This is a genomic window from Helicobacter sp. MIT 14-3879, from assembly GCF_003364125.1.
Map to the genome: position 1 here is coordinate 1 of NZ_NXLP01000006.1, position 57,671 is coordinate 57,671.

53 protein-coding genes, 5 tRNA genes and 1 other RNA gene (1 of these 59 running past the window's edge) are annotated in these 57,671 nt (G+C 28.5%); 8 read left to right on the top strand and 51 right to left on the bottom strand.

All coding sequences use genetic code 11. From position 1 onward, the window contains the following. From CQA44_RS13490 to CQA44_RS05120, 4 genes are all read right to left on the bottom strand, one after another. Window positions 1-177, bottom strand: a 177-nt coding sequence (locus tag CQA44_RS13490) for a type II secretion system protein (protein WP_181881790.1), incomplete at its 3' end; no start/stop codon positions are given. Between the two features lie 166 nt (window positions 178-343). Beyond that, window positions 344-904: a DJ-1 family glyoxalase III gene (locus CQA44_RS05110; RefSeq protein WP_115546216.1), complete on the bottom strand. Its 561-nt coding sequence runs from the start codon at window positions 902-904 to the stop codon at window positions 344-346. Window positions 905-914: 10 nt separating this feature from the next. Then, a complete protein-coding gene (locus tag CQA44_RS05115) occupies window positions 915-1,568 on the bottom strand; it encodes a metallophosphoesterase family protein (RefSeq protein WP_115546217.1) in 654 nt (217 codons plus the stop codon). Between the two features lies 1 nt (window position 1,569). Next, window positions 1,570-3,174, bottom strand: a complete 1,605-nt coding sequence (locus CQA44_RS05120) for an ATP-binding protein (protein WP_115546218.1) — start codon at window positions 3,172-3,174, stop codon at window positions 1,570-1,572. 100 nt (window positions 3,175-3,274) lie between these two features. Between CQA44_RS05120 and CQA44_RS05125 the strand changes: the two genes are divergently transcribed. Beyond that, window positions 3,275-4,843, top strand: a complete 1,569-nt coding sequence (locus tag CQA44_RS05125; protein ID WP_115546219.1) for an inorganic phosphate transporter — start codon at window positions 3,275-3,277, stop codon at window positions 4,841-4,843. A gap of 62 nt (window positions 4,844-4,905) precedes the next feature. On the opposite strand, the gene hsrA is transcribed toward CQA44_RS05125, so the two are convergent. Continuing rightward, complete coding sequence (hsrA, locus tag CQA44_RS05130; protein WP_115546220.1) at window positions 4,906-5,580, bottom strand: homeostatic response regulator transcription factor HsrA; 675 nt, start codon at window positions 5,578-5,580, stop codon at window positions 4,906-4,908. A gap of 70 nt (window positions 5,581-5,650) precedes the next feature. Here hsrA and CQA44_RS05135 point away from each other — a divergent pair, with 70 nt between their 5' ends. Then, window positions 5,651-5,830, top strand: a complete 180-nt coding sequence (locus tag CQA44_RS05135) for a hypothetical protein (protein ID WP_115546221.1) — start codon at window positions 5,651-5,653, stop codon at window positions 5,828-5,830. Here CQA44_RS05135 and CQA44_RS05140 read toward each other — a convergent pair. Genes CQA44_RS05140 through napA form a run of 6 tightly spaced genes read right to left on the bottom strand, consistent with a single transcriptional unit; the run spans window position 5,803 to window position 12,025 of the window. Then, complete coding sequence (locus CQA44_RS05140; protein ID WP_115546222.1) at window positions 5,803-6,153, bottom strand: chaperone NapD; 351 nt, start codon at window positions 6,151-6,153, stop codon at window positions 5,803-5,805. The genes CQA44_RS05135 and CQA44_RS05140 overlap by 28 nt on opposite strands. A 1-nt stretch (window position 6,154) precedes the next feature. Continuing rightward, window positions 6,155-7,105 (bottom strand): WD40 repeat domain-containing protein, encoded by a 951-nt coding sequence (locus CQA44_RS05145; protein ID WP_115546223.1) that lies wholly within the window; start codon window positions 7,103-7,105, stop codon window positions 6,155-6,157. Between the two features lie 45 nt (window positions 7,106-7,150). After that, the gene (locus tag CQA44_RS05150; RefSeq protein WP_115546224.1) at window positions 7,151-7,678 is read right to left on the bottom strand and encodes a nitrate reductase cytochrome c-type subunit; all 528 of its coding nucleotides are present in this window, start codon (window positions 7,676-7,678) and stop codon (window positions 7,151-7,153) included. Then, window positions 7,675-8,481: a quinol dehydrogenase ferredoxin subunit NapH gene (gene napH, locus CQA44_RS05155; RefSeq protein ID WP_115546225.1), complete on the bottom strand. Its 807-nt coding sequence runs from the start codon at window positions 8,479-8,481 to the stop codon at window positions 7,675-7,677. The genes CQA44_RS05150 and napH overlap by 4 nt, the downstream gene beginning before the upstream one ends. Next, the gene (napG, locus tag CQA44_RS05160; protein ID WP_115546226.1) at window positions 8,478-9,263 is read right to left on the bottom strand and encodes a ferredoxin-type protein NapG; all 786 of its coding nucleotides are present in this window, start codon (window positions 9,261-9,263) and stop codon (window positions 8,478-8,480) included. The genes napH and napG overlap by 4 nt, the downstream gene beginning before the upstream one ends. A 5-nt stretch (window positions 9,264-9,268) precedes the next feature. Continuing rightward, a complete protein-coding gene (napA, locus tag CQA44_RS05165; RefSeq protein WP_115546227.1) occupies window positions 9,269-12,025 on the bottom strand; it encodes a nitrate reductase catalytic subunit NapA in 2,757 nt (918 codons plus the stop codon). 260 nt (window positions 12,026-12,285) lie between these two features. Here napA and gmd point away from each other — a divergent pair, with 260 nt between their 5' ends. Genes gmd through CQA44_RS05180 form a run of 3 tightly spaced genes read left to right on the top strand, consistent with a single transcriptional unit; the run spans window position 12,286 to window position 14,280 of the window. Beyond that, window positions 12,286-13,395 (top strand): GDP-mannose 4,6-dehydratase, encoded by a 1,110-nt coding sequence (gene gmd / locus CQA44_RS05170; protein WP_115546228.1) that lies wholly within the window; start codon window positions 12,286-12,288, stop codon window positions 13,393-13,395. A gap of 14 nt (window positions 13,396-13,409) precedes the next feature. Continuing rightward, window positions 13,410-14,042 (top strand): Crp/Fnr family transcriptional regulator, encoded by a 633-nt coding sequence (locus tag CQA44_RS05175; protein WP_115546229.1) that lies wholly within the window; start codon window positions 13,410-13,412, stop codon window positions 14,040-14,042. Between the two features lie 13 nt (window positions 14,043-14,055). Then, the gene (locus CQA44_RS05180) at window positions 14,056-14,280 is read left to right on the top strand and encodes a DUF2892 domain-containing protein (protein ID WP_115546230.1); all 225 of its coding nucleotides are present in this window, start codon (window positions 14,056-14,058) and stop codon (window positions 14,278-14,280) included. A 17-nt stretch (window positions 14,281-14,297) separates the two neighbouring features. Here the strand turns inward: CQA44_RS05180 and CQA44_RS05185 are convergent, their stop codons facing one another. Continuing rightward, on the bottom strand, window positions 14,298-15,332 hold the full coding sequence (locus tag CQA44_RS05185; RefSeq protein WP_181881791.1) for an alpha/beta hydrolase: 1,035 nt from the start codon (window positions 15,330-15,332) through the stop codon (window positions 14,298-14,300). A gap of 155 nt (window positions 15,333-15,487) precedes the next feature. Between CQA44_RS05185 and msrA the strand changes: the two genes are divergently transcribed. Then, a complete protein-coding gene (gene msrA / locus CQA44_RS05190; RefSeq protein ID WP_115546232.1) occupies window positions 15,488-15,958 on the top strand; it encodes a peptide-methionine (S)-S-oxide reductase MsrA in 471 nt (156 codons plus the stop codon). On the opposite strand, the gene CQA44_RS05195 is transcribed toward msrA, so the two are convergent. The 36 genes from CQA44_RS05195 to flgB all read right to left on the bottom strand — a co-directional run bounded on the left by CQA44_RS05195 (window position 15,955) and on the right by flgB (window position 53,539). Continuing rightward, entirely contained in the window at window positions 15,955-16,788 is an 834-nt protein-coding gene (locus CQA44_RS05195; protein WP_181881792.1) for a thiamine-phosphate kinase, read from the bottom strand. The genes msrA and CQA44_RS05195 overlap by 4 nt on opposite strands. 59 nt (window positions 16,789-16,847) lie before the next feature. Continuing rightward, window positions 16,848-17,681, bottom strand: coding sequence for a carboxylating nicotinate-nucleotide diphosphorylase (nadC, locus tag CQA44_RS05200; protein WP_115546301.1), 834 nt, complete (start codon window positions 17,679-17,681; stop codon window positions 16,848-16,850). After that, entirely contained in the window at window positions 17,681-18,691 is a 1,011-nt protein-coding gene (nadA, locus tag CQA44_RS05205; protein ID WP_115546234.1) for a quinolinate synthase NadA, read from the bottom strand. Before nadA ends, nadC begins: the two co-directional genes overlap by 1 nt. Beyond that, window positions 18,684-19,478: a phosphatidylserine decarboxylase gene (locus CQA44_RS05210; RefSeq protein WP_115546235.1), complete on the bottom strand. Its 795-nt coding sequence runs from the start codon at window positions 19,476-19,478 to the stop codon at window positions 18,684-18,686. Before CQA44_RS05210 ends, nadA begins: the two co-directional genes overlap by 8 nt. Next, a complete protein-coding gene (locus CQA44_RS05215) occupies window positions 19,475-20,227 on the bottom strand; it encodes an arginyltransferase (RefSeq protein WP_115546236.1) in 753 nt (250 codons plus the stop codon). Before CQA44_RS05215 ends, CQA44_RS05210 begins: the two co-directional genes overlap by 4 nt. A 2-nt stretch (window positions 20,228-20,229) precedes the next feature. After that, a complete protein-coding gene (hemC, locus tag CQA44_RS05220) occupies window positions 20,230-21,165 on the bottom strand; it encodes a hydroxymethylbilane synthase (RefSeq protein WP_115546237.1) in 936 nt (311 codons plus the stop codon). 244 nt (window positions 21,166-21,409) lie between these two features. Continuing rightward, complete coding sequence (locus CQA44_RS05225) at window positions 21,410-22,762, bottom strand: L-serine ammonia-lyase (protein ID WP_115546238.1); 1,353 nt, start codon at window positions 22,760-22,762, stop codon at window positions 21,410-21,412. Between the two features lie 10 nt (window positions 22,763-22,772). Next, window positions 22,773-24,119 carry an aromatic amino acid transport family protein gene (locus tag CQA44_RS05230; protein ID WP_115546239.1) on the bottom strand — a complete coding sequence of 449 codons (1,347 nt, stop codon included), beginning with the start codon at window positions 24,117-24,119 and terminating at the stop codon, window positions 22,773-22,775. 146 nt (window positions 24,120-24,265) lie between these two features. After that, window positions 24,266-26,815: a flagellar hook-associated protein FlgL gene (gene flgL / locus CQA44_RS05235; RefSeq protein WP_115546240.1), complete on the bottom strand. Its 2,550-nt coding sequence runs from the start codon at window positions 26,813-26,815 to the stop codon at window positions 24,266-24,268. Between the two features lie 75 nt (window positions 26,816-26,890). Further along, window positions 26,891-27,946, bottom strand: coding sequence for a peptide chain release factor 1 (gene prfA, locus CQA44_RS05240; protein ID WP_115546241.1), 1,056 nt, complete (start codon window positions 27,944-27,946; stop codon window positions 26,891-26,893). A gap of 54 nt (window positions 27,947-28,000) precedes the next feature. Then, the gene (gene rpsT / locus CQA44_RS05245; protein WP_115546242.1) at window positions 28,001-28,270 is read right to left on the bottom strand and encodes a 30S ribosomal protein S20; all 270 of its coding nucleotides are present in this window, start codon (window positions 28,268-28,270) and stop codon (window positions 28,001-28,003) included. An 80-nt stretch (window positions 28,271-28,350) separates the two neighbouring features. Next, the gene (locus CQA44_RS05250; protein WP_115546243.1) at window positions 28,351-28,968 is read right to left on the bottom strand and encodes a LysE family translocator; all 618 of its coding nucleotides are present in this window, start codon (window positions 28,966-28,968) and stop codon (window positions 28,351-28,353) included. A gap of 28 nt (window positions 28,969-28,996) precedes the next feature. Beyond that, window positions 28,997-31,630 (bottom strand): DNA polymerase I, encoded by a 2,634-nt coding sequence (gene polA / locus CQA44_RS05255; RefSeq protein WP_115546244.1) that lies wholly within the window; start codon window positions 31,628-31,630, stop codon window positions 28,997-28,999. Next, on the bottom strand, window positions 31,630-32,379 hold the full coding sequence (locus CQA44_RS05260) for an exodeoxyribonuclease III (protein ID WP_115546245.1): 750 nt from the start codon (window positions 32,377-32,379) through the stop codon (window positions 31,630-31,632). Before CQA44_RS05260 ends, polA begins: the two co-directional genes overlap by 1 nt. 3 nt (window positions 32,380-32,382) lie before the next feature. Then, entirely contained in the window at window positions 32,383-34,461 is a 2,079-nt protein-coding gene (gene fusA, locus CQA44_RS05265; RefSeq protein ID WP_115546246.1) for an elongation factor G, read from the bottom strand. Window positions 34,462-34,486: 25 nt separating this feature from the next. Next, window positions 34,487-34,954: a 30S ribosomal protein S7 gene (gene rpsG / locus CQA44_RS05270; RefSeq protein ID WP_115546247.1), complete on the bottom strand. Its 468-nt coding sequence runs from the start codon at window positions 34,952-34,954 to the stop codon at window positions 34,487-34,489. 22 nt (window positions 34,955-34,976) lie between these two features. Then, on the bottom strand, window positions 34,977-35,363 hold the full coding sequence (rpsL, locus tag CQA44_RS05275; RefSeq protein ID WP_115546248.1) for a 30S ribosomal protein S12: 387 nt from the start codon (window positions 35,361-35,363) through the stop codon (window positions 34,977-34,979). Window positions 35,364-35,453: 90 nt separating this feature from the next. Beyond that, window positions 35,454-44,108 carry a DNA-directed RNA polymerase subunit beta/beta' gene (locus CQA44_RS05280; protein ID WP_115546249.1) on the bottom strand — a complete coding sequence of 2,885 codons (8,655 nt, stop codon included), beginning with the start codon at window positions 44,106-44,108 and terminating at the stop codon, window positions 35,454-35,456. 151 nt (window positions 44,109-44,259) lie between these two features. Beyond that, on the bottom strand, window positions 44,260-44,640 hold the full coding sequence (rplL, locus tag CQA44_RS05285) for a 50S ribosomal protein L7/L12 (RefSeq protein ID WP_115546250.1): 381 nt from the start codon (window positions 44,638-44,640) through the stop codon (window positions 44,260-44,262). A gap of 25 nt (window positions 44,641-44,665) precedes the next feature. Next, complete coding sequence (gene rplJ, locus CQA44_RS05290) at window positions 44,666-45,145, bottom strand: 50S ribosomal protein L10 (RefSeq protein ID WP_115546251.1); 480 nt, start codon at window positions 45,143-45,145, stop codon at window positions 44,666-44,668. Window positions 45,146-45,253: 108 nt separating this feature from the next. Continuing rightward, window positions 45,254-45,955, bottom strand: coding sequence for a 50S ribosomal protein L1 (gene rplA, locus CQA44_RS05295; RefSeq protein WP_115546252.1), 702 nt, complete (start codon window positions 45,953-45,955; stop codon window positions 45,254-45,256). 12 nt (window positions 45,956-45,967) lie between these two features. Next, window positions 45,968-46,393, bottom strand: a complete 426-nt coding sequence (gene rplK / locus CQA44_RS05300) for a 50S ribosomal protein L11 (protein WP_115546253.1) — start codon at window positions 46,391-46,393, stop codon at window positions 45,968-45,970. Between the two features lie 15 nt (window positions 46,394-46,408). Continuing rightward, entirely contained in the window at window positions 46,409-46,939 is a 531-nt protein-coding gene (nusG, locus tag CQA44_RS05305; protein WP_115546254.1) for a transcription termination/antitermination protein NusG, read from the bottom strand. A gap of 9 nt (window positions 46,940-46,948) precedes the next feature. Beyond that, entirely contained in the window at window positions 46,949-47,128 is a 180-nt protein-coding gene (gene secE / locus CQA44_RS05310) for a preprotein translocase subunit SecE (RefSeq protein WP_115546255.1), read from the bottom strand. A 90-nt stretch (window positions 47,129-47,218) separates the two neighbouring features. Continuing rightward, window positions 47,219-47,294 (bottom strand) — tRNA-Trp (locus CQA44_RS05315). Between the two features lie 34 nt (window positions 47,295-47,328). Continuing rightward, a complete protein-coding gene (rpmG, locus tag CQA44_RS05320; protein WP_115546256.1) occupies window positions 47,329-47,487 on the bottom strand; it encodes a 50S ribosomal protein L33 in 159 nt (52 codons plus the stop codon). Window positions 47,488-47,502: 15 nt separating this feature from the next. Further along, a complete protein-coding gene (gene tuf, locus CQA44_RS05325) occupies window positions 47,503-48,702 on the bottom strand; it encodes an elongation factor Tu (protein ID WP_115546257.1) in 1,200 nt (399 codons plus the stop codon). Between the two features lie 50 nt (window positions 48,703-48,752). Next, window positions 48,753-48,827 (bottom strand) — tRNA-Thr (locus CQA44_RS05330). A 69-nt stretch (window positions 48,828-48,896) separates the two neighbouring features. Continuing rightward, window positions 48,897-48,973: transfer RNA gene (locus tag CQA44_RS05335), tRNA-Gly, on the bottom strand. A gap of 16 nt (window positions 48,974-48,989) precedes the next feature. Continuing rightward, window positions 48,990-49,075: transfer RNA gene (locus CQA44_RS05340), tRNA-Tyr, on the bottom strand. A gap of 46 nt (window positions 49,076-49,121) precedes the next feature. Continuing rightward, a tRNA-Thr gene (locus tag CQA44_RS05345) sits at window positions 49,122-49,197 on the bottom strand. Between the two features lie 97 nt (window positions 49,198-49,294). Then, complete coding sequence (locus CQA44_RS05350) at window positions 49,295-50,422, bottom strand: CCA tRNA nucleotidyltransferase (protein WP_115546258.1); 1,128 nt, start codon at window positions 50,420-50,422, stop codon at window positions 49,295-49,297. Continuing rightward, window positions 50,406-52,265, bottom strand: coding sequence for a penicillin-binding protein 2 (locus CQA44_RS05355; RefSeq protein ID WP_115546259.1), 1,860 nt, complete (start codon window positions 52,263-52,265; stop codon window positions 50,406-50,408). The genes CQA44_RS05350 and CQA44_RS05355 overlap by 17 nt, the downstream gene beginning before the upstream one ends. Before the next feature lie 7 nt (window positions 52,266-52,272). Next, on the bottom strand, window positions 52,273-52,524 hold the full coding sequence (gene fliE, locus CQA44_RS05360; protein ID WP_258864910.1) for a flagellar hook-basal body complex protein FliE: 252 nt from the start codon (window positions 52,522-52,524) through the stop codon (window positions 52,273-52,275). Between the two features lie 72 nt (window positions 52,525-52,596). Beyond that, window positions 52,597-53,091, bottom strand: a complete 495-nt coding sequence (gene flgC / locus CQA44_RS05365; RefSeq protein ID WP_115546260.1) for a flagellar basal body rod protein FlgC — start codon at window positions 53,089-53,091, stop codon at window positions 52,597-52,599. 16 nt (window positions 53,092-53,107) lie between these two features. Beyond that, the gene (gene flgB, locus CQA44_RS05370) at window positions 53,108-53,539 is read right to left on the bottom strand and encodes a flagellar basal body rod protein FlgB (RefSeq protein WP_115546261.1); all 432 of its coding nucleotides are present in this window, start codon (window positions 53,537-53,539) and stop codon (window positions 53,108-53,110) included. Between the two features lie 140 nt (window positions 53,540-53,679). Here flgB and CQA44_RS05375 point away from each other — a divergent pair, with 140 nt between their 5' ends. Both CQA44_RS05375 and thyX read left to right on the top strand, forming a co-directional pair. Next, complete coding sequence (locus tag CQA44_RS05375; RefSeq protein WP_115546262.1) at window positions 53,680-54,843, top strand: FtsW/RodA/SpoVE family cell cycle protein; 1,164 nt, start codon at window positions 53,680-53,682, stop codon at window positions 54,841-54,843. Between the two features lie 3 nt (window positions 54,844-54,846). Further along, a complete protein-coding gene (thyX, locus tag CQA44_RS05380) occupies window positions 54,847-55,476 on the top strand; it encodes an FAD-dependent thymidylate synthase (RefSeq protein ID WP_115546263.1) in 630 nt (209 codons plus the stop codon). Window positions 55,477-55,496: 20 nt separating this feature from the next. On the opposite strand, the gene ssrA is transcribed toward thyX, so the two are convergent. From ssrA to traF (CQA44_RS05395), 3 genes are all read right to left on the bottom strand, one after another. Continuing rightward, window positions 55,497-55,875: a transfer-messenger RNA gene (gene ssrA, locus CQA44_RS05385) on the bottom strand. 55 nt (window positions 55,876-55,930) lie between these two features. Further along, window positions 55,931-57,649 (bottom strand): conjugal transfer protein TraF, encoded by a 1,719-nt coding sequence (traF, locus tag CQA44_RS05390; protein WP_115546264.1) that lies wholly within the window; start codon window positions 57,647-57,649, stop codon window positions 55,931-55,933. A gap of 12 nt (window positions 57,650-57,661) precedes the next feature. After that, a protein-coding gene (gene traF, locus CQA44_RS05395; RefSeq protein ID WP_181881793.1) for a conjugal transfer protein TraF crosses the window boundary here: on the bottom strand, window positions 57,662-57,671 show its 3' portion. Its footprint extends 1,148 nt past the window's final position; only the last 10 of its 1,158 coding nucleotides appear in the window; its start codon lies off the right edge, out of view — the gene reads right to left on this strand; its stop codon occupies window positions 57,662-57,664.

Here is a 57,671-nt window from a genome sequence, read left to right on the forward strand (position 1 = left end):
ATCTGCAAAAACTTTAGCAACAACTGCCTTTTGAACTGAAGCTAAATCACTTCTTGCTGTTGCAACTTGTGCATCTGTCCTTGTAGCAACAAATCTTGGAACTGCTACTGCTGCTAAAACTCCTAGTATTACTATAACAAATACTAACTCTATCATACTAAAAGCATTTCTTTTCATTATATTGTCCTTTAATTTATAATTTTAATAAATTTCCTTTATAGATTTAAATAAAGTTATAGATTTAAATAAATCTTAAAAGTAAATGAAATATAAACATAATTTTTTTGAATCTTTACTTAAATTAAGGTAGCAGAAAAAGAGATAAAAATGAGAAGATTTAGTTTTATTTGCACTTATCTAGCAATAATTCTTCTGTGATTTTATTAGCATTTATGGTGCTTGTTAGATACTTTAGAATTTCTATTGCAAATATACTTGCACTAGCAGGACCAATTGATGTTATTATGTTATCATCAACTACTACAATTTCTTTAGTATAAATTGCATTAGAGCTTATACTATTCTCACAACTAGGATAACAGGTAAATTTATTCTTTAAAACTTTTGCTTTATCTAGCACAATAGGTGAAGCACATATCGCAGCTATTAACTTATGCTCTTTATTAAATGTTTGTAAAGTTTGTATAATAAAATCCTCATTGCTTAAATTTAGCATTCCTTCATATCCACCAGCTAGAGCTATGGCATCAAATTCATTAATATTTATATCTTTAAATAAACATTCAGACTCTATTATTATATTATGTGCTCCTTTAACTTTGGCAGTATTTGATGCAATTACTACCTCTAATCCGCCTCTCCTTAAAATATCTACGATACTTGTTAGCTCTATTTCTTCAAATCCATTCATCATAGGTACTAAAATATTTACTTGTTTATCCATTAATTCTCCTTTAAATGTAGTTTAAAATACTTCTTAACTTAATTGGCGATAGCATAGTCTTTTCACAAGACACATTAATACAAAATTTTTCTTTTATAACATCTTTTGAATGTGTATGTCCGTGTATATTAAGAGAGCATTCACTGAAGCGATAATAATCATATAAAATATCTCTAATATAGCTATATCTATCATTCTTTTTTCTGTCAAATACAGGAAAATGGCTAAATAAGATTCTATGTCCTGCAATATCAATAATAAGCCCATTTAAAAAAATTTTATTCTTAATATCTTTATATTTTTTATTTATTTTCTCTCTTATTTTATCTTTTTGTGGAATCTTTAGGATAACTTTATTTTTTGTTTTCCAACCTAAAGCAATTAACTTATTAAATTTATTTATATCATTGTTGCCTATGATTAGGCGTTTATTGCCATTTAATCTTTTAACATACTTTATACCATCTTTAAAATATACATCACCTAAATGTAATACTAAATCATCATTCTTTATCTTAGCATTCCAGTTATCTACTAGTAAATTAAAGTGATTTTTATAATTTAAATTATTTGTTATAGTTTTTCTAATATATTCTCTTTTAACAATAGAATCTTGTCCAAAATGTGTATCAGAGAGTATATAAGTATCAAGTGATATTTTCATTTTACCCCATTGTTGATATTGATATATCCATTTTTAAGCCTTTGCTTGTATTATCTGCTTTTATGCTTCCAAATAAAATTTGTTCTACTATAATTTTAGAGCTTGTTAGCCCTAGTCCTATTTTTGTTTCTTTAGTGGAATAGAATGCATCAAATATCCTCTCTAAACAGCCGACATCTACGCCACCAGCATTATCTTCTATGCTTATTTTGATAAAATTATTATTTAAATTTTCTATTGTTATATCAATATTTCCATAAAAATTTGTCCCTTTTGTTATATTAGTATGTTCTATTGAATTATTAATAATTGAAATAATGACAAACTTTAATACACCTTCATCACAATAAATATCTTTTACTTCGCCTTTTTGGATTATTGTAATTGATATGTTATTAATAACTTCTTTTGTATAAATTGTTGATTTAATATGCTCTATTAACGATTTTATATTAACAAATGTTTTAATGTTTGATTTATTATAAAATAATATTAATTCTCTTATTGAATTTAATATTTTTTCTTGTGCGTTCATTATAGCATTTGCTTTGTCTTTTATATCTGAATGTAAATTTAATATATTATTAGAATATTCTTTTGTGGTATTTATATGTTCATATATCTTTGTTAATACTAAATGAAGCACATAAACCATAGAAGCAACATTATTTTTTGCAATAAGGAGTATTCTGTTTGCATTTCTTTTATCTTCTAATTCTTTTCTTAATTGTATATTCCTAATGCTTAAGTATATGGCACTTTTGTCTTTAATTTTTATTATACTTGCATTAATTTCCACAGGAAAATGACTATATCGGCTTAACATTAAGCTTTCAAATAAAATTGGCTCATTTGTTAGATTTGCAATAATGTAGCCAACTCTATTCCTCTCACTTTTATGAAATAAAGATAATAAATCATTACCAATATTATTTGTGAAAATCATATTTTTTATAGTAGTGTTTGATATTAGACATTCTTTAGATTCTTTTTTAGCACTATCGTATCCAAAAATCAAGATTCCATCATTATTGCTATCAAATGCAGTATAAAGATATTTATCTATATTTGGATTTAGCGTATTAATCCTATCGTAGTATTGCAAAATATCAGTTATATTTAATTCTATATTAATATATCCAATAGCTTTATTATCACTACTGCTAATTGCATTTTTATGTGAAAAGAAGTATTCTATTTTATTATTTATCTTAATTTTATTTATTTTTGAAGTATTATCTAGCAAACACAAAGAATCAAACTTCATATAGTCATTGGGTGTTTGGTTATAAGAAGATTGGCAATTACTAAATAAAATATTATTATTTAAATCAGTAATTACTACATTAAATGGTATATATGAAAATATACGCTGTAATCCATCAGATTGTATTTTATGCTCGGCTAGTTTGATTGTTTTTTTCTTGTATTTAAAGATATGTAATAAAACGATAGTAATACTTAAGAATAAAAGCAAGATTCCACTAAAAATATAATTAAACAATAAAAATATACTAAAAGTAGTATTCAATAATATAAATAGTAAAACACCATTATTATCAAAGTCATTAATAAAATTATTTAATTTTTTAATATATTTTTTCATCACATAATACCCTAAGAAATAAAAGTAATTTTAGCCTAAAATTTAGCTAAATAAAAGCAAAATTTATTAGAATATTGCATTAAATAAAAAGGTTGTTATTATGGATATTGGCAATATAAAACAGATAGAAAAAGCTACACAATTTGGGACAAAAGATATAAGAAAGATAGGAATTGTAATAATCTTTATGTTTTTATCATCCCTTATTGCTACTATATTTAGTGATGGCAGTAATAATATTTTACTTATTGTTAGTGTTGTTGTTGGTATGTATATGGCTATGAATATAGGTGCTAATGATGTTGCTAATAATGTAGGTCCTGCTGTTGGCTCAAATACTATGAGTATGTTTGCAGCAATAATTATAGCTATGATTTTTGAGGCAGGTGGGGCAATTATTGCTGGAGGTGATGTTGTAGATACTATTAGATCTGGTATAGTTTCTCAAGAAGCCTTTAGTGATATTAATATTTTTATTTCTGTAATGCTATCTGCACTCATTGCTGGTGCATTGTGGCTTAATCTTGCTACATTTGTTGGAGCTCCTGTATCCACTACACATTCTATTGTAGGTGGGCTCATTGGCTCTTCCATAGCAGCAGGTGGTTTTAGTGTAATAGATTGGAATGTTATGCTAGGTATTGTTGCTAGTTGGGTTATTTCACCAATAGCTGGTGGGATTATAGCAGCATTTTTTTTGATGATAATTAAAAGAACGATAACTTATAAGCAAGATAAGCAATTATCTGCAAAAAGAGTAGTTCCTATATTAATTTTTATAATGTCATGGTCTTTTATGTTATATTTATTTCAAAAAGGTTTATCAAAAGTAATTACATTAAATTTATTTACACAAGTCATAGTTTCATTTTTAATTTCTGTGATAATTTTTATTATAACAAAACCTCTTATAAACAAAAAGGCAAACTACTTAAAAAATACTAAGGATTCTATTGGTGAGCTTTTTACATTTCCACTTATTTTTGCAGCAGCATTACTTAGCTTTGCACACGGTGCAAATGATGTTGCAAATGCAATTGGACCACTTGCTGCTATAAATCAAGCAATAAGTGGTGTAATGGAAGCTAAATCCAGCGTTCCTATATGGATTATGGTTTTAGGTGGTTTTGGAATTTCAATTGGACTTGCATTATATGGACCAAAATTAATTAGAACAGTTGGCAGTGAAATAACAGAATTAGATAAAATTCGTGCATTTTGTATAGCCTTATCAGCCTCAATTACTGTTTTGGTTGCATCTGCTTTAGGGCTTCCTGTAAGCTCCACACATATAGCAATAGGTGCTATATTTGGCATAGGATTTTTAAGGGAGTATTTAAAGAGTAATTATAAACAAATGGAACAAGAAATCATTCAGGCACACAAGGGTAGAGACGCACAGATTGTAGAAAAATTTTTAAATAATTTTAGAAAAGCTTCCATTGCTAAAAAACAATTAATTTTAAAAGAGCTAAAAAATAATAAATCTCCTAATTTAAAAATCAATAAGAAAGATAGAAAAGCCCTTAAAAAGAATATAAAAAATGAGCTAGTAAGGCGTTCTGCAATAATAAAAATAATTATGGCGTGGTTAGTAACTGTCCCTGTATCTGCGATAGTTAGTGCAGTGCTATTTTTTGTGATTATCCATTTTAAAGATATGTTTTAATAATTAAAAAATTATATTAAGAAAATTATAGTAGTGTAGAATCAAATTGATTCTACATAATATTATTGAGCTTCTTTTGGATAGCAGAATCTATATCCTCTTCTTCTAACTGTTTCTATTGTAGCTATACCAAGAGGTTTATCCATTTTTTGTCTTATTTGATTAATTGCTACTTCTATTACATTTGGAGTTACAAGCTCTGGCTCTTCCCATATAGCATCTAATAATTGTTCTTTAGATACAATTTGATCTCTATGTTTTGCAAGATGTGTGAGAACCTCAAATGGCTTACCTTTGACTTCTATTTCTTGTCCTCTATATATTATTTTTTCTTCATCTGGATTTATTATTAACTCACCAATTTCTATCATATTCGTCCCCCAAGAACGAAGTCTAGCTTCTATTCTAGCTATAAATATTTCTGGCAAACAAGGTTGTTTTATATAATCATCAGCACCGCTATTTAGTGCATTAACTTCAATATCAGTAGAATCTTTAGCTGAAATTATTATAATAGGGACTTTTGGAGCTTTTTCTTTAATTGAAAGGATTATATCAGGACCACTAATATCACTTAGATTCCAATTTGCTACAATTAAATCATAGTTTCTAATACTAACATAATATTTTCCATCTTTTAAATTTTCAGCAATATCAGTTTGATATCTTTTAGCGTTTAGCACTTCACTTAATGATTTATTTAGTTTTTCATCATTTTCTATAATTAAAATACGCATTCAACTATCCTTTAAAAACTTAAATTTACCTAATAAATAATTATAACATAAATTTAAGCAAGGAATAACAATGCAAGATAAAAATAATAATATAGAATATAAAATAAGAAGTAAAGAATTTTTATGTTACAGAGGGTTTAAAATTTGTATTATTTTAATAGCAATAAATAAAAAAGATATGGTTTTATTAGCAAATGGGTATTTTAGGGTTTATAGAAAAAATTATTTATTTTTTCTATTCATCATATAATTGATACTTCCTGTATATTTAACCTCCTCAATTGAAATCTTATCATCATTTAATATATCTAAATTGCTATTCATACTTGATATTTCATCTCTTAGACTATCTTCAAAATAACTATAATGCATAGAAGCAGATATTACACCATTAGTTTGTTCGATTTTTCTTAAAATTTCTACTTCTTTGTTTGTGTCTTCTGCTTCAATTACTACAATAATAGTGTTATTTTCTTTTAGTGCAACTTCCACGCCATCAATTTTTGATAATTTCAAAGAAGTAGATTGTAAATTCTTTGGTAAAACTTTGATTATTATGCTAGAAATATTCATTTTATTCTCCTTTAATATTCCAAAATAAAATACTCTTACTATCAAAACTAGCAATTATACTTTTATTATTAATAAAAATTATAGTATTTGGAAGGGCATCACCACCTTTTAAAAGAGAAATTCTATCTAAGTTTTTAATTTTAAAAATTAGAATATCATTGTCTTCATTATAGCTAACAGCCCCAAGAGTAGAATCTTTTGATAAACCCACAACATAAGATAAAAATTCTGTATGAAGCCTCCTAAATTTATTATTATCTTTATTATATATACCACAGATTCTGTCTCTACCAGCACTTAAGATGATATTTTTAACACTAACTAGAGTGTAGATATTATCAAAGTTTGCTCCTTTTAATTCCTTTTTGATATTGCCATTTTTTAAGTCAATAATATATATTATCCCACCTTCAGTGGTTGATATTGCCTCATAATCTTCATAATCATTAATTATTAAATCAGAAAATACTGCATCACTTGGCTTTTGTCTCCAAATAATACTATTAGTTTTTATATTGTATAGCCAAATTTCATTACTTAAAAATCCTAATAATATATTCTCATTATCTACAAAATAAGCTTTTTTAATAATAGGTTCTGAATTTATATTTATTTTATTTAATTTTAAACCATCATAAATAAATAATTTAGAATCACCATTGCTATCTTGGCTTAAAATCAATATATTTTTACCATCTATGGTGTGTGTTTGAAAGATTTTTGGATTAATATCATTATTAAGATAATCTTTTATAGAATCTAGTTTTATATTATAAAGATTCTTTTTTGATTTTATATTATAGACCTCAACTACACCATTATTTGTTGAAACATAAAGAATATCTTTATATAACATTGAAGAAATTATAAAGTTCTTTGTAATAATCTTTTTATAAGGTTCATTTGAAAATAAAAATAAACTAAAAAATATAAAAGTAAGTAGCTTTTTCATTATTAAATCAATAACTTTAGGATTCTTAATAAAGAATCCTAAAGTTTATTTTACACCCTCATCTAAAACATCTAAAAGATTTGATTTTTTCTTACTTAACTCATTTCTAAAATCAGGCTTGAAGTTATTACCGATAATAGGTTTAACATCTGCTTGAGGTGTATGGCAAAGATTACAATTAAACCTTATATCAGCAATTTCTTTTGTAGGCTTGTTTTTAAAAGTATCATAAGTATGTGATGAAGGAATAGGTGTAGCATTCATTATAGGAGCCATTTCAGGAGAGTGGCAAGTAATGCAAGCATTAAAATCCTTTGAAATATCCATCATTCCCTCTACATCGTGAGGAATCATAGGAGGTGCATTTTCAAATGCCCTTTCTATAATCTTACTCTCTCCTGCTGGAGTAATGCTATAAGTATAATCTTGTAATACTACTTTTTCATTTTCTAAAGGTGCTTTTCTAATCCCTATATCATTATCACTTAACTCAGAGTTATTTCCACCACATCCAATAAGTATAACACTTACTAACAATAATATTTTTAAACTAGATAATCTTATATTTATCATTTTTTATTCTCCTTATTAAAATCAAAAATTCCATATTGTAAAGCATTATCATTACACACTTCAATACATCTACCACATTTAATACAATCTATTTTATTGATAGTTCCACTTCTTATTCCTATTAAGTCTAATACTTGAGGCTCTGGACAAATCAAGATACATTTAGCACATTTAGTGCATTTAGTCTTATTGTGCTTTATTCTAAGAAGAGAATATTTTCCAATTAATCCATAGCTTGCACCAAGAGGGCAAATATATCCACAAAAACCATTTTTTATAATAAATAAGTCAAGTAAAAATACACTAATCACTGCAAAGATTCCAAAGCCCATACCAAATATTATTCCTCTATGAAGTATAGATATAGGGCTTATTAATTCAAATGCTGCCACACCAAAAATAAAGCTTAAAATAAGGCTTAAGAGTAAAATGCTATATTTTGTGTTTCTATTAATATTTAGCTTTTTTTGTATATTTATTGAAAATATTTTTCGTAAAAGTGCAGCAAAATCAGTTATTATATTTATAGGACATACAAAGGCACAATATCCTCTACCAAATAAAATCCCATAAATAAGCAATACTATAATTAGCCCTATAATTGCTTCACTTCCAATAATACCACCTGCTAAAAATATCTGTGCCATTGATAAAGGATCGCTCATAGGGATTATGTAAAATACTTTAGATGAACTTAAATTTCCTTCAAAAAAGTGAAATGAATAATAGTTACAAAATATAAATATAGCCATAATTGTTATTTGAAAAACTCTCCTAATAATTAAAAATCTATATTTTTTCATAAGCTCTCAGTATTTAGGTAATCTATGGCATTTTTAATATCGCTAGCTTTAGCAGAGCTAGAATCTAATTTTTTCAATCTTTTTTCATCATTTTTATCCCAACCTTTTATATAATTTGTTCCTACACTGCCTAATACCTTATCCAAAGGAAGAACCATAATAGCAGCTTTATCTGTTATACAAGCTCTCTCACATAAACCACAACCTGTGCAAATATCACTATCTACAACAGGAAGCAAAAAGGAATGCTTATTTGTTCTATCATTATGCTTATATTCTAATCTAATTGCCTCATCAATCAATGGACAAGCACGATAACAAGCATCACACTGTATTCCCCAATAAGCAACACAATTTTTATCATCAACAATTGCAACACCCATTTTGGCATTCCTTATATTCATCATCTCTTTTCCATTCTCTGTTATACTAAGTAAAGCAGGGTCTAAAGCATTGGTAGGACATACAGGTACACAGGGAATATCTACACACATATAGCAAGGGATTTCTCGTGGTGTAAAATATGGCGTCCCAAGCGGTATAGAATCTTCTATCTTAGCTAATTTTAATGTATCATAAGGGCAGAATGTAACACATCTACCACATTTAATACAAAGCTTCAAAAATTCACTCTCTTTTTTTGCTCCAGGGGGGCGAAGTGCATATCCATTAGCTTTTGCTTTGGATATGTAAGCACTCCATAAAAACCCACTAAATACAAAGATACCAACTCCTTGTAAAGCTTTTATTATGGTATTTCTCCTATCTTTATTTACCTGCATTATTTTTAGACTTTATAAATTTTTACTGCACATTTTTTAAAATCTGTTTCTTTTGATATAGGGCAGGTTGCATCAAGACAAACTTTATTAATTAAAACATTTTCATCAAACCAAGGAACATAAATTAAACCTTTTGGGGGCTTATTCCTACCTCTTAGATCAATTTTTGCTTTTACCTTTCCTCTCCTGCTTTCAATCCAAATAGTATCTCCTTGCTTTAATTTAGCACTAACTGCATCAATTTCATTCATGTAACATAATGCAGTAGGTACAGCACGATATAACTCTGGAACTCTCATAGTCATAGTTCCACTATGCCAATGCTCTAAAACTCTACCTGTGCATAGCCACAGAGGGTATTCCTCGTTTGGCATTTCAGCTGGGTCCATATATGGGCGTAAAAAAATCTTTGCTTTATTACTAATATCTTTATTCTTATTGCTAGGTTTAAATACATCTCCACTTGGAATCTTTTTGCCTTTATTGCCATAGAATACAAATTCTTTTCCTTCATTATTCTTAGCATATACATCATATTTGGCGTTAAATCTCCATTGAGTTTCTTTACCATCAACAACAGGCCATCTTAAGCCTCTAACTTTATGATATGTATTAAAATCTGCTAAGTCGTGTGCATGTCCTAAACCAAATTTCCTATATTCTTCCCAAAGATATTTTTGAACAAAGAATCCATATCCTTTAAAGACATTTCCATCACTCCCTATAATATTTCTACTGTCACCTAAACTTTCAGTATTATTAAAGCCATTCATTGTTTCATCTTTTATACTAAATTGTTTAGCATTTTTATTAGCATAAAGAATTTCAAAAAGTGTAGTATTTTCATTATAACCCATATTCTTAGCATCATTTAATACAGGCTTTAAATCCAAGTCTTTATATTCCTTATTCCAAACTTCTTTTATTTTAAATCTTTTTGAGAATTCCATAATTTGCCAAGTATCACTCATAGCTTCGCCTTGCGGAAGCACTTGTTGTTTCCAGTGCTGAGTTCTTCTTTCTGCATTTCCATAAGCCCCCCATTTTTCATAAATCATTGCAGTAGGAAGTATTAAATCTGCTACCTTTGCTGACACACCTGGGTAACACTCACTTACTACAATAAAATTATCTAGATTTCTTGCAGCATTTATCCAGTGATTAGCATTTGCTGTATTATGCCAAGGGTTATTTACTTGAACCCAAATCCACTTAATTTTAGAATCTTCTAAATCACGCATAATTTTTACATAATGTGAACCAATTTTGCTATTTAATGTATTAGCAGGTAAATTCCAAATTTTTTCAGTTATTTCTCTATGCTTTGGATTGGCTACTACCATATCGGCAGGAAGCCTATGTGCAAATGTTCCTACTTCTCTAGCAGTTCCACAGGCTGATGGCTGTCCTGTGAGAGAAAATGCTCCACTTCCTGGTTTGCTTTGCTTTCCAAGTAATAAATGCACCATATAGCTTTGTTCATTTACCCAAGTTCCCCTTTGATGTTGATTCATCCCCATAGTCCAAAAGCTAATAATTTTGCGATTTTTTTCAATATAATAGTTTGCTAAAGCTTTAAGCTTTTCTTTAAAAGAATCTATGCTTTCACTATCATCACCTTTTGCAAGATTAGCTACATAATCAAGTGTATATGGAATCAATCCTTTTTTAAACTCATCAAAGCTTATTTCCCAATGATCTCCACCATTATTAGCATTGTCCATTTTCATAATATTGCCACTTTTAATTCCTAGATATTGTAAACTAATGCCTTCATTATTACTTATTACTTTTGAAACTTCCTTTGCAACAGTATCTTTTTCACTTTCTTGAAATTTTGGATGATTTGGATTATTTCTCATACCATAGCCAATATTTACAAATCCTGTTGTAAATACACAATTATCTTTAATAAATTTAGAATCCATAGCATTTCTATCAATAATTTCTTTTGCTATATAATTCCAAATAGCCAAATCAGTATGTGGTTTAAAGATTATTTCAATATCTGCTAAATCAGAAGTCCTATTTCTATAAGTAGTTAGATTTATAATCTTTACTTTATCATTTGATAGTTTTCTATTTGACACACGACTCCAAAGCACAGGGTGCATTTCAGCCATATTCGCTCCCCAAGTAACAATAGTATCTGTAAGTTCAATATCATCATAACAGCCAGAAGGTTCGTCAATACCAAAAGTCTCCATAAAAGCAACAACTGCACTTGCCATACAATGCCTAGCATTTGGGTCAATATTATTACTTCTAAAGCCACCTTTTATTAACTTTATGGCAGCATAACCTTCCTGAATAGTATATTGTCCAGAACCAAAAACTCCAATTCCTGTTGGACCAAGCTCATTGTAAGTTTTTTTAAATTGTTTTTCCATTTCATCAAAAGCCCTTTTCCAGCTAACTGCTTGAAACTTACCTTTTTTATCAAACTCTCCTTTAGAATTTACTCTAAGTAGAGGTTTTGTAATCCTATCTTGTCCATACATAATCTTTGCACAAAAATATCCTTTTATGCAATTTAACCCTCTATTAACTGGAGCTTCAGGGTCTCCTTTTACAGCAACTATTTGCCCATCTTTAGTTGCTACCATAATTCCACAACCTGTCCCACAAAATCTACATACTGATTTATCCCATTTCCAACCATTATCTGCATTAGCAGCATTTAAAGAGCTTGGAACTGTAATACCCGCAGTAACTGCAGCTGAAGCTATTGCTGCATTTTTTAAAAAATCTCTTCTGTTCATAATTACTCCAACAGCTAAATTGTATTTAGAGTTTATCCCTCTAAAACCTAAAATAGTAATTCAAAATATTATTTTATTATTTGATATACATCAAGGAGGGAAATATAAAGTTTTATATAGTAAAATATAACTTGCTTTTTAACAATGTATTAAAAACCTAAATTTAACTTTAGAATCTTTAGCAATTTTAAAAAAAATTAATCAAGTTTTACTTATAATGATAAATTTTATAATTCTAAAGATAATAAAGGTTGATAAACTTGAAAAAAGCTTTAATTACAGGCATTACAGGTCAAGATGGGGCGTATTTAGCAGAGTTTTTATTAAATAAAGGTTATGAAGTTCATGGGATAAAGAGAAGAAGCTCTCTCTTTAATACAGATAGGATTGATCATTTATATAAAGATTTACATGAAAGTAATGTTGGTTTTAGACTTCATCACGGAGATTTGGTAGATTCTACAAATTTAATTAGAATAGTTCAAGAAGTTAAACCAGATGAAATTTATAATTTAGCTGCTATGAGTCATGTTCAAGTTAGTTTTGAAACTCCAGAATATACAGCAAATGCAGATGGATTAGGAACATTAAGATTATTAGAAGCAATTAGAATCTTAAAGTTAGAAAATACTACAAAAATATATCAAGCATCAACAAGTGAGCTTTATGGTTTGGTTCAAGCAGTTCCTCAAAATGAAAAAACACCATTTTATCCAAGAAGTCCTTATGCAGTAGCAAAATTATATGCTTATTGGATAACTATAAATTATAGAGAAGCTTATAATATTTTTGCTTCAAATGGTATTTTATTTAATCATGAAAGTCCAATTCGTGGAGAAACATTTGTAACAAGGAAAATTACAAGAGCAGTTTGTAAGATTGCACTTGGATTACAAAATAAATTATATCTTGGAAATCTAGATGCTAAAAGAGATTGGGGACACGCTAAAGATTATGTAGAGGCAATGTATTTAATACTTCAGCAAGATAAACCCGATGATTTTGTAATAGCAACAGGCATTACTACGGAGGTTAGAGTTTTTGTTGAGTTAGCCTTTAAAAAACTAGGTATAGATATAAAATGGAATGGTAAGGGAGTAGAGGAGAGGGGTTATATTGCAAAATGTAGTGGAGAATTTAAACTACAAGAGGGAATGGAAGTAGTAAGTATTGATCCTAGATATTTTCGCCCAACAGAAGTAGAATTATTGATAGGAGATAACACTAAAGCTAGAGAGATTTTAAAATGGCAACCAAAATATAATTTAAATGATTTAGTTGAAGATATGATTAAGAGTGATTTAAAGCTTATGAAGAAGGATAAATACTTACAAGATAGTGGGTATAAGACTATGAGTTATTTTGAATAATATAAGAGTTTAAAATGGTATTTAAAGCAAAAAGTTGTCAGCTTCATTGCTCTATTGATTTAAAGGAAATTCTTAGTAAAATGACAGATTTTCAAAGAATAAAGCCTAGCACATTTGAACATATATTAAATATCTCACATATTAAAGAATATCCAAAAGATAGTATTTTGTGTTACAAAGATGATGTAGTTCAAAGTATCCAATACTTATTTCATGGCTCTATTAAAGCATGTAAAATTAATAAATATGATAATGAGATTATTGTAAATCTTTATATTAATGATTGTGCAAGGCTTAATAATCCTCCACTTGTTAATTATTGTGCTTTGATTGATACTAAAGCTCATAATAGTTTATATTGTTTGGAAAATTGTAGGATTTTATCAATACAAACAGAATCTTTTAAAGAACTTTTAAAAGATGATATTGAGTTAGTAAATAATATATTAAGACGTTCAAATGAAATCATAAATGAACAAGATTACTTAATAGACTTAGCAGTAATGGATTCTAAAGCAAAAGTTATATCACTTTTAGAGAAAAATCCAGATATATTTTCTATGGTCAATAAAAAGACAATTTCGCAACTATTAAATATTTCACAAGAGACTTTATCAAGAATACTACAAAAAATAAAAATAGAGTAGGTATGTGGGAATAATGAAAAAAAATATTGGTAAAATTGATAAGATTATAAGAATAATATTAGGGCTTGCATTTATAAGCTATGGTGTGATATTTGCTAATTTCATATGGATATTTGGAATATTATTTTTAATTAGTGTTTATTTATCGTTTTGTCCTTTTTATAAGCTTTTAAAAATACAAACTAACCGAAATGATAGAATAGATTCTAATTCTTGTGATTGTGGATGTGGTAAATAAAAATATTTCAAATATTTTTATTCTTCTAATATTTTTATCCCTGATATTAAAGCATTTGGAATAGAGCTTCCATGTGTTTTATTCTTAAATTCTAAAAAGCTAATATTATTAGGATTTATAGAAGATAGTTGGAGCCAATTTAACACTTCTTTGATTGTGGGAGTAGGGTAGGTCTTTTTATGGTTTTTTATATCCTTACAAATCTCTTTAAATTCTTCAATAAAATCTTTAGAGTAATCATAAAAAATAGAGTTATTTTTATTATATTTATAAATGTGTATGCGTTGCCATTGCAAAGTATAATAACAGAAATCTCTTTTTTTAAAATCTTTGGTTTTTATAATATCATTAATATTAATAGGATTCTGTTTAGTATCTAATTTTTGTGTCTCTAAACTACCTCGTGTTAAAAGGATTTTTGCATTGATATTTTTTAAATTTATTAATCCATTTCTTACAAATCCACCATATCCCCACCATAGAGATGGTGAAGCAGATACATAATGTGTAAATTTCTCCCAATTATTCATTATTGCATATAGCACAAAGATTCCTCCAAAAGAATGCCCAAAGAGTAACTCTTTTTGAGGTTTGCCAAATGATTTATAGATAAAAGGCTGGAGTTTCTTTGTAATAAATTCTAAAAATTCACTTGCTCCTCCACCACCACTAAATTCACTCTGCAAGAATCCTTCAAGAGGTGGTAAATAATCCTTAGTGCGTAAGTTTCTATCAAATGCCAAAGGGCTATTATGCCCAATACCTACGATAATAGGAAGCTTAAAAAAACCTTTCTTATTTGTAATAATAAGATTAAGCAACATAGGAAAAAATACATTTCCATCAAGCGTATAAAATATATTTTTATCTTTGTTATGCTTTGGTAAAGCAATATGAATCTTATAGATTTTCCCTCTCGTATTTGACATATTTATAGAACTAATATAAAAAACTTCATTTGCTTCTGGTTTAATGGCAGGTATCTCTTGTGATGGTTTGGCAAAAGTATAAGATATTAAAAAAAGTATTATCCATAAATAATTTTTATTCATACACATTTTTCCTTTTAATTATTTTTATTTAAACGCAAATTCTATAATTATAAAATTTGAAAATTGCAGTTTTCAATACTAAAAAATATATTTTTATTATTCTTATATTATATTATAATGGTAATGAGTTTTATAACTTATTTAAGGATTTTAAAATGAAAATTTATTTAGCAGGTGGTTGTTTTTGGGGAGTTGAGGCATATTTTGGATATATTAATGGAGTTATTAAAACAAGTGTAGGATATGCAAATAGTAATATAGAAAATCCTACTTATGAACAAGTTTGCAGCGGAAAAACAGGCTCTGTGGAGTGTGTAGAAATTATTTATGATGAAGTTAAAATTACTCTAGATTATATTTTAGATGAATTTTTTAGCATTATAAATCCATACTCTATTAATAAGCAAGGAAATGATATAGGAGAACAATATAGAAGTGGTATATACTATATAAATGATATAGATAAACAAATAATTCAAAATTATATTGATTCACATTTTAAAGAAAAAATAGCAACAGAAATAAAATATTTACAAAACTATTTTTTAGCAGAATCTTATCATCAAAAATATTTAAAAAAGAATCCAAATGGATATTGTCATATTGATTTAAGTAAATTTATTTAGTTGTGGTGTGGGTAGTAGTGGAATCTAACCCTACCTCTTTTTGTTATAGCTAACTTTGTTATCGATACTCTATGCTTTTTTGCTGTAAGCATTAATCTTCTTATATCTTTTTTTGAAATAGACAATAATAGCTCATATTCTTCACCACTTAAAGCCTTTTTATTATTAATTTTTCTAAAAAAACTAAATTTAACATTATTTAACTTTGATAATCTATTTAACTCACAATACAAACCATCAGATATATCCATAGCACATTTTGTAAATCGTGCTATTTCATAGACAAAGTTAGCATTTAACTTTGGTGTTAAGAATTTTGAACTTTTAGGGATACTACCTCCACGATATAAATATCTCATATCTTTTAATACACTACCTAAATTTCCTGTATAAAATAATATTTCTTTAGCTTTTAGATTATTTCTAAATAATGTTTTTGTTGTAGTTTCTCCTATTATTGTTATTGCAATATTTAGCTTATTATCTTTTATTGTATCTCCACCAATAATTTTAATTTTATATTCTTTACAAACCTCTTTTATCCCTCTTTGAAACTCTTTAATATCATTTAGTCTCATATCCTCACTAAATGAGATTCCAAGCAGGGCATATATAGGTTTTGCACCCATAGCCAATATATCAGAAATATTTACCAACATTGCCTTTTTAGCTATTTTGTAATAGCTAAAATGTTCTTTTGTAAAATGTACTCCCTCACAAAATAAATCCATAGCATAGACATATTTATCAATTACTACGGCATCATCACCTATTTTGTATGTGATTTTAGAATCTATTAATTTATTTATAAAAAATGTCTCTCTATCCACTGATCCTGCTTTTATTTTAGAAATCATTACTATTTATAAATATATAAAAAGATTAAGCCTCATATCATTTTCATATTCATATCAATCCAACTAGCATTATATATGAGTGCCCCAGAGCTAATAGCATCAACATTTGTTTTAGCGTAATCTAATAGATTATCTTTTGTGATATTGCCACTTGCTTCAATTAAAATTCCTTTAAAATATTTATCTCTAAAATCCACTACTTTTTTTATATCATCAGGTTTCATATTATCACACATTATTATATCCACTAAAGATTCCATTGCTTTTTTTGCCTCACTAATGTTTCCACATTCAATTTCAATTTTAGAAGTAAATGGAATCTTTTTTCTTGCATTTTTTATATATAAATCTATATCTTTAATATGAGCTAAGTTTGTATCTTTTAGCATTAAGCAGTCATCAAGTCCAAATCTATGATTATTTCCACCACCATTTAACACAGAATATTTTTCAAACATTCTTAAATTTGCTCTAGTTTTCCTTGTATCAAGCAACATTGTTGATAAATTATTTTCTTCTAAAATTTTAATATATGAATGTGTATTAGTAGCAATCCCAGAGCTATGTTGAAGTAAGTTTAACCCTACCCTCTCAATCTTTAATAAATCTATGTAAGCACCGCTTAGATTAACTAAAATATCTCCTTTTTTAAAACAAGCAGAATCTTCTAATATTTTAGATTTTATATTAAACATATCTAATAAAACTCTTATATATTTCTCTCCAGAAAATACTCCTTGTTCTTTTGCAATAATATTTGCTTCTACAATCTTGTTAGCTAGATTAATGTCTAAAGTTTTTTCAAATAAATCTCCTCTTCCCAAATCCTCAATTATTGCATTTTTTATAAATTCTTTTATATAAATCATCTTGAAAGCTCTAACATCTTATTCAATGCAAGTGAGGCATATTCAATAGTGCTAAGTTCTTCTTCAATTTCATTATATGGTATTTCATCTTTAAATGCCCTCATTACATTATATAAGTCTTGCAATGTGGTTTCATTCATAGTGGGACATTCAGGTTTTGAGCTTGATAAAACAAAGATATTTTCCTTATTATTATCTTGTTTTGTTAAACGATTAACTAGATTAAATTCTGTGCCAACAGCAACTTTAGCATCTTTTGGTAGATTTGAAATAAAATTTATTATCTGACTTGTAGAGCCTACAAAATCAGATTTTTCTACTACTTTTGGGTCGCATTCTGGGTGAGTAACAATTAGAATATCACTAAACTTATTCTTATAAAATTCAATATCACTTACAGAAAATAGTTGATGAACAGAGCAAAATCCATCATAACAAATTACATCAGAATCTATAATTTCACTATCGCTACTCTGCCCTAATACACTACTTAACTTATTATTTTTATTTGCTAAATTTACACCAAGGCATCTATCTGGCATAAAAAATATCTTTTTATTGAGGCTAAGGGCGTAATCAAAAATCTTAGTAGCATTTGCACTTGTGCAAACTACACCTCCCATTTTACCAACTTTTGCCTTAACATCTGCATTTGAGTTAATATAAGTCATTGGAAATATATTATCAATTCCAAGTGAATTTAGCTTTTTAATACTAATATCAAAATAACTAGAATCTATCATTCTAGCCATAGAACAGCAAGCAAGACGAGGCATAATAACTCTTTTTTTAGGTGATAATACTTTCACACTCTGCCCCATAAAACTAACACCACAAAATACAATTAAATCCTGTTCTGCCCTGCTAGCAACTCTAGCAAGCTCTAAACTATCACCACAAAAATCTGCTAATTTTACAATTTCATCTCTTTGATAATAGTGTGCAACAATTAAGGCATTTAAGTCTTTTTTTAAATCTAAAATCTTATTAATAATTTCATTATTCATCTCTTATCCTTCTAAATAAGCTTTCACCAAATGAAATTTTACAATCAGTTTTTAAAATTTCAAGCTTTTCTTCACTAAAAAATACTATTGTTGAACCCATTTTAAACATACCTAATTCTTCACCTTTTTTAACAAACTTTGGTTTATTATAATAGAATGTATTTTTATAGCCTTTAAATTTATCTTGCAATCTAGGTTCTATATAAAATACAATATTACCAACATTTAAAGCTCCTATTGCAACAAAATATAGAGTTTTATTAAATATATCTTTCGCTTTCAAAATAACTCTTTCATTTCTAATAAATAAATTGTGATTTTTTGTTAATGATTTTAAATTTACAGGCAATAAACTTCCTTTAAAATGTGTTATAGATTCTACATACATATCACAGGGTGAATGGTATCTATGATAATTACTAGGGGATAAATAGATATTTATATAAAATAAATTAGACTCTACCCTCTCACCAAGTAGTTTTTCAATGCTATAACTAAAACCTTTAATCTGTAATGCTCTGCCATTTACACTATTTCCACTTTGCATTATATAACCATCAGATGGGGATATAAAAATATCTGCATTTTTATCAAAATCTATATTTTTCTTTAAACCCCTTGTAAATAGCTCATTTAAACTCTTGTAGTAATAATATGGTAAAAAATTTTCCATATTTATTTTAAAGATTTTTATATATGTTTTATTTATAAAATTTTGAATAGTTTTTGGAAATCTAATATCAGCAATAATCCCAAAATAAACTGAAATAATTTTAGTAAGATTCATATTTCTCCTTTATATAATTTCCAAATTGGTTCTTCATATATATTTGGACGATTAACTAAATATTCAAATGGCTTAAATCGCTCTTTATATCCTAAAGAGTAATGGTCTTTTATCCAATAACCCGGATATAAATATTTAATATCAAGCATTTTTGCAATTTCAACTTGCTTTAATATAGAAAAAGTCCCAAGAGATAGGTAACTATAATCATGATCATAAAAAAAATAAATTGCAGACATTGATTTTGTATGATTTAATATATCTACAAATGCAACACCAATTAATTTATCATCAATATAGTAACAAATCTCTTTACCAAAGCTCATTTGCCCCTCTATAAACATATAAATATATCTTGACTTATCTATTTGATTATAATCCCAACCCTTTTTAATATTCATAATTTTATGATATTTATTATATAGTATGATTTTTTGTGGGTCGTATATAGGATTTTGAATTTCTATTTTTATATGAGAATTGTTTTTTATGATTCTTTTATGATTTTTGGATAATTTAAAATCACTTATAATTTGACGAATTGAAATACATTTTTTACAATAATCACAAAATGGAGCAAAAAACATCTCACCAAATCTTCTCCAACCCCGTTCTAATAAAGCATTATAAAATTCTTCAGAACAAGATTCTATTGAGGCATAATTAAATTTTGTATCATATCCATCAATATAGGCACAATCACTAAATGAGTAATAAAATACTGCATTTTTATAAGAGACTTTATTCAACTCTAAAAGCTCTCTACCATTTCTAATGCTTCTTTTAAAACCTGTTTTGCTCCATTATTATTTACTTTATTAAATAATTTTAATGCTAAGTTATCATTTAAACTACCGCTAACATTATCTTTTATAATCTTTTTACCATTTGGAAGCCCTATTATTGCAGTCATATTTATATTATTATCATTTTGATATATTGCATTTACACCTATTGGAACTTGACAGCCACCATTTAAATATTTTATAAATTCTCTCTCTAAACTACATTCGATAAAAGATTTATTATCATTTAGCTTTTTTAAAGTATCTAAAATTTCACAATCCTCTCTACATTCAATTCCCAAAGAACCCTGTCCCATTGCTGGAATAATAATATAACTTTCAAATGGTGTTATAAATTTAATATCTTTGTTTGATATTCCTAATCTATTTACTCCTGCCTTTGCTAAAATGATAGCATCAAACTCATTATTACTAAGCTTTTGCAGTCTAGTTTGAACATTACCTCTCAAATTTAGTGTTTCTAAATCATTTCTAATATATTTTAATTGCATAGCCCTTCTTAATGAAGTTGTCCCTACTTTTGCACCTTTTGGTAAAGATTCTAAACTACTAAATTTATTACTCAAAAAACAATCCCTAATATCTTCTCTTTTTGTGATTGCTGCTAATGTAAGGCTACTTGGTATATTTATTGGCACATCTTTTAGTGAATGAACTGCAAGTGTAATTTCATTATTTAATAATTTTTCTTCTATTTCTTTTGTAAAAAGCCCCTTTCCTCCTATTTTAGATAATGGAGCATCAAGAAACTTGTCTCCTGTTGTTTTAATAATTTCAAGTTTAGAATCTAAATTAAATTGGGTTTTTAACTTATCTTTTATAAAGTTTGCTTGCCATATAGCCAAAACGCTTCCTCTAGTGCCAATTATAATATTATCCATTTTAGACCTTTATAATTAATGCGTGATTATACAAAATTTATGATATTATTAAAAATAAAAAGAATTACTTAAAACTAAAAAATTAGCTTTATAATTAATGGCTATTATTACTAAAGCAATTTTTTTATTACCAAAACCAATTTTATTGTTTTATTATATATTGAACTACTGCTTTATTTAACCTAATATCTACACATCATTGATTATTCTAGTTAAACCCTTTTTAATATGTTTTTGTAACTACTTAGCAAATATTTTTTATTGTGCTAGCTAGCCCTCCAAGTGCCGTCTCTTTATATTTACTATTCATATCCTTACCCGTTTGATACATTGTATTAATAACATCATCAAGACCAACTACGGGTATGCTCTTACGATTCATAGCCATTCTTGCAGCAGAGATAGCTTTTATTGCACCAAATGCGTTTCTTTCAATACAAGGAATCTGGACTAATCCAAACACAGGGTCGCAAGTAAGTCCCAAATGATGTTCCATTGCAATTTCTGCTGCATTACAGGCTTGAGATACATTAGCTCCAAGAACTGTTGCCATAGCTGCTGCTGCCATAGAGCTAGCACTTCCTATTTCTGCCTGACAACCAGCCTCTGCTCCACTAATGCTAGCATTTTTCTTATACAATGAGCCAATCATCATAGCACATAGTAAAAAATCAACCACCATAGAATCATTAAAGCCAATGCTATGATTTTTAAGATATAGCATAACTGCTGGAATTACCGCACAAGCACCATTAGTAGGAGCTGTTACTACTCTACCTCCTCCGGCATTCTCCTCTGCAATGGCTATTGCATAAAGTGATATGTAATCAATAATGCCAAAAGGGTCCATCGTAGGGCAGATTCTCTCACTTAACCCCTTAGCTCTACGATGAAGATTAAGCGGTCCGGGTAAATTTAGCTCCTTTGGGTTACAGCCCTGTGCAAAGCACTCTTGCATAACATTCCAAATTTCTAAGCAATAATCATAAATATGCTCTTTTGTGTGGAATTGTAACTCATATTCGTATGCTATACTAGAGAGTGATTTTGTATTTTTATTACTTAGATTCATTAAATCTTTTGCAGAATTGACTTGAAATCCTATAAATGATGGGCTTATTTTCTCTTTCTTTTGTATTTCCTTGCTATTTTTTACAAAACCACCACCAATAGAATAATAAGTCTCCTCTGCTAATAGAGTAGAATCTTCCCCTAATGCCCTAAATATGAGTGCATTTTGATGCAGTGGCAAAAAATCATTATTAAAGATAATATCTCTTTCATAAATAAAATGTATTTCCTTTTTTCCACAGAGATTAATGCTATGAGAATTAATAGCCTTATTAAGTATGTCTTTTGAAATTTGTGGGGTTATATCTTTTGGGGTGATGGCATTTAAGCCCCAAATGACAGCCTTATCGGTTAAATGCCCCTTACCTGTAAGGGACAAAGAACCATAAAGTGTAGTTTCAATTCTTTGTATTTTATATATAACATTATCTAAAATTTTGCAAAATAAGTTTGCTGCAAGCATTGGTCCTAAAGTATGTGATGATGAAGGACCTATACCTATCTTAAAAATGTCCAAATTACTCAAAATAAACCTCTTACAATAGTTTATAAATCACTGTGATTATAGTTAGGATACCTGTTACAAAAACAAACAAATCTAATGCTTTATTTTGGAATTTTTTAAACCTTGAAACACTCCAAATAGTAAATATTGGCATTAAAAACAATATTGCTGCAATAATTGGACCACCCAGATCCTCTATAAAGCCTAGAACACTTGGGTTAATATATGCAGTAATCACCATAATTATATACATTAAAGTGGTGCAACAAATTGCAATCAATTTTAGATTTGGATTTTCCTCTCCAAATAGCTTATAGCATTTTCTAACTATACCATAAGCCCCCTCTCTTGCACCGAAATAATGCCCAAAAAACGAAGTAGAGATAGCTAAAAATGCAACTAGAGGTCCTCCGTAAGATATAAAGGGATTATCGAGTTTATTTGCAAAGTATGATAATACAGGGATATTTTGAGACCTTGCATCTTGCAATTCTTGAGGATTAAGCGATAGCACACAAGAAAATACAAAAAACATTACAAAAAGTAATAGCATTATTGATGTTCTTAATAGGATTTGATTTGCTTTATCAACAGAATCTTCTTTATAGTATCTCTTTACACTTAATGAAAATGTAGAAATAGCAGGAGAATGATTAAAAGAAAACACCAATACAGGTAAAGTTAGCCACACTATTGTTAAAAATTCCTTAAAATCTGGTATAGAAGTAATGCTCTCAAATTTCCATTGTGGAATTAAATAGATTGAAAATATGAATAATACCGCACATAGAGGATAGACAAGCCACTCACAAACCTTAAGTATAAGCTCCTCACTAAAAAGCATAATTAACATAAAAATGCTTACTAATAAAAAGGCTAAAATCGCCCTATATAATGGAAGTAAAGATGCTACACTTTTTATAACCTCTACTCCATTTGAATCTTTTATAATCACTTCATTGATAGAGTAAAGCCCACTAATAAAAGCATAAGTGCTACTAGAAGAATCTAAAAGCGGTAAAAGCTGATTGTAAAAAAATGTCTCAAAAGTATTCGTAATTCCAACGCAATAGGCAAGGCAAATAGGGAAAATCGCAAAGAAATATAAAATAGAGATAAAAACACTAATTTTTCTACCAAAATATTCCTCCGCAGCGTGAGTGATATCCCTATCATCACCACTTGCTTGACAAACAAAGCGACTTAAGGCTCTATGACTTAAATATATCATTGGGAAAATTACAATAGTCATCAAAACAACAGGCCAAAAGCCTCCAACACCAGCTTTTATTGGCAGGAATAAAATCCCAGCACCAACAGCAGTCCCAAATAAAGATAACATCCAGCGAGTATCAAAGCTATTCCATTTTAATTTCATCCTATGTCCTTATTTTATTCTATATTTTTGTTTTATGCTTATAGTATAAATAAATTGAACTTATAGTGCAATAGTGTTTTAAAACTATTTAAAGTTATAAAGAGAATATGAAGTATTTTTTTAAAGGATTAACCTTAAAATAAAATCTATAAAAAATCCACTAATGACATTTGATTTATTTTGCTTGTAGAAGCTAGAACAGCATTATAGTTATTTGTAAGTTGTGAAAATTTATTATAAGTTTCTGCTAAGTCGGTTCCAATAGTATCACTTTTTATAGATTCTACTTGAACCTTTAAAACTTCATTTCTTTTAATGCTATTTTCAAATACTCTACCATAAGAGCCATTTAAAGCAATATTTTTTTCTATATGATCATTTATATGATCAAATAATGCTATTGAGTTTTGAATTCCAATATTTCTTAAATCTTGATTATAATTATCCCCTAAAGCATCTGGACGATATATTCCCTTTCTAACTGCATCAATCATAGAATCTAACTGTTTAAAAAAACTAATATGAGGTTTATCAACTTCAAGTGCATTATTAGCATTTAATGTAATAGATGGAGCTCCAGAATCTAACCCCTTTAAAGAAAAATCATCACTAGAATTACTATACATCATAAAACTCATTTTAGTTTTTGAGCGAATTTTATCCTGTATCTCAACTTGTCCTTCATCATTTAGCATTACATTTACATTACCATTTGCCATATTTACTAATTTTTCGTAATTTTTCTTGCCAATTTCACTAACACCATCTATATTATTTCCCTGTGCATTTAAGAAATTTTGCACATCTTGATTTGAGTAATTTAGTGCTATTGATATAGAATCAAGAATTTGTCTATATGTAACATCATTTGCACTTGATATACTGATAGCTGGTGGTCTATCGTGTGGATTATAAAGTGGGATTCTATAATTACCATCACCACTATTATTATTTGGTAATAATAAATAAGTTCCATCTTCATTTAATTCAATACTAGCTTCTACATCAATACCATTGTGGTCTTTTAACTTTAAAATATATTTTTCACCATTTAGGTCTTTATTTGCTACTTCACTTAATTTTGTAGAATCTGTAGCATATTCACCACTTAACGCATTTATTTGAGAAACATTTGAGAGTAAAGATGAACCTTTATTTAAAAAAGCACTTTTATCATAGGTAGTTTGAAAGCTATTTCTTATAGCATTTCTTTCATCTCCGTTATCATCAATTGTTTTTAATTCTATTTCAAAACCACTCGGACCATTAAATGGTGGATCTTTTTTATCATTTTCTAAACTTATTACATTATGGTCTATTATATTAATCTTTCCATTTGAGATTTCAACACTAATATTACCTCCAAAATGATTTTGTATAGATTTTAATAAATCATCAATAGTATTATTTTGTATATCAATTTCAAAAGGTTTTATTACAGAATCTTCAATATTACCTGTCTTATTATTTGGTGATTTTCCACTAATTTCTAACTTTGTAGCTTCAAGCCCAAATATATCACTTAATTTTGTATTTTTTGAAGCATATTCATTATCATTTGTTATAAATTCTACACCAAGAGTAGTATATCTAGCATCATAATTATTTTTTATACCAACAACTTTTGATAGTGAAAAATCACTTAAAAATGGACTTTTTTGAAAGCTAGTAACCCTAGCTCCTATTTGATGTAAAGAGTTTATATCTTCTACATCTTTATTTGATGATATTAGATGAAAGTCAATATTAGAACCACCCGGCTTAACTTCTGTAATTTCAATTTGCCCCCAATTATTAAGCTTAACATCTACTACTTGATTTTGTGAAGTATTACCATAAGCTTCACCTATTTTTCTTAATAAATCACTTACTCTTGTTGCATTTTGAGGATTATCGTAAGCCACATCTAAAGCAAATTTAGTCTTAAAACTAGTTCCATCTGGTCTTTTACCACGTAAATAAAAATATGCTACTTCATCATTGCTTGTATCATTATCATTATCTCCTATTAAGTCTCTTAAAGTATCTTCACTTGTTATAAATACTTCACTTGGAACATTTGTTTTATTCATTTTATCCATAATGTCTGGATGGAGCTTAGATTGATTCAATTTTTGAATATTTGAAGTGATTGTTTTAAATTTATCTAAATCTCTACTAAAAAATAATTCTTTTCCATTGATATTATAAGCACTCTTAATATCTGGTGCTATTAACGCTTCTAGTTTTTCATTATTACCATTATAACTACCATCATCATTAAAAGGCTTTACTTTTATCCTACTACCTGCAAAAATATATTCTCCACCAATAGAAGTATTTGCAATTGATAATATATGATCTCTTATACCTTTCATATCATTAGCAATAGCCTCTCTTGAAGTAGGAGAATGTATATCATTGCCAGCGTGTATTAACTTAGTTTTAAAATCATCAAGAGCCTTTGAAATTTCACTTAAAGATTTATCTGTATTTAGTGTGTGCGTGTTCGCATCATTTGCTATATCTATTGATTGATTAAGAGAATGAATATCATATTCCATTTTTAGATTCTGATTAAAAATACTAGAATCTTCATATCCATATTTTATTTTTAAGCCAGAAGCAATTTTAGTATTAGCTTCATTTAATTTATTTTGTAATGTATTTTGATAGTAGTCCATTTGATTATATTTAGTGCCAAAGGTTACACGCATATTTTCTCCACTTTAATAAAATCATAACACTTTAAAAGCAATTTAGATTCCAAATCGGATTTTTAATAAATTAATTTATTCTAAATTTAAACTTTGCATATATGCTAAAAGTGGGTTTATTATTAAATCTAAATTTCCTGTAAGCATTATTTCTTCTAAACTATAAAGTGTAATTCCTGCTCTATGGTCTGTGAGGCGATTTTGAGGATAATTATATGTTCTAATTCTTTCACTTCTATCTCCACTACCAACCTGCTCTCTTCTACTTTGACCTTCTTTTTGTATTTGAGTTTCTAATTCTCTTTCATAGATTCTTGCCTTCAGTATTTTTAGGGCTTTGTCTTTATTTTTATGTTGAGATTTTTCATCTTGCATTGATACGCTAATTCCTGTTGGTATATGAGTAATGCGAACAGCAGAATCTGTTGTATTTACACTTTGCCCTCCGTGCCCACCAGAACGAAATACATCAATTTTTAAGTCATTTGGATTAATATTTACTTCTACATCTTCTACTTCTGGCATAATTGCTACTGTAACTGCTGAAGTATGGATTCTACCTTGAGATTCTGTATCAGGGACTCTTTGGACTCTATGTATTCCACCCTCATATTTTAATCTAGAATAAACGCTATCACCTTTAATTAAAGCTATGATTTCTTTGTATCCCCCAACATTATTTTCACTAGAGCTTATAATCTCAATTTTCCATTTTTTAGATTCAGCATATCTACAATATGCCTTAAATAAATCTCCTACAAAAATTCCAGCTTCATCACCACCAGTCCCAGCTCGAATTTCAAGATAAACATTTTTATTACTATTTGGGTCTTTTGGTATAAGTAAAAATTTAATTTCATCTTCAAGATCTTTTTTCTTGGATTCTAGTATCTTTAGTTCATCTTTTGCTAACTCACACAATTCTTTATCATCAAGAATAAGTCTATTATCAGCAATATTTTTTAATATATCTAAATATTCTTTAGCTTTTGTTACTAAATCTTCTAAATCGCTATGTTCTTTTGTAAGTTTATTTAGAAGTTTAATATTTGATAAATTCTCACTTTTTACAAGCTCTAAAGTAATATCATCATATTTCTTAATTAATGGAAGCAACTTATCTACTATCATATTTTAGCAATATTATTTATTTTGAATTTAAGAATCTTTAGATTCTTAAGTATTTTAAGTAAGTGCTATCTTTTTTACACTAGCATTTAATCTAGAAACTTTTCTTGCTGCAGTATTTTTACTAAGTATCCCTTTACTAACAAATTTATGAATATCCTTATTTGCAATTTTTAACATTTCATTAGCTTTAACTACATTATTTGAGCTAACAGCTTCCCTTACTGCTTTTATAATATTTTTCATTCTAGTTTCATAGTATCTATTTCTTTGAGTTTTTTTTAAAGTTTGGCGTATTCTTTTTTCAGCTGATTTGTGATTTGCCATTAATAATATCCTTAAATTCTAAATTAAAAACTTTAATTTTGCCAATAATTTATTTAAATAAACATTAAAAAATTTATAAATTATTCACTTAATACTTTTATATAGGTTTTGATTCCATAATAACAAAGCAAAATACCAATAGATATATGCAAATAAAAAATTGCCCATTTTGGAATGAATTTTCCAAAATATGCACCAAGCCCAACCCATACAATTAAGAATATAGGTGTAGTAATAAATGCACCAAGTCCAAGTTTATAAATATTTCTTTTAATTGTCATTTTTGAGAGATGAATAGCAAAGCTTCCACTCCAATATAATATTGTAATAGGGTTTGATAAAGTCAAAATTAAACCATAGCATAGAATCTCTAATCCATTTTTAATAGTATTTTGTGGGTTATGTTCTGTTGAAAGCAAAATGCTATTAATTATTATGTAGATTCCATAACTTATTAAAATTAACATACCTATGAATCCACTTATTTTACGTAAGTGTGGAAACTTTTCAAATATTTTTCCTACACCAAGTATAGCTAAAATAATAAATATTCCATCACCAATAGTAACTCCAAGACTACCAAATAAAGCTATTAAAAAACCATCACTAATAGCCACTTGAAGAAGAAAAAAGCAAATAGGACCAATTAATATTTGAAACATAAAACCAAGCTTTATACCTTCAATAAAAGCATTCATCTCTTTTCCTGTATCTTATCAGTTTATCTTATTTTAAGAGATACCAATTTTTTCCAATATTTATACCACATTTTAAAGGAATATTAAGAGTATAAACACTACTCATAATATCTGAAATTTTCTTTGAAATATTTTCAATTTCCTCTTCTTTTACTTCAAAAATTAATTCATCATGTATTTGTAAAAGTAAATTAATATCCATAGACTTAAATTCTCTATCACACTCAATCATAGCAAGCTTAATTAAATCTGCTGCACTACCCTGAAATATAGAATTTATACCCTCTCTTAAAAATGCCATTTTTTCATAATCTGCAATATTTTTAAAATTAAAATATCTATGTCTTCCAAGTAAGGTTGTAGAATAACCATTTTCTAGTATTTCTTTTTCTTTAATATTTAAAAATTCTTTTACTGTTGGAAAACTTTTAAAATAACTATCAATATATTCTTTTGCTTGTGATTGTGTAATGCCTAAAGTTTGAGCTAATTTTCTAGCACCCATTCCATAAATAAGCCCGAAATTAATACTTTTTGCTATATTCCTTTTTTCTTTTGCATTATTACCAAATAATTTTATTGCTGTTTCTAAGTGTATATCTTTATTCTCTTTAAATGCATTAACTAAAGAGCTATCCATAGAAAAATGTGCTAAAAGTCTAAGTTCAATTTGTGAATAATCAGCAGATATGAATTGATAACCATCTTTTGCTACAAAACCCTTTCTAATTTTTCTACCAATTTCAGTTTTTACAGGGATATTTTGCAAGTTTGGGGATTTTGAGCTTAAACGTCCTGTACTAGTGCCAGTTTGAAGAAATGAAGTATGGATTCTATTATTCTTATTTAGATTTAAAATAGGTATGATGTAGGTATTTAAAAGTTTGCTTAACTCTCTATATTCAAGCAATAATGGTATAATATTATGACTATCTTTTAGAGATTCTAAAGTTTTCTCATCTGTGCTATATCCACTACTTTTTAAGCTTCTACCCTTCTTAAGTTTTAAATTCTCAAATAAAATTTCTCCTAATTGTTTTGTGGAATTTATATTAAATTCACAACCTACTTCTTTATAAATCTCTTTACTCAAAAAATCTATTTTTTCTTTCAATTCTTTTTTTAATAAATGAAAGAAATTAATATCAACTCCTATGCCTTTTTTTTCCATATTAGCAAGAATATTAATTATTGGAAATTCAAGTTTTTTTGCTGTATTTAGCATCTTGGAATCTAAGTTTTCAATAAAATAATTATATAAAGCAAATGTGCAAAATGAATCTTCAGCAGCATATTTAGTAGCAATATCAATATTTACCATATCAAAAGTTCCATTTTTAGGAACTATGTCGCTAAATTTAATAGTTTCATAATTTAATTTTGTTTTCGAGCAATAATCAAGATTGCAAGGAGAAGAGCTATCTTCAAGCCACGCTAAAATCATTGTATCGCTGTAAGAAGTTATACATAAATTAAAATTATGGCAAATAACTTGTATATCAAATTTTATATTATGCCCAATGATATGATGAGTAAATAATTTTTCTAAAGCTAACTTAGCATCTTTAATTGATATTTGATTACAAACTCCAAGGTAATTATGAGCAATAGGAACATAATATGCATAATCTAAGCTTGAGCAAAAAGAAAATCCAACAATATTTGCATTATTACTATCCAAAGAATTTGTCTCTGTATCAAACGCTACTATTGAGTTTTTAGGAATACTATCAATTATTTCTAAAAGCTCCTTAGAATCTAAAATAGATTTAAAATGTGCATTAATTGTTTTTTTCTCAATAGTTTTAATAGATGGTATAGAAGATTTTAGTTTTATATCATATCTTTGTAATTCATCTTGTATTAACAATAATGGATTATTTTCTGTTTTCTTGCTAGCATCTAAATCAAAGTTATCTAGTAAATCATTTCTTAGGCTAACTAATTTTTTACTTAAATATGCATCTTCTTTGCCTTCAATGATTTTTGATAACATCTTTGGACTTAAAAATTTATTTAGATTATCTATGTTTTCATAGATTCCATCAAGTGAATTAAAATTTTGTATTAGAATCTGTGAAGTTTTAGCTCCAATACCGTTAATGCCTTGAATATTATCACTAGAATCTCCAACTAAACTTTGATAATCAACAAATTGTTTTGGATAAACACCAAATTTCTCAAAACATTCATTTTCTTTAATAATTTTCTTTTTTATAGGATTATAAATATAAGTATTATCATCAATTAATTGATATAAATCTTTATCTATACTAACAATTCTAACATCAATATTTTGTTTTTTCATTAAGAAACTAAGAGAAGCAATGGCATCATCTGCTTCATATCCATCGATAGAAATATATGATAGATTCATCTTTTTTATCCAACTAATTGCAACATTAATTTGCTTAAGTAAATCTTGGTCTATTTCTTGACGATTTGTTTTATATTGAGGATATAACTGCTTCCTAATACTATCTCCACCGCCTTCTAATGCAAAAACCAAATAGTCTGATGAATCATTATATAATTGATTTATTAAGTTTATAAAACCTACCAGCACACCCGTAGGAAATCCATCTTTACTTCTAAGTTTTGGAAGTGCATAAAAATTGCGAAAAAAATATCCAAAAGTATCAATAATAGATAATGTCTTCATTATAAATCAATATTAATACCCACAGGACAGTGATCACTCCCATAAATATCGTTATAAATATCAGCTTCTTTTAAATGTGAAGCAATAGAATTTGAAAGTAAAAAGTAATCAATACGCCAACCAATATTCTTTTCTCTAGAATTACCCATATATGACCACCAAGTATAAGCATCTATTTTATCTGGGTATAAATATCTAAAAGAATCTACAAAACCAGAATCTAATAATATGCTAAACTTCTCTCTTTCTTCTTTTGTAAATCCTGCATTTTTAGTATTTTGTTTTGGATTCTTTAAATCAATCTCTTTATGGGCTACATTCAAATCACCACAAACTATAACAGGTTTATTAAATGAATGTAAAAAATCTTTAAAATCATCTTCCCATTCCATTCTATAATTTAACCTTGTTAGTTCTCTTTGCGAATTTGGAGTATAAACATTGACTAAATAAAATTTTTCAAATTCTAATGTAATAACTCTACCTTCATTGTCATGATGAGAAATATTAATTCCATAACTTTCATTTAATGGCTGCTGTTTGCTTAATATTAATGTCCCAGAATAACCCTTTTTGATAGCACTATTCCAAAAATTATAATATCCATTAAATTCAAAACTAGCCTGCTCTTTTTGCATTTTAGTTTCTTGTATGCAGAATATATCTGCATCCACATAATTAAAAAAATCCATAAACCCTTTATTTATGCAAGCACGAAGCCCATTAACATTCCATGAAATAAGCCTCATTAATTAGGATTGTCTTTTTTCAATAATTGTTTTTGCAATATTTGAAGGAACTTCTCCATAATGGTCAAACTCCATTGAGTAGCTACCTCTACCCTGTGTAGCAGAACGAAGATCAGTAGAATATCCAAACATTTCTGCTAATGGGACAAATGCATTAACTATCTTAATGCCCATTCTATCATCCATTGAGTTAATTTGACCTCTTCTTCTATTTAAATCTCCTATAACATCTCCCATATATTCTTCAGGAACTTCTACCTCAACTTTTGTTATAGGCTCTAATAAAACAGGAGTAGCTTTTCTACAAGCATCTTTAAAAGCCATTGAACCAGCAATTTTAAATGCCATTTCAGAAGAATCCACATCATGATAACTTCCATCATAAAGTGTAACTTTGAAATCAACTACAGGATATCCTGCTAACACACCATTTTGCATAGCTTCTTGAATGCCTTTATCTACTGCGGGGATATATTCTTTTGGTATTACTCCACCGCTAATTTCATTAATAAATTCATATCCACTTCCTGGTTCTTTTGGATCTAATTTAATATGTACGTGTCCATATTGACCTCTACCACCTGATTGTTTAGCATATTTACATTCTTGATTAACACTAGCTCTAATTGTCTCTCTAAATGCAACTTGAGGTTGTCCAACCTCTGCTTCAACTTTAAATTCCCTTTTCATTCTATCAACAATAATTTCTAAATGAAGCTCACCCATGCCAGAAATAATTGTTTGTCCTGTTTCCTCATCAGTTTTTACTCTGAAACTTGGGTCTTCCTCTGCTAATTTTGATAAAGCTAATCCCATTTTTTCCTGGTCAGCTTTAGTCTTAGGTTCAACAGCAATAGAAATAACAGGATCTGGAAATTCCATTCTCTCTAGTATTACAGGGTCTTTTTCAGAACATAAAGTATCGCCTGTAAGAGTATCTTTTAATCCAACAAAAGCACATATTTCACCAGAATATACCTCTTTGATATCCTCTCTTTTATTTGAATGCATTTTAAGGAGTCTTCCTACTCTTTCTTTTTGTTTCTTAGTAGAGTTATAAACATAACTTCCACTCTCAATAGAACCTCTATATACTCTAACAAAGGTTAATTGCCCTACAAATGGGTCGGTCATAATTTTAAATGCTAATCCAGCAAATTCACCATCATCACCAGACTTAACTTGTATTTCATTATCGGTCTTAGAATCTATCCCTTTAATATCTGCAACTTCTATTGGAGATGGTAAATAATCAATCACTGCATCAAGCAAAGTTTGAACACCTTTATTCTTAAATGAAGAACCACATAGCATAGGAATAATATTCATGCTATGACAACCTATCTTAATCCCCCTCTTAATTTCTTCATTGCTTAACTCTTCTCCGTTTAAATATTTTTCCATTAAAGTTTCATCTTGTTCTGCAGAAGCCTCAATCATTTTCTCTCTATATTTTTCAGAAATTTCTTTCATATCTTCTGGAATCTCAACTATATCATATTTAGCACCCATAGTTTCATCATTCCAAATGTATGCTTTCATTTCCACCAAATCAACTATACCTTTGAAATTATCTTCTACCCCAACTGGAAGAGCTATTGGAATAGGATTAGATTTTAATCTTTGCTTAATTTGCTCTTCTACATTATAAAAATTAGCACCTATCCTATCCATCTTATTAACAAAAACAAGTCTTGGAACACCATATTTATTAGCTTGTCTCCAAACAGTTTCACTTTGTGGTTGCACTCCGCCAACAGAACAAAATACAGCTACAGCACCATCTAAAACACGCATACTTCTCTCAACTTCAATAGTAAAATCAACATGTCCTGGAGTATCTATTAGATTAATTTGATAGTCTTTCCAAAAGCAAGTAGTGGCTGCTGATGTAATTGTAATACCTCTCTCTTTTTCTTGCTCCATCCAATCCATAGTAGCAGCACCATCGTGAACTTCACCAATTTTATGACTTACACCTGTGTAAAACAAAATTCTTTCTGAAGTTGTAGTCTTGCCTGCATCAATATGAGCTGCAATACCAATATTTCTTAATTTATTTAGAGGAGTTTTTCTTGCCATTATTTTTATCCTTGTTTTAGTTATCTTACCATCTATAATGTGCAAACGCTTTATTTGCTTCAGCCATTTTATGAACATCTTCTTTCTTTTTAAATGCACTACCCTTTTCATTAGCTGCATCAATTAACTCATTTGCTAATCTATCTATCATAGTTCTTTCATTTCTTTTTCTAGCATATTCTAAAATCCATCTTATTGATAAAGATTGTTGCCTTTCAGTTCTCACTTCAACAGGGACTTGATATGTAGCACCACCTACCCTTCTACTTCTAACTTCTACAAGAGGTTTAACATTTTCCAATGCTTTAATAAAGATATCTATCCCTTTTTCATTAGTTTTTTCTTCTATCTTTTTTAAAGAATCATACATAATTTTTTCAACAACACTTTTTTTACCATCATACATCATTTTATTAATAAATTTTGTTACAACTTTATTATTATAAATAGGATCTCCTAAAACATCTCTTTTTATAGCTCGTCTTCTTCTCATTTAATTTTCCTCATTTAAAAACTTATTTTTTAGCATCAGATTTTACTTTTTTAGCACCATACTTACTACGAGAAACACTCCTTTTTGAAACACCTGCAGTATCAAGAGCACCTCTTATTATATGATATTTAACACCGGGTAAATCTTTAACCCTACCACCTCTAACTAAAACAATAGAGTGTTCTTGCAGATTATGCCCCTCTCCGGGAATATAGCTAATAACTTCTATTTTACTAGTTAGTTTAACTTTAGCTACTTTTCTTAATGCAGAATTTGGTTTTTTTGGTGAGGTTGTATATACACGAGTACAAACTCCTCTTCTTTGTGGGCATTCCATTAATGCAGGAGATTTCGACTTTTTAATAATCTTTTTTCTTTCATTTCTTATTAATTGATTTATAGTTGGCACAATTTTTCCTTCTCAAATATCAAAATTTTACAAAACTTGGATTCTATAAAATAAGACCTTTTATTTTACTTAAAACAAACATACTAAAATTTATTTTGTATGTCTTTTTAATTTAAATAAACTATCTTTATAGATTCCTGTTCCAACAGGCACCATTCTACCTAATACTACATTTTCTTTTAAATCTTTTAAGGTGTCTATTTTAGCAGCAATAGATGCCTCTGTTAAAACCTTAGTAGTTTCTTGGAATGAAGCTGCTGATATAATACTGTCACTTGCAATTGCAGCCCTTGTAATACCTAATAAAATTGGTTCAGCAATACTTGGCTCACCACCTAACTTTATTTTACTATCATTTTCTTCTTTAAATAATCTCTTACTTACAATATCTCCCTCTATAAACCTAGTATTACCACTATCGATAATTTTTACTTGACGAAGCATCTGTGATACAATAATTTCAATATGTTTATCTGCTATGGTAACACCCTGTCTGCGATAAACTTGTTGAACCTCACTAATGATATATTTATGAAGCTCTTTTTCTCCTAAAATTCTAAGAATATCGTGACTTGAAACAATACCATCAGTAATACTTTCACCTGAATGGACAAATTCTCCATCATGAACTAAAATCTGTTTATTCTTATCAATTAAATATTCACTAACTCTACCATCTTGAGATGTAATAATTAATCGCTCTTTTCCTCTTAAAGTTTTACCAAAACTAATTATTCCATCAATTTCAGCTAAAACTGCTGGATCTTTTGGTTTCCTTGCCTCAAATAGTTCAGATACACGAGGTAAACCACCTGTAATATCTTTTGATTTTACAAGTGCCTTAGGAGCTTTTCCTATTATGTCAGCTGTATAGACATTATCACCTTGAGATACTGTAATAGAAGTTTTTGGGTCAATTGGATACCTATAAGCATTACCATTTTTATCAGTTATAATAATTGCAGGCTTATATCCTGATGGCAAGTATTCATTTACAACCAAATTACTTTGTCCTGTAATATCATCAATTTGTTCTGTAACAGTTAATCCTGAAATAATATCTTCAAAGCTAACCTCTCCATCTACATCAGAAATTACTGGAGTAGTATAAGGATCCCATTGTGCTATTACTTTTTGTTCATCATTTTCAGGTTTGGATATTATAGTATCAATATCAACATTACTGTTATCATCTACCTGCATAATAGAACCACGAGCAAGATAATGCCTAGTAGCTTCTCTGTCATTGTTATCAGCAATAATTGCAAAAATTCCTTTTTCTGTTATTTTGAAACCTTTTTTGATATTTCTAACTCGCTCTAAAGTGCTACCAACTAATCTATAAATTTTTAAAATACCTTTTTCTTTGGAAATAATTTTTTGTGCAATTGGTGAATTATCTTCAACATTCAATTCACTAGCATAAGGGATTCTATGTGGGACATTCCAACCATCTTTGATAATCTCAACAATACTTCCATCTTTTTTAATATTATATCCATTGCCGTGTGCTATAAAAAGTTTACCTTCAATTTTACCGCTAACTCCGGCTAACTCATTAGGCTTTGCTACATCACTTCTTCTAATAGTAAATCTTGCAGTTTCTTTTTTACCAATTATACTAACAACAGTTTCATCGTGAATATTTTCAACCTTAACAACACCATCAAATGGAGCTTTTACTTTTGGCTCTATTAATAATATAGCAGCATTTCTTCTATTTGCAATAATATTTTTACCCTGTTTATTTTTATATGTTTTAATGTTGTAATATCTAATAAAACCTTCTTTTTCTGTGATAATTTGTCTTTCTTCTTGAGATCTTGATGCAGTTCCACCAACGTGGAATGTTCTTAATGTTAGTTGAGTTCCTGGCTCACCAATAGATTGAGCTGCAATTACACCAATTGCTTCTCCTATATTTACCATTTTTCCATCACCAAGATTTAATCCATAGCATTTAGCACAGATTCCATTGTCTGCTTTACATGTGGTAGCTGCTCTTATTGTAACAGACTTTACTTCAGCTTCTTTAATTTTTCTAGTCATACTTTCATTAACTAGAGTTCCCTCAATTAATAAAATTTCATTTGTAATAGGATCAATTACATTTTCAGCTAAAACTCTACCTATAATTCTTTCTTCTAATGGTTCTATTAACTCACTACCAACTGTTATATCAGTTATTTCGACCCCTTCGTGAGTTCCACAATCTTCCATTGTAATTTTTACATTTTGGCTAACATCAATCAATTTTCTTGTTAAATATCCTGCATTTGCAGTTTTAAGAGCAGTATCTGCAAGACCTTTTCTAGCACCGTGCGTAGATGTAAAATACTCTAAAACATTCAATCCTTCTTTAAAGTTTGAAATAATAGGGGTTTCTATTATAGTTCCATCAGGTTTTGCCATCAATCCTCTCATAGCAGAAAGCTGCCTAATCTGTGCAACACTACCTCTAGCTCCAGAATCTGCCATCATATAAATTGAGTTAAACCCATCCTTGTTAGATTCTATAAGTTTCATCATATCTTTACCCATATTATTGCTGGTATCAGTCCAAATATCAATAATTTTATTATATCTTTCTTGTTCTGTTAATAATCCACTATCAAATTGAGCTTGTATATTTTTGACTTTCTTTTTAGCTTCATCTACAATAGATTTTTTATCACTAGGAACAATAACGTCATAGGCAGATATAGAAATTCCAGCTTTTGTAGCATATGTGAATCCTAAATCTTTTAAATCATCTAAGAATCTAGCCATAATAGACATACCGTTTTCTTTATTAACATAATCAATTAAATTGCTAATATCTTTCTTTTTCATTACTCTATTCCATAAATCTATCGGAACTCCATTTGGAAGTAATGAATAAAGTATCATCCTACCTGCTGTTGTATAAATTAATTTATTATCAATATAAGTTCTAATTTTTGCATTAATATCTAATTCGCCACTATCAATTGCTATTATTATTTCATTAATATTGCCAAATAATTTATGTTGTCCTCTTACATCATTCTTTTCTAGTGAAATATAATATAGTCCTAAAACCATATCTTGGCTAGGTGCTACAATAGCTTTTCCACTTGCAGGAAGTAAAATATTTGTTGAACTAAGCATTAACACCTTACATTCAGTAATTGCCTCTTGTGATAATGGAACATGAACTGCCATTTGATCTCCATCAAAATCTGCATTAAATGCAGAACAAACTAATGGATGAAGTTGAATAGCCTTTCCTTCTATTAATTTTGGATGAAACGCTTGTATACTTTGCTTATGGAGTGTTGGTGCCCTATTTAATAGCACAGGATAGCCTTTAACTATATCTGATAAACACTCCCAAACTTCATCACTTTTTTGCTCTATCATTTTATTTGCTTGTTTTAATGTTGTAGCATAACCTTTTTCTTCTAATTTTGCCAATAAATGTGGTTTAAAAAGCTCTAAAGCCATATTTTTAGGCAATCCACATTGATCCATTCTTAAGTTTGGTCCTACAACAATCACGCTTCTTCCACTAAAATCAACTCTTTTTCCTAATAAATTTTGTCTAAATCTACCCTGCTTACCTTTGATAATTTCAGAGAGTGACTTAAGAGGTCTTTTATTCGCACCTTTTACAGCATTTGCATTTCTAGCATTATCAAATAAAGCATCTACTGCTTCTTGGAGCATTCTTTTTTCATTTCTAACTATAATTTCAGGGGAATCTAACTCCATTAGTCTCTTTAATCTTTGATTTCTATTAATAACTCTGCGATATAAATCATTTACATCACTAACTGCAAACTTTCCTCCATCAAGTGCTACTAAAGGTCTCAAATCAGGTGGTAATACAGGCAATACAGTTAGCATCATATGTTCTGGTTTTGACTTTGAGTTTATAAAGCTCTCAACTACTTTCAATCTCTTTGCAATAGATTTCTTTTTAGCATCAGAATTAGTATTTTTAATATCTTCTTTTAGTTTTTTTAATAGCTCAATAATATCTAATTCCTCTAATAATTCCTTTACCGCTGCACCACCCATTTCAGCAATAAAATTTGTATGTTCAAATCTTTGATATAGTGCATCATATTGCTCTTGATTTAATACATCATATCTTTCTACTTTTTTTGTCTCCTCATTATCATAATAAGCATCTCCGGGATTTTTAACAATATATGCTTCATAATAAAGGACTCTTTCTAAATCTTTCATTTTCACACCAAGTAGAGTCCCTATCCTACTTGGAAGTGAATTTACATACCAAATGTGTGCCACAGGAGTTACTAGCTCAATATGACCCATTCTGCTTCTTCTAACCTTAGAGCTTGTAATCTCTACTCCACATTTTTCACATACCATAACAGTATCTTTAAATCTTTTCTTTTTATATTTACCACAAATACATTCATAATCTCTAACAGGACCAAAAATCTTTGCACAAAATAATCCATCTCTTTCTGGTTTTAATGTTCTGTAATTGATTGTTTCTGGTTTTTTAACCTCTCCATAGCTCCAACTTCTTATAGTCTCTGGACTAGCTAAAACTAATTGTAGAGATGAAAAATCTTTTTTTGATTTTTTTTCTTTTGTATCATTATTATCAAATAACGGAATTTGCTCATTATGTTTATCATACATAATAACATCTAATGCTAAAGATTGTAATTCTTTTGTTAATACATAAAAAGTTTGCGGAATTTCAGATTCTCCAACAGGCTTATTACTAGTAATTGATTTATAAGCATTATACCTACCATCTATATCATCAGATTTTATAGTTAGCATTTCTTTTAATGTATGAGATGCTCCATAAGCCTCTAGTGCCCAAACTTCCATCTCACCAAATCTCTGCCCACCAAATAATGCTTTTCCACCAACAGGCTGCTGTGTTACTAAGGAATAAGGACCTGTGCTTCTTGCATGAACCTTCTCATCGACTAAATGGTGAAGTTTAAGAATATACATATATCCAACATTTACTCTTTCTTTCATTTTTTCACCAGTTTTACCATCATATAATTCAGTTTTACCATCTAAATCTATTTTTGCTAATTCAAACAGCTTTATAAAAGTGCTTTCATCAACTCCTTCAAAAACAGGAGTGGCAAACCTTACTCCTTTGCTCCAATCTCTAGCATAATTAGTTAATTCTTCATCATTTAGATTTTTGATAAAATCAATAATTTCATTTTGATTAGCTATTTTTGCTATTTGAATTAACTTATCTCTTAGAGAATTTATAAAATTACTTTGATTTGAATTAAAAATATCTTGTATTTGGTTTCCTAACTTTTTACCAACTAATCCTAAATGTGTCTCTAGAATCTGCCCTATATTCATACGAGATGGCACGCCAAGAGGATTTAAAACAATCTCTACACTCTCTCCATCAGAGGTATATGGCATATCAACTTCAGGAACGATAGTAGAAACTATACCTTTATTTCCATGTCTTCCTGCCATTTTATCACCAACTTTTAGTTTTCTTTTTGTAGCAATATAGACTTTTACTTTTTTTACAACGCCACTTGGTAAAATATCATCTTTTTCTAAAATAGAAATTTTTTCTTGATACTCATCACTTAAAATTTTCTTTTGGTTTAAAAAATTATTTTTTATTTGCTCATATTTATTTTGTATAGTTTTAGAATAATTTTTAATAAGGTTATTTAAAGTAAATCTATTAACAGATGAAATATCATCTTTTTTTAAAATATCACCTTTTTTATAATCTTTATCATTAACTTTTACATTAGATGATAACTTTTCTCTACCTAAAAGAGAAATAACTCTAAGCATTTCCTCTTTATCAAGCATAGCAATTTTATCTCTATGCTCACTTTCAAGGAGACTTTTATCATCTTCATAAGCTTTTATTGCTCTAGCATCTTTTGTGTATCCTTTTTTTGTAAATATTTTTACATCTATTACTACGCCCTCTAATGAAGGTGGACAATATAAAGATTTATTTACAACATGACCTGCTTTTTCACCAAAAATAGCTCTTAAAAGACGTTCTTCTGGAGTAGGTTTAGCTTCACTTTTTGGAGAAACCTTACCAACTAGAATCATACCCCCTTTAACATATGTTCCAATTTTAACAATACCACTCATATCTAAGTGTTCTATTTCTTCTTCTTTTACTTGAGGTATATCAGAAGTTATTTCTTCTGTTCCATGTTTTAATTCTCTTGCTTCTATTTCTTTTTCATAAATGTGAATAGAAGTAAAGGCATCTTCTCTAATTAGTTTTTCACTAACAACAATCGCATCTTCAAAGTTATATCCATTCCAAGGCATAAATGCAACTTTAATATTTTTTCCCAATGCAAGTTCACCTTTATCCATACTCGCACCATCTGCAATTACTTGATTTTTATAAACTTTATCACCTTTTTTTACTATCGGAGTTTGAGAAAAACAAGTATTTTGATTTGTCCTTAGATTTTTCTGTAATGAATAATGGTCAATATATGCACCACTTTCATCTTCACCCATAATATAAATATTTCTACTATCTACAAGCTCAACAATACCATCTCTAATTGCTTTTGTTGCTTCATATGAATCTCTTGCTACTATACTTTCAATACCTGTCCCAACAATTGGTGCATCAGGTTTTAAAAGCGGAACTGACTGACGTTGCATATTTGAACCCATTAAAGCTCTATTTGCATCATCATGCTCTAAAAATGGTATTAATGAAGCTGCCACACCAACTAACATTCTAGGATTTAAATCTATTAAATCTACTTTACTTTTTTCACTTAAAATAATCTCCCCATCTTTTCTAGCTTCAATTAAATCCTCTATTATTGTATTATTATTTAATTGAGTACTAGCAGGTGCAATAACTAAACCCTCCTCCTGTGCAGCTGTAATATATACTATTTCATCAGTTACCTTAGAATTTACTACCTTTTTATAAGGAGCTTCAATAAAGCCTAAATCATTAACTCTAGTAAATGTAGATAAAGTATTTATAAGACCAATATTCTGACCCTCTGGAGTTTCAATAGGACAAATTCTACCATAGTGAGTTGGATGAACATCTCTTGCTTCAAAACCAACTCTCTCTTTTACTAAACCACCCTCACCAAGTGCAGAAAGTCTCCTTTTATGAGTGATTTCAGAAAGTGGATTCGTTTGATCCATAAATTGTGATAACTGCCCACCTGTAAAGAACTCTAAAATTGTGCTAGTAATAGTTTTAGAGTTAATTAACTCATGAGGCATAATATTTTCGTGATCAGTACTTGTGCTAGCTAATTTATCTCTTATTGCTTTTTGCATTTTAATTAAACCTGTATGAAGTTCATTTGCTAAAAGCTCTCCAATAGCACGGATTCTACGATTACCTAAATGGTCTCTATCATCGATTCTACCAATACCATTTTTAACTTTAATTAAATACTTAATGCTTTCAATAATATCTTCTCTAGTTAAAATCGTAATATAACTAGGAACATTAAGTCCTAATTTATGATTCATCTTCATTCTGCCAACTTTTGTTAAATCATACCTTTCAGTATCAAAGAATAATTGTTGAACAAAATTCTTAGCAACTTCTTTTGTAACGGGATCTCCTGGTTTCATAACTTTATAGATTCTAATAGCTGCTAGATCATTTTCATCATCTATTTTTTCAGTTTGTTTTAATAATTTTAGAGATTCTATATCTGTAAGTAAAGAGTTAATGATAGATGAATCACAACCTGGTGCATCATCATTTATAATCTTAAATTTATTAACCTTTAATTCACTTAATTTTTTTAACTTAATATCATCAATTTGAGTTAAAGTGTCAAATATAATTTCACCATTTTTATCAATAATAGGTTCTGCAAAATATTTACCATCAAGTACTTCTTTTGGGTAAACAATCCAATCTAATCCATTTTCTTTTAATTCATTTGCTTTTTTTAGTGTAAGTTTTTTATCTTTTTGTAAAATTAATTTATCTTTTTTATCTTTAATATTAAAACCAATCTTTCCATTTACAAAATAATCTGGATTGAATGGTATGAAATAAGTATCTTTTTCACGCTTTACATCAACTAATGGATAGAATATTCTAATAATATCTTGTTTATTATACCCTAATGCACGAAGCAAAATAGTAACCTGAACTTTTCTTCTTTTGTTAATTCTAACAAATAAGGTATCTTTTGTATCGTATTCAAAATACAACCAAGAGCCTCTATCTGGTATAATTTGACCCGTATATATTAATTTATTTGATGAAGTAGTAGATTCCTCTTCTTTAAATATTACACCTGGGCTTCTATGTAATTGATTTACTACAACTCTTTCAACACCATTAATTATAAATGAAGTTTTAGGTGTCATAAGAGGAATCTCTCTAACATAAATACTTTGTTCTTTTACATCTTGAATTCCTAATTTTTCTCCTGTTTTTTCATCTTTTTGCCATAAAATAAGTCTAACTTTAATTTTAAGTGGAATTGAGTATGTAATACCTCTCTCCATAGCCTCTCTAACCGTATATTTAGGCTTACCATATTCACAGCCTACATATTCAAGAGTTAGCCTATTTTGAGTATCATGTATTGGAAATACTGACTTAAAAACTTTATGTATGCCACTTTCTTCTGGATTTTTAGTGCATACAAACGAATCATAACTATTTCTTTGCAATTGCAGCAAATCTGGAATGCTTAATTCCTCTTGTGATTTAACAAAATTTAACCTTAGTCTATTTCCTGATTTAATTGTTGTTGGCATAGTTTGAACCTCTATTAGTAAGTTTATTTTGATATTACAACGGCTATCTTTAAATTTAAAAATAACAGTTGAAATACTTAGTGATTTATCACTTTATTTAAGTAGAAGTTTAAAAACTTCTACTTAATCTTTAAATAATCAAAATAAGGTATTATTTAATCTCTACCTTTGCTCCGGCTTCTTCTAGTTTTTTCTTAATATCTTCAGCTTCTTCTTTGCTAATACCCTCTTTTAATGTATGAGGAACCTGTTCAGTGGCATCTTTTGCCTCTTTTAAACCAAGACCTGTTACTTCTCTAACTACTTTAATAACATTAATTTTTTTAGCACCACTATCTGTAATAATAACACTAAATTCTGTCTTTTCTTCAGCACTACCTGTTCCAGCTGCACCTGTTCCAGCTGCACTTGCTACAATAGTAGGCGCAGCACTAACACCAAATTTATTTTCAAACTCTTTTACTAACTCTGAAAGTTCTAATACTGAAAGATTAGAAATATATTCTAAAACATCTTCTTTTGTTATAGCCATTTTTTACTCCTTAATTTTTGAATTTTTAACTAGCTTCTTTTTGTTTTCTAAGATTATCAAGTCCTGTTACAAAATATCTTGCAGGCGCAGACCACACAGATAATAACATACCAATTAACTCTTCTTTATTTGGTAATTTAGAAACGGATTCTATATGTTTAGAATCTACAATTATACCGTCAAAAAAGCCTAATTTAATAATAAATTTATCTTTATTGTTATCTGCAAATTTTTGAACACTTTTTGATAAAGATATTTGATCCTTGCTCCAAATAAAAATATTTGTGTCTTTTAAAGATACTCCATTAATATTTGCATTCTTAAATGCTATATTTGCAAGTTTATTTTTTATAACTTGAACTTTTGCATTGCATTTAATAGAATCTCTTCTTAGAATTTCTAAGTCTTTTACACTTAATCCTTTATAACCACAAATTATGATATTTGTGTCTAAAAAGCTAGAACTAAGATGACTAACAAGATCAATTTTATTCTGCTTTGTCATTATTTCCTCCTTTCAGACTAGACCTATACAAGGACTTTACAAATAAAGAATTAAGAAAAAATTCCCTTGTAGTCTCAAGTCTAAGATAAATGAAAAAATACTTAACTACTATTTAATATCAACCAATTCTTGAGAATCTATTTCTAATGATGGACTCATAGTAAGAGAAATTGATGTTCTTCTAATATACTTACCTTTTGTGCTAGCTGGCTTAAGTTTATTAATACTTTTAATTAATTCAATTAAATTAGCTTTTATTTTATCCGATTCAAAACTAGCTTTTCCTAGAGGAGCATGTATATTTCCTTTTTTATCGACTCTAAAGTTAATTTGACCGCTTTTAGCATTATTTACAGCGGTAGCCACATCCATAGTAACTGTTCCGGTTTTTGGATTAGGCATTAAACCTTTTGGTCCTAAAATTTTACCAACTTTACCAACCATAGCCATCATATCTGGAGTTGCTATAACCATATCAAAATTTAATTCACCATTTTTTATAGAAGTAACTAAATCTTCATCACCAACTATATCAGCACCAGCATTTTTTGCCTCATCAGCTTTAATGTCCTTTGCAAAAACAGCAACACGAATTTTCTTTCCAGTCCCATATGGTAAAACAACTGCTCCACGAATCATTTGGTCTGCATGTCTTGGATCTACACCAAGTCTAATGGCAATTTCAACGGTCTCATCAAACTTGGCAGATGCTAAAGTTTTAATTAAAGTAGTAGCACTATCTAAATCATAGATTTTACCTTTTTCTATTTTTGAATGAAGACCCTGTAATCTTTTAGCTATTTTTTTCATAACAACTCCCAATTAATCAATTATTTCTATACCCATACTTTTAGCACTACCTAGAACTATCTTTTTTGCAGATTCCAAATCGTTTGCATTTAAATCTTCCATTTTAAAAGTAGCGATAGATTCTAATTGCTTAGTAGTAAGCTTTCCAACTTTATTTTTTAAAGGATTATCCGAACCTTTTTTAACATTACTTTCTTTTTTAATTAAGTCGGTTACAGGTGGTTTTTTTGTAACAAAAGTAAAACTTTTATCTTGATAAATTGTAATAATTACTGGTATATTAAAATCACCCATATCCTTAGTTTTTTCATTAAATGCTTTGCAGAATTCCATTATATTAACACCTCTCTGTCCTAAGGCTGGACCAACAGGTGGAGAAGGATTTGCCTTCCCTGCAGGAATTTGAAGCTTTAATTCACCTACTACTTTTTTTGCCATTACATCCTCCTATAATTAAATTATCTTTTCTACTTGCGAATCTGGAATCTCAATTGGAGTATTCCTGCCAAAAATTGAAATATTTAACTTCAATTTTCTGTGCTCCATATCATACTCTTCAACAGTTGCGGTAAAATTTAAAAATGCCCCATCAATAATACGCACAAATTCACCGGGATAAAACGATACTTTTGGTTTTGGTGCGGCTCTATTATTTACCTTTTCCAAAATAACATCAATATCTTTTTTATTAAGTGGAGTTGGTTTTTTAGACTCACCAATAAATCTACCAACTCTAGGTAAAGATTGAATCATATGCCACAATTCTGTGCTTAAATCTATTTTAATAAAAACATATCCGGGATAAAGACTTCTCTCAGTTATCTTTCTTTTGTTATTTTTAAATTCTACTATATCTTCTGTGGGCACAACTATTTGTTCCATTCTATCTAGCATCTTGGTTTCTTTTAATAGATTTTCTATTGCTAATCTCACTGATTTTTCACTACCAGAATATGTCTGAATTGCATACCATTCTAATGCCATTTTAAAACCTCACAATATACTAGATACTATTGCATCAAGTATTAAATTTACTAATGCTAGAAATAAAGTTACAATACTTACCACAGCAAAAACTGATATATGTGCACTTCTTATTTGCTCTTTTATTGGAAATATAACTTTATCTAGTTCATCTTTTGCTAATCTATAAAATGTAACTAATTTTTTCATAGAATCTCCGTATTAAAACATATAGTTATACCTACTTGTGCTTAATGAATTTTCATAATTAAAAATTGATTATTAAACAAATTATAAAATTGGCAGGCCAGGAGGGACTCGAACCCCCAACAGTCGGTTTTGGAGACCGATGCTCTACCATTGGAGCTACTGACCTAAATATTCTAGAAGATAATATCTTCTAGAATAAATCAACTCTTTAATTTTACCTCTTTGTGTAAAGTATGTTTGTTTAATCTTGGGCAAAATTTTTTGAGCTCCAGTTTTTCTGTATTTGTTTTAGAATTCTTTGTAGTACTATAATTTATATCACCACAAACAGAACACTTAAGACCAATTTTTATTTTCATAAAACTTCCCTTTTACTATTTGATAATTTTAGTTACAACACCTGCACCAACTGTTCTACCACCTTCACGAATAGCGAATCTTGTTCCTTCTTCTAGTGCTATTGGATTTATTAATTCAACTGTAATCTTAACATTATCACCAGGCATTACCATTTCTACACCTTCTGGTAGCTTAATAGAACCTGTAACATCTGTAGTTCTAACATAAAATTGTGGTCTATAACCATTAAAAAATGGTGTGTGTCTTCCACCTTCATCTTTTGAAAGAACATAAACTTCACCTTCAAAGTTTGTATGAGGAGTAATTGAACCCGGCTTACAAAGAACCATTCCTCTTTCTACTTCTTCTTTTTTTGTTCCTCTTAAAAGAACGCCAACATTATCACCAGCTTCACCTCTGTCAAGCTCTTTTCTAAACATTTCAACACCAGTAACCGTTGTTTTTTGTGTAGCCCTAATACCAACGATTTCAATTTCATCACCTACTTTAACTACTCCTCTTTCAATTCTTCCTGTAACAACAGTTCCTCTACCTGCAATTGAAAACACATCTTCAACAGGCATTAAGAAAGATTTTTCAGTATCTCTTTGTGGAGTTGGTATAAATTTATCTACTTCTTCCATAAGTTTTAAAATTTTTTCTCCCCACTCACCTACTTTACCTGTTTTTGCCTCTTCTAATGCCTTAAGTGCAGAACCAGCAACTATCGGAGTATCATCACCAGGAAATTCATATTTATTAAGGAGCTCTCTTACTTCCATTTCTACTAATTCTAATAATTCCGCATCATCAACCATATCTTGTTTATTTAAAAATACAACTATGTATGGCACACCAACTTGGCGAGATAATAATATATGTTCTCTAGTTTGTGGCATAGGACCATCAGCTGCAGATACAACCAAAATTGCTCCATCCATCTGTGCAGCACCTGTAATCATGTTTTTTACATAGTCTGCATGTCCTGGGCAATCTACGTGAGCATAGTGGCGATTTTCTGTTTCATATTCAATATGAGAAGTAGCAATTGTAATACCTCTTTCCTTTTCTTCTGGTGCATTATCAATATTGTCATAATCTTTTAATTCTGCAAGACCTTTAAGAGATAATACCGCAGAAATAGCAGCACTAAGAGTAGTTTTTCCATGGTCAACATGTCCAATAGTTCCAACATTAACGTGTGGTTTATTTTTGACAAATTTCTCTTTTGCCATAATATTTCTCCTTATTTAAATTTAAGTATGTAATAAATCATCAAAAAAACTGGAGCCCACAAGCGGGATTGAACCGCCGACCTCTTCCTTACCAAGGAAGTGCTCTGCCACTGAGCTATATGGGCAAAATAACTATATCATTTTATTAAATAGAGAGATGAAAAACAGCTCCCAGTTATAAAATAATAGTTTTTTGGAGCGGGAAACGGGGCTCGAACCCGCGACCCTCAGCTTGGAAGGCTGATGCTCTAGCCATCTGAGCTATTCCCGCATCACTCATTTAAAAATGGTGGTGAGTCGTGGATTCGAACCACGGAAGGTAAAAACCAGCAGATTTACAGTCTGCCCTCGTTGGCCACTTGAGTAACTCACCCAAAAACACTAAAAACCGGTAAAATCACTGATTAAAGTAAGTGTTATGGAGCTGGTTAAGGGACTTGAACCCCCGACCTGCTGCTTACAAGGCAGCTGCTCTACCAACTGAGCTAAACCAGCAAAATGTTTAAAAGTGTGTATTCTACTACAATAAAGAAATGATTGTCAAGCAAAATAAAGTATAATTAAAAGTTTTTATGTATTTTTAAATAAAACTTTAAGTTTTATTAACCTCATTTAATAAGCTATTTTTATCATTTGAAATATTGTTAGATAACATTTTTATTAAAAGATTTTTTTTAATAATCTTAATATCTATTCCAAAATATCCTAATTTTTGTAAATCAAATCCATTAATTTTTAAATCTTTGCTTAAATTCTTATATGAAAAAGCTTTTTTAAGAAGTCTATTTTTTTTATTTATAGAGATTTTAATTTGTAATGCAATAAAAATATATTTTAACTCAAACTCACTTCTTAATGTAGCAAATAATTTTAATCTTTCTTTGATTGTTCTTTTAAAAGCTAATCTTTTAAAAATTTTTTTTATCAACCTTATTTCTTTATTATTAAACAATTCCATATTTTTAAAAATTAAAAATGATGAATATATTCTATATTTTTTTGAGATCTTTTGAAATTTTTTAGGAATAATATTTATATCTAAAATATTATATTTTTTGATTAATTTTAATGCTTTGAGGACATTTTGTCCGACAAGAATTTTATTTATTTCAATAAGGATTCTTTCTTTTTTTAAATTGTTTATTAATTTTTTTTGCTTAATTATAGACTCTAAAGTATCATTTGATAAATTAAAACTAAATTTAGAAATGAGACTAAAAGCCCTTAATAATCTAATTGCATCTTCTTCAAATCTATCATTTGGATTCCCAATAGAACGAATAATTTTGTATTTTAAATCATTTAAACCATTAAATTTATCAATCAATCTATGCTCAAATATATCATAAGCCATTGCATTTATGCTAAAATCTCTTCTTTTTAAATCAACTAAGATATCCTTTTGAAAAAATATTTCTTCTGGATGACGATTATTTAGATAATTGCTTTCACTTCTAAAAGTTGTTATTTCACATAAGATTCCATTAAATATAACACTTATTGTGCCATATTTTTCGCCTACATTAAAAATTTTATAATCACGCAAAATATATTTAACTTCATTTGGTAAAGCAGAAGTGGTAAAATCAAAATCATTTGGAATTTTATTCAAACAAAAATCTCTAACACTACCACCAACTAAGTAAATCTTAAAATTATGTTCTAAAAAAAGAGTCGATAATTGATAAATTTGATGTGGAAGATTAAATATTTTTTTCAATTTTCTTTAAGTAACCCTCTTCCAACAATGCCTCAATAACTCTTTTAGCTATTGGAGCTGCTGTTTGTGAAGCATAATAGCTATTTTTAGCACTAGATTCAAAAACTACTACACCTATTGTGTAATTTGAATTATTATCCTTAACAAAGCCAAAAAATGATCCTATATATTTATCTTTATATTTTCCATTTGTAGCTATTCTAGCTGTTCCTGTCTTACCACCTATAATTAGTCCATCAACTTTTGTTTGTTTTGCAGTTCCTGATTTAACTGTTTTAATTAATGTTTTATTTATGGTATCAGCAGTATATACACTAAGAAGAGATATTTTATTTTGAGAAGAATTAATATCTATTTTTTTATTATGAGATGTTAGTGTATAATCACGCACATAAGGGTTAATTAAATACCCACCATTTGCAAATACTGCATAAGCTCTAAGCATTTGGATAAATGTAGCCCTCATACCATATCCATAAGATACACTACCTTTATAAACATACGAATTAAATGTGTATTGTGATGGAATAATTCCACTTTTTTCATATGGTAAATCGATATTTGTAGGAAGTGAGAATCCAAATGCAACAAGAGCATTATGATAAGTTTTAGCATTTAATCTTTGTGCCATTTGTGCCATACCAATATTACTTGAAAAAACTATGATGTTTTCTGCACTTGCATATTTTTGCTTTACACTATCTTGAATAGTATATTTCCCTAGCTTATAATATCCATTATATAAATTAAAAATTTCATTTGGATTGACTAACCTCTTTTCTAAAAGTATAGAATAAATTATTGGCTTCATTATACTTCCGGGTTCAAATGATAACTCTACAAAACTAGAATTTAATTTTGAATAATCATCTTCTTTTATATTCTTTGGGTCAAATCTGTTAGATGAAACTAAACTTAGTATTCTGCCTGTATTAGAATCTATAATTCCAACAGCAATTTCTTTAGAATCTAATTCCATAGAAACACTATCAACAATATTTTCAATTTTTTTTTGTAGTTTTAAAGGGATAGTTAAAACAATATTTTTACCATCAATCTTTTGCTTAATTGTTGCATTTTTCTGTAAAACTATATTAAATCCTATATCTCTATCTCCTTTATAGATACCATCTTGTTTTGATGTTAAAACATTGTTATAAGATTTCTCTATACCTTTTTCACCTTTTGGTTTAGTATAACCATCAGTTTCAAGCTTATTGGTATAACCCAATATTGGCTCTAATATATCTTTATACAAATAATCTCTACTCTCGCCACTAATTTCAATACTCAAACCAGACTTTGGAATTACTCTGCCATTTTCTTCATATGAACGAAAAATACCATATTTAATTAATTTTTGATTTAGATGTTTTAGGTTTAATGCAGTTTTTGGATTTAATTTATAAGATAAAATAATATTACCCTTACCTGATAATTTATCTTTCAGGTAATCCTCATCCATACCACTATAAATAGATAAAAGCTTAATAAAAAATTCCATTTTATCTGGGTCAATACTATTTTTTAAAATACTAACCTTGTAGAGGTTTTTACTACTAGCTAAATTAAAACCATCACTACTATATATTGTTCCTCTTTGTGCTACCTCTTTCTTAGATATTTCTAAAGTAGGGAGTTTCCTATCTGAAGTTACATTTATATATAAAATAAAAATAAATAAAATTAAAAAAAATGTAAGAAATAAAAATAACGCGATTATACCATTAGAACGGTCTATATGCTTTACTTCTTGGCTGATATTGTCTTTATTGTGGCTTAACTTACTCGTAAAATCTTCATCAAAATTTATATTAAAATCTGAATCACTATAATCTTGCATTTAAAAATTAAATTTGTGTTCTTAAAATCTCTTTATAAGCGTTAATCGCCTTATTTCTGACTTCAAGCATTACTTTCATACTTGTTTCTGCCTTACCTATTGCTATTGCAGCTTGATGTAAATCTTTTATTTGTCCAGTCGCAACATCACTCAATGCCTGTTCGGAGGTTTTTTGTTCTGTATTTACTTCATCTAAAGCTTCTTTCATAGAATCCATAAAACTTTTTGTAGGAACATTATTGTTGTTATTGTTTTGGATTGAATTAAGTCCTAAATTGCTAACTTTTAGAGCATCTATTTTTATATCTGCCAAGATAATCTCCTTAAAAATTTATGCTTGAAACATAATTATAGCATTATTTGCCATATTTTTTGCACTTTGAAATGCTGCAACATTTGCTTGATAAGCTCTAGTTGCTTCTATTAAATCGGCCATTTCTACAATAGGATTCACATTTGGATATGCTACATAGCCATTAGCATCAGCATCAGGATGTGATGGTTCATATTTCATAATAGGTTCTCTATCATCTCTAACTATTTTATCAACATATACACTCATTATACTTGGTTTTGGTTCTTTATCATAAAATCCCTCATTTAGAGGGTCTTCATATTTTAATAAATTATTTTCTTTTCCTAATTTTTTATTTAATTCTTTATTAAAATCAAAAGCTTTAAAAATAACTTCTCTCCTCCTATATGGACCACCCTCATCTGTTCTAGTAGAACTTGAGTTTGCAATATTTGAAGAAATTACATTTATCCTAAACCTTTGTGCAGATAAGCCATATCCGCTAATATCAAAACTACTTAAAAATGCCATTGTTACACCTTATTAATTAAATATTTTTCGAAGATTCCATTGCATAAGAAAAAATACCTTTATGCTTTTTGCTAGCGTTAATTAAGGCATTATACATTACTGAATTTTTACCCAATTCGCTTGTTTCTACATCAAGATCTACGCTATTACCATCATTTTTTGCCAAATGTCCATCTCTATAAAATATACTAGGATTGGTTTTACTAAAATCAATAGGTTTTAGATGCCTTGGATTTGTCTGTGCTAAATCTAGTATTTTGCTTTTTTCATTTTTAAATATCTTATTAGCTTGATTTGTTAAATATGTTTCAAAATGAATATCTTTAGGGCGATAAAATGGAGTAGAGATATTTGAGATATTGCTAGATATTAAATCCTGCCTTAAAGATCTATAATCAAGTGCTTTATTTACTACTCCATAAGATTTACTGATATCAAAAATAGCCATTTATATTCCTTAGAAAAAGTATTAAATTGGTTAAAATATAAGCAATATTTATTCCATCAAAATAATTTCTTTTGTTTTTAGTAAAAATTGGTAGAATACAAAATTATTTAACTATCAAAAATTTATAGGGAATCTTTTTTGTGGCTGATAAAAAATTATTTTTTTATGTAACTTTCTTATTATCTTTTAGTGTTATAATATGTTATTCACTTAGTGCTTATGCTATTGATTATTATGGCTATGGAGAATTTCATTTCCTAATTAGACAATCTATTGCAGTAATAATTGGAATCTTAGTTATATGGATTCTATCGCAGATTCCAGCAGATAAATTAATTATAAAGCTTGGTTTTTTTATTCTTATATCATCAATACTTCTACTTGTTGTTATGCCATTTTTACCAGAAAGTCTTGCAAGTAGTGCGGGTGGAGCAAAAAGATGGATTAGACTTCCGGGCTTTTCCCTAGCACCTTCAGAGTTTTTTAAAATAGGTTTTATAGTATTTTTAGCGTGGAGTTTTTCAAGAAAATTTGTAGGACAAGAAAGAGATAGTTTATTTAGTGAGTTTGGAGCATTTATTCCATATATTGTATTTTTTAGTATTGTTGCAATTTTAATTGTTGTTATGCAAAATGATTTAGGACAAGCTATACTAATGGCAATAATTCTTATGGTTATGCTCCTTTTTGCAGGTGGAAGTAAAAAATTAGCAGGTATGTTACTTGTATTGGCTTTTTCGCTTGGTGCTTTAGCAATAGTAACTAGCGAGCATAGAATAAATAGAATAAAGACTTGGTGGGGAGGAACTCAAGATCTAGTTCTATCAATATTGCCTGAACAAATAGCTCAAAATATGAGAATAGAAAATACTCCTGAACCATATCAAATATATTATTCAATATCTGCTATTAATAATGGAGGCTTTATTGGATTAGGTTTAGGAAATGGTGTTATAAAGCTAGGTTTTTTAAGTGAAGTTCATACAGATATTGTTCTAGCAGGATTAAGTGAAGAATTAGGATTAATTGGACTTGGAATATTTATAATAATTTTTATTTTAATATTGCATAGAATCCTAAAAATAGCAAATAGAACTACAAACAATATATATTCTTTATTTTGCATAGGAGTTTGTGTAATGTTTGGATTTTCATTTTTAATAAATGCTTTTGGTATAACAGGAATAATTCCAATTAAAGGTATTGCTGTGCCATTTTTAAGCTATGGTGGAAGTGCAGTTTTGGCATCTTGTATAGCCATAGGAATGGTGTTATCAATTAGTAAAACTATAAATAAGGATTAATAAATGAATGTAACACTTTTAAATTACACCCCATTAAATATTTGTAGTAATGCAATTAGAACTTGTTGGCAGAGTTTTGATAAAAGTGATAATGGAGGTGAAAGAGATTTAGAGCTAATAGATAGAGTTGGTAACAAATATAAACATTCAAGCACTTTAGAACATTTATATTATAACTTTTACATTAAAGGAATCTCTAGAGCTTGTTTGCAAGAGCTTAGTCGTCACAGAATGGCAAGCCTTAGTGTTAAATCTAGTAGATATACTCTAAAAGAGCTAAAATATGAAAAACCTTTTATTCCTATTAATCAAGAAAACATTGAACGAAGTAAAAAATTTATAGTTTTTATTGACGATGAATTAGTAGATAATGCCTCAATTAATGCTTTAGAAAATCTAAGAAATATTTTGTCAATCAATAAAAGTAATGATATAGCAAAATATTGTATGCCAGAATCTTACAAAACAGAATTAACTTGGAGTATCAATGCAAGAAGTTTGCAAAATTTTATATCATTAAGAAGTTCTAAGAGTGCATTAAAAGAAATTAGAGAATTATCAATTTTAATATTTCATAATCTTCCAAATGAACATAAATTTATATTTAAAGAATATATAAATAGTGTAGATTAAATTAAAGGAAAATTAAATTTTGGTGGAGCTGTGGGGAATTGAACCCCAGTCCGAAAATAATAAATTAAAAACCTCTACATACTTAAAGAAAGAATTTTAAAAATCTTTTTATATGCCAATAAAATTCTAAATTAACATATAAGCAATTTAGAAAAAAAATAATTTATCACACTCTAAATACTTGAGATAAATATATCTAGTTAAGTTAAGGATTTAATAAACCACTAGAAAATTTAAAAATCCTGCTCCGAAAAGTTTAAATTAAACTTACGCAGCTCTCGCATAAGCTGGAGCTAATTGATTTTTGTTTGCATTTAAATTTAATGATATTTTTACAGTGTTATCAAACTGATATGCAATTTTTAACCGCCTATTCCCGTCGAACGCCAAATCAGCCCCAAAAATACAAGCAAAAATGGCTATAATTCTACAAAGTTATTATATAAATGTCAAATTACCACTGAAAATTTCCCCCGATTCTAACATCAAAATAATTTGGAAGTTTAATCTTATTAGCAAAATTAACCATTTTTAAGCTTGATTGAACTGATATATCAATAAAATGAAATATATTAACACCCGCTGTAAAAATAGTGCCATAAGGATTATTCCTTATATTTTTCATAGCACCAAATCTTAAATTAATAAAATTAGCATCAAATATTACACCGCCACCGACCATTTGATTTTTACTACCAAACTCTAATGTATCATTAGGATATAAATCTATATCAGCCAGAAATGTAAATTTCCATACTTCGGCACTAATTCCTGCACGAAATTGAGGATTGATTTTATATTTGCCTATGGAAGTTTTAATAGTAGGAGCATTGAGATTCTTACCAACTATACCTAAAGAAAACCAATCAATAGTATATAAAGCTCCTAAGTCAATACCAAATATATGGGTTTGTTTCATGTTTTTGTTGAAATCAAAATTTATATCAATATTATTAAAATCAATTTTTTGATTATTGTTAAAACTTAATGCATTGATATATTTTATACTACCGCCAATGTTTAAATCACCAGCAGCAAGAGGAATAGTATGTCCATAAGAAATAGGAATCTCCGATAATATAATAGCATTTGCATATAAAATATGATTTGCATTTTTTGACATAATAGAGGAGTTATTAAACTCATTTTCTCCACTAGTTTTATCTAATGTAGAAAGTATAATTTGCCCCTTATCTGTATATACCTTAAAATAGTTGCTATTGCCATCAATAATTATTTTATTATGAGTGTTATCTAAGTTAATACCTGCAATAGAGTGCATATTCATCATTATTCCCATACCAATAGCACCCCTATTTTTCGAACCAGATATATGATATACAAAACCATTACTTGAATTTATTGTAAGTTTATTTTTATTAATAGTATTAGCAATTGTAAAGATAGCATCAATAGCTGGGCTAACACCTTTACTAATTCTAATATTCATATCTTTAAGGATAGTATTTATATTTGTATCACCATTTTTAATATTATCAAGAAAATTCTCAATATTATTAGTATTAACATTATCAACTATGTTTCCTAATATTTCCAATCCAATATTATTTGGATTATTTTGTTGTGTTGTATTTATTGCATTTTGTAAATCTTTTTTAATTTTTCCTAAAATATTAATTTTATCATCTGATTTTTTTAGTACATCTAGAGCGTCATTTAAAGTTGGATTGCCAACATTATTACAAGTTAAACCAAAATCATTACATATGTAATTTGCTAAATCACTATCATTACCATTCATAACACCCGTTAAATTGCCAAGCACATCACCAAAAACACCAAAATTACTAAAATTCCAATTTGAAACATTAAATGTAGATGCCCTTCTTGTTGAAATATTAATATTATTAACAATATTATTCCCTTTAAATACATTACTTACTACATTCGGTAAGTCTTTTAAAGCATCAATATCCATTGAAGTTAGGTTTATTATATTATCATCAATATATCCTGTATTAAAGCTATAAGCAATATTATTTTTTCTATTTAATCCAAGCAATGCGGGATTATAATACATAGCCCAACTATTTTTCCTATAAGCAACCCCTGCTCCACCAACACTTGCAGGAATATTACCCATATAGCCAAACTCTAGGGCATATAATAGGTTAATAAACAACGCACTAGCAATAAAACTAGTCTTTTTCACATTAAATCCTCACTAGAAGCTA

Bases quoted from the DNA above. Each gene is read 5' to 3' on its own strand.
- CQA44_RS05110 (WP_115546216.1), bottom strand. From the start codon at position 904: ATGGATAAACAAGTAAATATTTTAGTACCTATGATGAATGGATTTGAA.
- CQA44_RS05115 (WP_115546217.1), bottom strand. From the start codon at position 1,568: ATGAAAATATCACTTGATACTTATATACTCTCTGATACACATTTTGGA.
- CQA44_RS05120 (WP_115546218.1), bottom strand. From the start codon at position 3,174: ATGAAAAAATATATTAAAAAATTAAATAATTTTATTAATGACTTTGAT.
- CQA44_RS05125 (WP_115546219.1), top strand. From the start codon at position 3,275: ATGGATATTGGCAATATAAAACAGATAGAAAAAGCTACACAATTTGGG.
- hsrA (WP_115546220.1), bottom strand. From the start codon at position 5,580: ATGCGTATTTTAATTATAGAAAATGATGAAAAACTAAATAAATCATTA.
- CQA44_RS05135 (WP_115546221.1), top strand. From the start codon at position 5,651: ATGCAAGATAAAAATAATAATATAGAATATAAAATAAGAAGTAAAGAA.
- CQA44_RS05140 (WP_115546222.1), bottom strand. From the start codon at position 6,153: ATGAATATTTCTAGCATAATAATCAAAGTTTTACCAAAGAATTTACAA.
- CQA44_RS05145 (WP_115546223.1), bottom strand. From the start codon at position 7,105: ATGAAAAAGCTACTTACTTTTATATTTTTTAGTTTATTTTTATTTTCA.
- CQA44_RS05150 (WP_115546224.1), bottom strand. From the start codon at position 7,678: ATGATAAATATAAGATTATCTAGTTTAAAAATATTATTGTTAGTAAGT.
- napH (WP_115546225.1), bottom strand. From the start codon at position 8,481: ATGAAAAAATATAGATTTTTAATTATTAGGAGAGTTTTTCAAATAACA.
- napG (WP_115546226.1), bottom strand. From the start codon at position 9,263: ATGCAGGTAAATAAAGATAGGAGAAATACCATAATAAAAGCTTTACAA.
- napA (WP_115546227.1), bottom strand. From the start codon at position 12,025: ATGAACAGAAGAGATTTTTTAAAAAATGCAGCAATAGCTTCAGCTGCA.
- CQA44_RS05175 (WP_115546229.1), top strand. From the start codon at position 13,410: ATGGTATTTAAAGCAAAAAGTTGTCAGCTTCATTGCTCTATTGATTTA.
- CQA44_RS05180 (WP_115546230.1), top strand. From the start codon at position 14,056: ATGAAAAAAAATATTGGTAAAATTGATAAGATTATAAGAATAATATTA.
- CQA44_RS05185 (WP_181881791.1), bottom strand. From the start codon at position 15,332: ATGAATAAAAATTATTTATGGATAATACTTTTTTTAATATCTTATACT.
- msrA (WP_115546232.1), top strand. From the start codon at position 15,488: ATGAAAATTTATTTAGCAGGTGGTTGTTTTTGGGGAGTTGAGGCATAT.
- nadA (WP_115546234.1), bottom strand. From the start codon at position 18,691: ATGAATAATGAAATTATTAATAAGATTTTAGATTTAAAAAAAGACTTA.
- CQA44_RS05210 (WP_115546235.1), bottom strand. From the start codon at position 19,478: ATGAATCTTACTAAAATTATTTCAGTTTATTTTGGGATTATTGCTGAT.
- hemC (WP_115546237.1), bottom strand. From the start codon at position 21,165: ATGGATAATATTATAATTGGCACTAGAGGAAGCGTTTTGGCTATATGG.
- CQA44_RS05230 (WP_115546239.1), bottom strand. From the start codon at position 24,119: ATGAAATTAAAATGGAATAGCTTTGATACTCGCTGGATGTTATCTTTA.
- flgL (WP_115546240.1), bottom strand. From the start codon at position 26,815: ATGCGTGTAACCTTTGGCACTAAATATAATCAAATGGACTACTATCAA.
- prfA (WP_115546241.1), bottom strand. From the start codon at position 27,946: ATGATAGTAGATAAGTTGCTTCCATTAATTAAGAAATATGATGATATT.
- rpsT (WP_115546242.1), bottom strand. From the start codon at position 28,270: ATGGCAAATCACAAATCAGCTGAAAAAAGAATACGCCAAACTTTAAAA.
- CQA44_RS05250 (WP_115546243.1), bottom strand. From the start codon at position 28,968: ATGAATGCTTTTATTGAAGGTATAAAGCTTGGTTTTATGTTTCAAATA.
- polA (WP_115546244.1), bottom strand. From the start codon at position 31,630: ATGAAGACATTATCTATTATTGATACTTTTGGATATTTTTTTCGCAAT.
- CQA44_RS05260 (WP_115546245.1), bottom strand. From the start codon at position 32,379: ATGAGGCTTATTTCATGGAATGTTAATGGGCTTCGTGCTTGCATAAAT.
- fusA (WP_115546246.1), bottom strand. From the start codon at position 34,461: ATGGCAAGAAAAACTCCTCTAAATAAATTAAGAAATATTGGTATTGCA.
- rpsG (WP_115546247.1), bottom strand. From the start codon at position 34,954: ATGAGAAGAAGACGAGCTATAAAAAGAGATGTTTTAGGAGATCCTATT.
- CQA44_RS05280 (WP_115546249.1), bottom strand. From the start codon at position 44,108: ATGCCAACAACAATTAAATCAGGAAATAGACTAAGGTTAAATTTTGTT.
- rplL (WP_115546250.1), bottom strand. From the start codon at position 44,640: ATGGCTATAACAAAAGAAGATGTTTTAGAATATATTTCTAATCTTTCA.
- rplJ (WP_115546251.1), bottom strand. From the start codon at position 45,145: ATGACAAAGCAGAATAAAATTGATCTTGTTAGTCATCTTAGTTCTAGC.
- rplA (WP_115546252.1), bottom strand. From the start codon at position 45,955: ATGAAAAAAATAGCTAAAAGATTACAGGGTCTTCATTCAAAAATAGAA.
- rplK (WP_115546253.1), bottom strand. From the start codon at position 46,393: ATGGCAAAAAAAGTAGTAGGTGAATTAAAGCTTCAAATTCCTGCAGGG.
- nusG (WP_115546254.1), bottom strand. From the start codon at position 46,939: ATGGCATTAGAATGGTATGCAATTCAGACATATTCTGGTAGTGAAAAA.
- secE (WP_115546255.1), bottom strand. From the start codon at position 47,128: ATGAAAAAATTAGTTACATTTTATAGATTAGCAAAAGATGAACTAGAT.
- rpmG (WP_115546256.1), bottom strand. From the start codon at position 47,487: ATGAAAATAAAAATTGGTCTTAAGTGTTCTGTTTGTGGTGATATAAAT.
- tuf (WP_115546257.1), bottom strand. From the start codon at position 48,702: ATGGCAAAAGAGAAATTTGTCAAAAATAAACCACACGTTAATGTTGGA.
- CQA44_RS05355 (WP_115546259.1), bottom strand. From the start codon at position 52,265: ATGCAAGATTATAGTGATTCAGATTTTAATATAAATTTTGATGAAGAT.
- flgC (WP_115546260.1), bottom strand. From the start codon at position 53,091: ATGGCATTTTTAAGTAGTTTTGATATTAGCGGATATGGCTTATCTGCA.
- flgB (WP_115546261.1), bottom strand. From the start codon at position 53,539: ATGGCTATTTTTGATATCAGTAAATCTTATGGAGTAGTAAATAAAGCA.
- thyX (WP_115546263.1), top strand. From the start codon at position 54,847: ATGAATGTAACACTTTTAAATTACACCCCATTAAATATTTGTAGTAAT.